45 protein-coding genes and 2 pseudogenes (2 of these 47 cut by a window edge) are annotated in these 57,671 nt (G+C 60.3%); 38 read left to right on the forward strand and 9 right to left on the reverse strand.

Features of this window, described 5'->3' with window-relative positions; all coding sequences use genetic code 11:
• The 14 genes from tssH to BLR63_RS07865 form a co-directional block, all read left to right on the forward strand.
• Window positions 1-1,253, forward strand: partial view of a type VI secretion system ATPase TssH gene (tssH, locus tag BLR63_RS07800; protein ID WP_010562878.1) — the end only. Its footprint begins 1,480 nt before the window's first position; the window shows 1,253 of its 2,733 coding nt (coding positions 1,481-2,733); the start codon falls outside the window, past its left edge; it ends in the stop codon at window positions 1,251-1,253.
• Between the two features lie 36 nt (window positions 1,254-1,289).
• On the forward strand, window positions 1,290-3,869 hold the full coding sequence (locus tag BLR63_RS07805) for a type VI secretion system Vgr family protein (protein ID WP_010562877.1): 2,580 nt from the start codon (window positions 1,290-1,292) through the stop codon (window positions 3,867-3,869).
• Window positions 3,870-3,906: 37 nt separating this feature from the next.
• On the forward strand, window positions 3,907-6,312 hold the full coding sequence (locus tag BLR63_RS07810; RefSeq protein WP_010562876.1) for a DUF2169 family type VI secretion system accessory protein: 2,406 nt from the start codon (window positions 3,907-3,909) through the stop codon (window positions 6,310-6,312).
• A 41-nt stretch (window positions 6,313-6,353) separates the two neighbouring features.
• On the forward strand, window positions 6,354-6,500 hold the full coding sequence (locus BLR63_RS07815; RefSeq protein ID WP_231998146.1) for a hypothetical protein: 147 nt from the start codon (window positions 6,354-6,356) through the stop codon (window positions 6,498-6,500).
• Window positions 6,493-7,455 (forward strand): pentapeptide repeat-containing protein, encoded by a 963-nt coding sequence (locus BLR63_RS07820; RefSeq protein ID WP_010562875.1) that lies wholly within the window; start codon window positions 6,493-6,495, stop codon window positions 7,453-7,455. Before BLR63_RS07815 ends, BLR63_RS07820 begins: the two co-directional genes overlap by 8 nt.
• Window positions 7,452-8,099, forward strand: a complete 648-nt coding sequence (locus BLR63_RS07825) for a DUF3540 domain-containing protein (protein ID WP_010562874.1) — start codon at window positions 7,452-7,454, stop codon at window positions 8,097-8,099. Before BLR63_RS07820 ends, BLR63_RS07825 begins: the two co-directional genes overlap by 4 nt.
• 8 nt (window positions 8,100-8,107) lie before the next feature.
• A complete protein-coding gene (locus tag BLR63_RS07830; protein ID WP_010562873.1) occupies window positions 8,108-8,512 on the forward strand; it encodes a DUF4150 domain-containing protein in 405 nt (134 codons plus the stop codon).
• Window positions 8,513-8,514: 2 nt separating this feature from the next.
• A complete protein-coding gene (tssJ, locus tag BLR63_RS07835; protein WP_010562872.1) occupies window positions 8,515-9,138 on the forward strand; it encodes a type VI secretion system lipoprotein TssJ in 624 nt (207 codons plus the stop codon).
• A 63-nt stretch (window positions 9,139-9,201) separates the two neighbouring features.
• Window positions 9,202-10,584, forward strand: a complete 1,383-nt coding sequence (gene tssK, locus BLR63_RS07840) for a type VI secretion system baseplate subunit TssK (protein ID WP_010562871.1) — start codon at window positions 9,202-9,204, stop codon at window positions 10,582-10,584.
• Window positions 10,581-11,249: a DotU family type IV/VI secretion system protein gene (locus BLR63_RS07845; RefSeq protein WP_010562870.1), complete on the forward strand. Its 669-nt coding sequence runs from the start codon at window positions 10,581-10,583 to the stop codon at window positions 11,247-11,249. The genes tssK and BLR63_RS07845 overlap by 4 nt, the downstream gene beginning before the upstream one ends.
• Window positions 11,249-15,190 carry a type VI secretion protein IcmF/TssM N-terminal domain-containing protein gene (locus BLR63_RS07850; RefSeq protein ID WP_010562869.1) on the forward strand — a complete coding sequence of 1,314 codons (3,942 nt, stop codon included), beginning with the start codon at window positions 11,249-11,251 and terminating at the stop codon, window positions 15,188-15,190. The genes BLR63_RS07845 and BLR63_RS07850 overlap by 1 nt, the downstream gene beginning before the upstream one ends.
• Window positions 15,187-18,357: a response regulator gene (locus BLR63_RS07855; RefSeq protein WP_010562868.1), complete on the forward strand. Its 3,171-nt coding sequence runs from the start codon at window positions 15,187-15,189 to the stop codon at window positions 18,355-18,357. The genes BLR63_RS07850 and BLR63_RS07855 overlap by 4 nt, the downstream gene beginning before the upstream one ends.
• Window positions 18,290-18,994, forward strand: a complete 705-nt coding sequence (locus BLR63_RS07860; protein ID WP_197676790.1) for a response regulator — start codon at window positions 18,290-18,292, stop codon at window positions 18,992-18,994. The genes BLR63_RS07855 and BLR63_RS07860 overlap by 68 nt, the downstream gene beginning before the upstream one ends.
• A gap of 95 nt (window positions 18,995-19,089) precedes the next feature.
• On the forward strand, window positions 19,090-19,959 hold the full coding sequence (locus BLR63_RS07865; RefSeq protein WP_010562866.1) for an ADP-polyphosphate phosphotransferase: 870 nt from the start codon (window positions 19,090-19,092) through the stop codon (window positions 19,957-19,959).
• 212 nt (window positions 19,960-20,171) lie between these two features.
• Here BLR63_RS07865 and BLR63_RS07870 read toward each other — a convergent pair.
• Window positions 20,172-20,926, reverse strand: a pseudogene (locus BLR63_RS07870) (LysR family transcriptional regulator).
• A 96-nt stretch (window positions 20,927-21,022) separates the two neighbouring features.
• On the opposite strand from BLR63_RS07870, the gene BLR63_RS07875 reads away from it, so the two are divergent.
• From BLR63_RS07875 to wecB, 3 genes are all read left to right on the forward strand, one after another.
• Complete coding sequence (locus BLR63_RS07875) at window positions 21,023-21,808, forward strand: SDR family NAD(P)-dependent oxidoreductase (protein ID WP_042946403.1); 786 nt, start codon at window positions 21,023-21,025, stop codon at window positions 21,806-21,808.
• Between the two features lie 295 nt (window positions 21,809-22,103).
• Window positions 22,104-22,418 (forward strand): glycosyltransferase family 2 protein, encoded by a 315-nt coding sequence (locus BLR63_RS07880; RefSeq protein ID WP_010562863.1) that lies wholly within the window; start codon window positions 22,104-22,106, stop codon window positions 22,416-22,418.
• On the forward strand, window positions 22,419-23,528 hold the full coding sequence (gene wecB / locus BLR63_RS07885; protein ID WP_010562862.1) for a non-hydrolyzing UDP-N-acetylglucosamine 2-epimerase: 1,110 nt from the start codon (window positions 22,419-22,421) through the stop codon (window positions 23,526-23,528).
• Window positions 23,529-23,976: 448 nt separating this feature from the next.
• Here wecB and BLR63_RS31105 read toward each other — a convergent pair.
• Window positions 23,977-24,135: pseudogene (locus tag BLR63_RS31105) on the reverse strand (transposase); the annotation flags it as partial.
• A gap of 154 nt (window positions 24,136-24,289) precedes the next feature.
• Between BLR63_RS31105 and BLR63_RS07895 the strand changes: the two are divergent.
• The 3 genes from BLR63_RS07895 (at window position 24,290) to BLR63_RS07905 (ending at window position 28,625) form a co-directional block, all read left to right on the forward strand.
• The gene (locus BLR63_RS07895) at window positions 24,290-25,618 is read left to right on the forward strand and encodes an OprD family porin (protein WP_010562860.1); all 1,329 of its coding nucleotides are present in this window, start codon (window positions 24,290-24,292) and stop codon (window positions 25,616-25,618) included.
• 306 nt (window positions 25,619-25,924) lie between these two features.
• Window positions 25,925-27,409 carry an APC family permease gene (locus BLR63_RS07900; protein WP_010562859.1) on the forward strand — a complete coding sequence of 495 codons (1,485 nt, stop codon included), beginning with the start codon at window positions 25,925-25,927 and terminating at the stop codon, window positions 27,407-27,409.
• A gap of 19 nt (window positions 27,410-27,428) precedes the next feature.
• Window positions 27,429-28,625: an iron-containing alcohol dehydrogenase gene (locus BLR63_RS07905; protein WP_010562858.1), complete on the forward strand. Its 1,197-nt coding sequence runs from the start codon at window positions 27,429-27,431 to the stop codon at window positions 28,623-28,625.
• On the opposite strand, the gene BLR63_RS07910 is transcribed toward BLR63_RS07905, so the two are convergent.
• Complete coding sequence (locus BLR63_RS07910) at window positions 28,602-29,498, reverse strand: LysR family transcriptional regulator (RefSeq protein WP_042946402.1); 897 nt, start codon at window positions 29,496-29,498, stop codon at window positions 28,602-28,604. The two genes, BLR63_RS07905 and BLR63_RS07910, sit on opposite strands and share 24 nt — an antisense overlap.
• Window positions 29,499-29,631: 133 nt before the next feature.
• Between BLR63_RS07910 and BLR63_RS07915 the strand changes: the two genes are divergently transcribed.
• Window positions 29,632-30,840 carry a multidrug effflux MFS transporter gene (locus BLR63_RS07915; protein ID WP_010562856.1) on the forward strand — a complete coding sequence of 403 codons (1,209 nt, stop codon included), beginning with the start codon at window positions 29,632-29,634 and terminating at the stop codon, window positions 30,838-30,840.
• Window positions 30,841-30,889: 49 nt separating this feature from the next.
• On the opposite strand, the gene BLR63_RS07920 is transcribed toward BLR63_RS07915, so the two are convergent.
• Window positions 30,890-31,804: a site-specific integrase gene (locus BLR63_RS07920; RefSeq protein WP_010562855.1), complete on the reverse strand. Its 915-nt coding sequence runs from the start codon at window positions 31,802-31,804 to the stop codon at window positions 30,890-30,892.
• Window positions 31,805-31,912: 108 nt separating this feature from the next.
• Window positions 31,913-32,725, reverse strand: a complete 813-nt coding sequence (locus BLR63_RS07925; RefSeq protein WP_010562854.1) for a M949_RS01915 family surface polysaccharide biosynthesis protein — start codon at window positions 32,723-32,725, stop codon at window positions 31,913-31,915.
• A 414-nt stretch (window positions 32,726-33,139) separates the two neighbouring features.
• Between BLR63_RS07925 and arnC the strand changes: the two genes are divergently transcribed.
• From arnC to BLR63_RS07985, 12 genes are all read left to right on the forward strand, one after another.
• Window positions 33,140-34,171, forward strand: coding sequence for an undecaprenyl-phosphate 4-deoxy-4-formamido-L-arabinose transferase (gene arnC / locus BLR63_RS07930; protein WP_042946401.1), 1,032 nt, complete (start codon window positions 33,140-33,142; stop codon window positions 34,169-34,171).
• Entirely contained in the window at window positions 34,168-36,159 is a 1,992-nt protein-coding gene (gene arnA / locus BLR63_RS07935) for a bifunctional UDP-4-amino-4-deoxy-L-arabinose formyltransferase/UDP-glucuronic acid oxidase ArnA (RefSeq protein ID WP_010562852.1), read from the forward strand. The genes arnC and arnA overlap by 4 nt, the downstream gene beginning before the upstream one ends.
• Window positions 36,159-37,043 (forward strand): 4-deoxy-4-formamido-L-arabinose-phosphoundecaprenol deformylase, encoded by an 885-nt coding sequence (gene arnD, locus BLR63_RS07940; RefSeq protein ID WP_010562851.1) that lies wholly within the window; start codon window positions 36,159-36,161, stop codon window positions 37,041-37,043. Before arnA ends, arnD begins: the two co-directional genes overlap by 1 nt.
• Window positions 37,040-38,695: a lipid IV(A) 4-amino-4-deoxy-L-arabinosyltransferase gene (arnT, locus tag BLR63_RS07945; RefSeq protein WP_010562850.1), complete on the forward strand. Its 1,656-nt coding sequence runs from the start codon at window positions 37,040-37,042 to the stop codon at window positions 38,693-38,695. Before arnD ends, arnT begins: the two co-directional genes overlap by 4 nt.
• Window positions 38,692-39,039: a 4-amino-4-deoxy-L-arabinose-phosphoundecaprenol flippase subunit ArnE gene (arnE, locus tag BLR63_RS07950; protein ID WP_010562849.1), complete on the forward strand. Its 348-nt coding sequence runs from the start codon at window positions 38,692-38,694 to the stop codon at window positions 39,037-39,039. The genes arnT and arnE overlap by 4 nt, the downstream gene beginning before the upstream one ends.
• The gene (gene arnF, locus BLR63_RS07955; protein WP_010562848.1) at window positions 39,036-39,437 is read left to right on the forward strand and encodes a 4-amino-4-deoxy-L-arabinose-phosphoundecaprenol flippase subunit ArnF; all 402 of its coding nucleotides are present in this window, start codon (window positions 39,036-39,038) and stop codon (window positions 39,435-39,437) included. The genes arnE and arnF overlap by 4 nt, the downstream gene beginning before the upstream one ends.
• Window positions 39,434-40,813 carry a UDP-glucose dehydrogenase family protein gene (locus BLR63_RS07960; RefSeq protein WP_010562847.1) on the forward strand — a complete coding sequence of 460 codons (1,380 nt, stop codon included), beginning with the start codon at window positions 39,434-39,436 and terminating at the stop codon, window positions 40,811-40,813. The genes arnF and BLR63_RS07960 overlap by 4 nt, the downstream gene beginning before the upstream one ends.
• A gap of 1 nt (window position 40,814) precedes the next feature.
• Complete coding sequence (locus BLR63_RS07965) at window positions 40,815-42,437, forward strand: ArnT family glycosyltransferase (RefSeq protein WP_010562846.1); 1,623 nt, start codon at window positions 40,815-40,817, stop codon at window positions 42,435-42,437.
• Window positions 42,438-42,738: 301 nt separating this feature from the next.
• Window positions 42,739-42,906, forward strand: a complete 168-nt coding sequence (locus BLR63_RS32180) for a type VI secretion system contractile sheath small subunit (protein ID WP_010562845.1) — start codon at window positions 42,739-42,741, stop codon at window positions 42,904-42,906.
• Between the two features lie 174 nt (window positions 42,907-43,080).
• On the forward strand, window positions 43,081-43,791 hold the full coding sequence (locus BLR63_RS07975; RefSeq protein WP_010562844.1) for an HPP family protein: 711 nt from the start codon (window positions 43,081-43,083) through the stop codon (window positions 43,789-43,791).
• A 140-nt stretch (window positions 43,792-43,931) separates the two neighbouring features.
• Entirely contained in the window at window positions 43,932-45,035 is a 1,104-nt protein-coding gene (locus BLR63_RS07980; protein ID WP_010562843.1) for an enoyl-CoA hydratase/isomerase family protein, read from the forward strand.
• 3 nt (window positions 45,036-45,038) lie between these two features.
• Window positions 45,039-46,190 (forward strand): acyl-CoA dehydrogenase family protein, encoded by a 1,152-nt coding sequence (locus tag BLR63_RS07985; protein ID WP_010562842.1) that lies wholly within the window; start codon window positions 45,039-45,041, stop codon window positions 46,188-46,190.
• Between the two features lie 75 nt (window positions 46,191-46,265).
• Here the strand turns inward: BLR63_RS07985 and BLR63_RS07990 are convergent, their stop codons facing one another.
• From BLR63_RS07990 to BLR63_RS08005, 4 genes are read right to left on the reverse strand one after another with little or no spacing between them, the layout of a single operon-like run.
• Window positions 46,266-47,039 (reverse strand): enoyl-CoA hydratase, encoded by a 774-nt coding sequence (locus BLR63_RS07990; protein WP_010562841.1) that lies wholly within the window; start codon window positions 47,037-47,039, stop codon window positions 46,266-46,268.
• 11 nt (window positions 47,040-47,050) lie between these two features.
• Window positions 47,051-48,178, reverse strand: coding sequence for an acyl-CoA dehydrogenase (locus BLR63_RS07995; protein ID WP_010562840.1), 1,128 nt, complete (start codon window positions 48,176-48,178; stop codon window positions 47,051-47,053).
• 12 nt (window positions 48,179-48,190) lie between these two features.
• Window positions 48,191-49,375, reverse strand: coding sequence for an acetyl-CoA C-acyltransferase (locus BLR63_RS08000; protein ID WP_010562839.1), 1,185 nt, complete (start codon window positions 49,373-49,375; stop codon window positions 48,191-48,193).
• A gap of 11 nt (window positions 49,376-49,386) precedes the next feature.
• Window positions 49,387-50,154: an SDR family NAD(P)-dependent oxidoreductase gene (locus BLR63_RS08005; protein WP_010562838.1), complete on the reverse strand. Its 768-nt coding sequence runs from the start codon at window positions 50,152-50,154 to the stop codon at window positions 49,387-49,389.
• Window positions 50,155-50,370: 216 nt separating this feature from the next.
• Between BLR63_RS08005 and BLR63_RS08010 the strand changes: the two genes are divergently transcribed.
• From BLR63_RS08010 to BLR63_RS08030, 5 genes are all read left to right on the forward strand, one after another.
• A complete protein-coding gene (locus BLR63_RS08010) occupies window positions 50,371-51,264 on the forward strand; it encodes a bestrophin family protein (RefSeq protein WP_010562837.1) in 894 nt (297 codons plus the stop codon).
• Between the two features lie 70 nt (window positions 51,265-51,334).
• Window positions 51,335-52,393, forward strand: coding sequence for a tetratricopeptide repeat protein (locus BLR63_RS08015; protein WP_010562836.1), 1,059 nt, complete (start codon window positions 51,335-51,337; stop codon window positions 52,391-52,393).
• Between the two features lie 150 nt (window positions 52,394-52,543).
• Window positions 52,544-54,046, forward strand: coding sequence for an ATPase domain-containing protein (locus tag BLR63_RS08020; protein ID WP_010562835.1), 1,503 nt, complete (start codon window positions 52,544-52,546; stop codon window positions 54,044-54,046).
• On the forward strand, window positions 54,043-55,713 hold the full coding sequence (locus BLR63_RS08025) for an ATP-binding protein (protein WP_010562834.1): 1,671 nt from the start codon (window positions 54,043-54,045) through the stop codon (window positions 55,711-55,713). Before BLR63_RS08020 ends, BLR63_RS08025 begins: the two co-directional genes overlap by 4 nt.
• 81 nt (window positions 55,714-55,794) lie before the next feature.
• Window positions 55,795-57,671, forward strand: the start of a protein-coding gene (locus tag BLR63_RS08030) for a hypothetical protein (protein ID WP_156791897.1). 2,911 nt of this gene lie beyond the right edge of the window; 1,877 of the gene's 4,788 nt are visible here — the first part of the coding sequence; its start codon is at window positions 55,795-55,797; its stop codon lies off the right edge, out of view.

A 57,671-nucleotide genomic window follows, 5' to 3' on the forward strand; every position in this document is an offset into this window, starting at 1 on the left:
CCGAGCGCGACGCGGCGCTGCGTGTGCTTGAAGCGCGCAAGCAACTGACCCTGCAAGCACAGGACCTGCCGGTTCCGGCCGAAGGCGAGGTTGACCAGGTACTGGCCTCCCTGGAGGAACGCCAGGCCGAGCTGGATCAGGCCCGCGAAGCCTTGGCCGCGCTGCAAGGCGATGCGCCGTTGCTGTTCACCGAAGTCAGCCCGGATGCGATTGCCCAGGTGGTTTCCGACTGGACCGGTGTGCCGCTGGGCAAAGTGCTGCGCGACGCGGCGGGCGGCGTATTGGCCCTGGCCGACAACCTCAAGCTGCGCATTCGCGGTCAGGACACCGCCGTCGAACAGATCGCGGAAATCCTCAAGGCCGCGCAATCCGGCCTGCGCGATCCGCAACAGCCGTTGGGCGTGTTCCTGCTGGTCGGGCCATCGGGGGTCGGCAAGACCGAAACCGCCCTGGCCGTGGCCGAACATTTGTTCGGCGGCGAGCAGGCGATGATCTCGGTGAACATGAGCGAGTACCAGGAGAAGCACACCGTCAGCCGTCTGGTGGGCTCGCCCGCCGGTTATGTCGGCTTCGGCGAGGGCGGCATGTTGACCGAGGCGGTGCGCAAGCGTCCGTATTCGGTGGTGCTGCTCGATGAAGTGGAGAAAGCCCACCTGGACGTGGTGAACATTTTCTATCAGGTCTTCGACAAGGGCAGCCTGTCCGATGGCGAAGGGCGGCAGATCGATTTTTCCAACACTGTGGTGTTGCTGACCAGCAACCTGGCCACCGAAGAGATCCAGAACCTGTGCGTCGACGGGCGTCCCGATCCGGACACCCTGGCGGAAAAGATCCGTCCGACCCTGTCCCGGCATTTCAAACCGGCGCTGCTGGCGCGCATGACCATCGTGCCGTTCTTCACCCTGGGTGGCGAGCAACTGGTGGGCATCGTGCGCCTCAAGCTGGGCCGCCTCAGCGAGCGCCTGCTGGCCTCGTCGAAAGTCCGCCTGACGTTTGCAGACGAGGTCGCCGCCGCCATCGCCGCGCGCTGCACGGAAGTGGAGAGCGGGGCACGCAATATCGACTTCATTTTGCGTAAAAGCCTGACACCGCGTTTGTCTGACGTGTTGCTGGGGGCGATTGCCGATCAGCGTCCGCTGGCCGGTTTGCATGTGGCAGTGGATGCGCGCGGCGAGTGGGTCATTACCGCGCAAGAAGTCGATGGGATCAGGTCTTTACCCGAGCGTGAAGCGCTGCTTGAACCCCTAGAGTGACCGCTCGTTTACCGATTGAAGAACAAGGATTGATTGATGGCTCTCAATGATCACGCGCTCTGCACTTTCGCCAGCCTGGCCCCCTCGCTGCTGCTCGAAACATTATGGGTGCAGCAGTGGCAGGGCGAGGAAAAGCTCTCTGAGCCCTATCGCTTCGAGGTTCGGCTGGCCACGATCAATCCGTTGTTCGACGACGAAGCGCTGCTGGGTAACCGCGCGGTATTGACCTTGAGCGATGCGTTGGGGCAACCCCATCCCTATCAGGGCGTGGTCACGGAGGTGGATTATCTCGACGCCGATTCCCTGTATTTCTACTACCGCGTGGTGCTGGAACCGCGTTTCGTACAGTTGCGGCATTTCCGCTTTTCCGAAATCTGGCTGGACAAAAGTCTGCCGGAGCTGATTCGCGACGTGCTCAAGTTGGCCGACCTGACTGTCGAAGGGCCGGGCATGAGCGGGTTGCCGGGGGCGGCGTATGACTTCGATATTCGCCTGCCGCTGGCTGATGATCCGCTGACTCAGGCGACGTTCACCTGCCAGTTCGAAGAAACCAGCTTCGCCTTTATTTCGCGTCTTCTTGAATATTTCGGCGTGTATTACTTCTTTGAACAGGGGCCTGACGGCGAGGCGCTGGTGTTCTGTGGCGACCGACTGTACCAGCCGCAACTCCCCAGTCTGCTGACCTATCGTCGTCAAGATTCGGAACTGGATGCAGGCCGGGTCCTGGCGGTGGCGCGGACCTTCGAGCGCAAACTCGTCCGGCAAGCGGCGGGGGTCACACTCCAGGACTTTTCCGCGAGCAACGCGCAGTTGAAGTTAGAGGTCAACGCTTCAGTGGCAACTGCCAGCCTTGGCGCAGATGCCTCGACCGAGCAACGAGAGGCCGTCTCAGGTTCGTCTGTCTTTGTCGGCGGCCAGGGGTTGTATGGCGAGCACTTCGGTTCGCTCGAACAGGGGCAATGGCTGGCCAATCGTCGTGCCCAGGCCATCGGTTGCCGTCAACGGGAGTTTCATGGCAGCGGTCGAGCCACGGGGTTGCGCGCCGGTTATCCGATGCTGTTAGTCGGCCACCCGCGCCCGCTGTTCAATGCCGGTTATCAGGTGATTGAAGTTCACCATGACGGTTATCAGCCGTTGCCAGGGCTGGGCGCGGAGGGGGAAGGGCCGGAGCAGGGGATCAACACGCGGTTTATCGCCTTGCCCGGCGACGTGCAGTTCCGCGCCCCCTGTGTGACCCCTCGGCCTTATGTGCAGGGCGTGCTCAGTGCGGTGGTGGATGGTGATGAAGATACCGGTCGGCCACTGCTCAACGAGCATGGTTGCTACAGAGTGAGTTTCCCGTTCATTCGCGGCGAGAAGAATGCAACGCGCGGTTCGGCCTGGTTGCGTATGGCCACGCTGTCCAGCGGTTCGAGCCACGGCATGAATTTCCCGCTGCTCAAAGGCACGGAAGTGCTGGTTTCGTTCTTGGGCGGCGACCCTGATCGCCCGGTGATCACCGGCAGCGTGCCCAACTCCGAGAATCCCAATGTGGTCACTGGCGATAACGCGACCCAAAGCGGCTTGAGCACTCCCGGTGGGCATTTGTTTGCGATGGAAGACAGCCCGTCCGGGCCGATGATGAAGATGGGGGCGTCTACCGGTTGCAGTTTTACCTTGGGCGAGGGCGATGTCAGTGGGGCGCATTTGCGCACGGACAAGCATATGCAACTGGCGTCCAGTTCTTATAAACATGAGATACCGGGTGTCTATACGCTATCTATTGGTGGAGGGAGTGCGCCGAAACCACTTGTTTCCCATGGCTCTAAAGAAAAACTGCTGAGCAGCAACTTCATCGCTGACCAGGAATTGGTTCCCAACGCAAAGGCGGCTACAGATATTTATGACTGGCTAAGTCATCGGACCAAAAAAACGATTACAGCACTTGATTTGTCAGCAAACTTAACAGGGGTTAAGGCCGGTATTGCAGCGACTGGTTTGAACGTCAGTGTTGCACTCAATGGCGTGGATGTGAGTGTCAAAGTAGGGATTGTCTCAGTTGCATACCAGTGGTTCCCTATAAAAATCAATAACGGCGACATTATCATTCATAAGGCGAAGGCCAAAAAAGACAAGCTGACTTATAGCGATAGATCCGTTGTCGTCGGCTCCGACCTAAGCAAGATAAAACTGGAGAAGTCTGCCTATTTCATGCATTTATCCAGCAATTCCCATGAAATTACGGTAGGCCCCAATACTATCGTATTGACCAATGATGGCGTGGTTATCAAATCTAACGGGATTGTTCATATCGACGGCGATCTACATGTTTCCGGAGACGTCTTAATGGGCAAGGCACTCTCTGTTGTTGACAGTATTTATGTAGGGGGTGGGGCTAAGATAGGGGAGCGGATGGTAGATAGTTCAATTAACAAGCCTGACCCGTTTATTCCGAGTGTGGCGATCCAAGGGTTAAGAAATATCGCCTCGGTACAACTGAAAAAAATAATTATCGAAGCCGCACTCAATAAGGTCGATGTCGAAGCTCAGGTTGCTGTGGGCGCTGCCAGTGTAGTTGCGGCCGAGGCCGTCGGTGACGTCGCTGCTGGCGGCGCTGCCGACGCTCCTGCGGTTTGACCGGCGACAGGTGCTCTAAACATGTGCGGAGAGTCTGATGCAACTCAAATGTGAACACGCCAGCGTTGTGTTGCTTGCCACTTCCAAACGGCGGGATACCCATGCCCTGGTGGTTACTTTCGGCCTGTTAGTGGATGCCGAAGGCAAGATCATGCCCGCCGAGCAAACCTGGAGTTGGATCGCCGAGCGCATGGGCAAACAGACGCTGGACCGTGGTTTGAAAAAAAGCCGTGGCACCTTCGCAGTGCAGGGGCAAGCCTACGCCTTGACCGATGCACAGCGTGCTGGAATGGCAGTGCGGGTAAGTCTGGGGAAACTTGAGAAAACACTGCATGTGTTTCCACCCCGTCAATGGAACAAAGGCCTCTTGGGTTGGATGCCGGTTACGAGCGGACAGGTCGATTGCCTGCCGTTGACCCTGGAAAACGCCTACGGCGGTGCCCAGTGGGCGGATAACCCAGTGGGCAAAGGTTATTGTGCTGATACAGACACCGCAGGCGGAACTGCACTCGCACAACTGGAAGTCGCGAACCTGAGTGTTTGCGATCCCAAGGATCGCCCGGCAATTGCCAGCTTCATGCCATTACCGCCGCAAAGCGCTGCTCGCAGTGCCTTTATGGGCACCCTTGACGAGGACTGGACGGCCTATCGTGCACCGTTCTTGCCGATCGACACCGATGCCCGCTGGTTCGATGAGGTAGCGCAGGACCAGTGCAATACCGAATTTTGGCGGGGAGATGAAGCCTGGTCGGTGACGGGGATGCACCCGGCCCAGGCACAAGTGTCCGGGCGCCTGCCTGGCCTGCGGCCACGACTCTTTGTCGAGCGCACTGATAAGCGCCTTGCCATCACTGAGGCGCCAATGGACCTCGATACGGTATGGCTGTTCCCCGAAGCGCAGAGTGTGCTTTTGCTGTACCGGGCAGAAGTATCTGTACTCGATATCGATGCGCAGGATATCGCCACACTGGCGATGGCCCTTGAGCGTGTCGCGGATGCCGAGCTGGATAAGCAGACATGGATTGATCGGCTTTGGCCGCGTCCTCCGGTGGAACCGGTCGAGATACCGCCCACCGAGCCGCCGGTGTTCGACTCCGGGCCCATGATTGCCAGTGTGCAGGCTGCGGCGGACGCAATACACGCTGAATTATCCGTGGCACATGAGCAGAGCCTTCAGATCGCCCAGGACATGGCGACAGGCATGGACATGCCTTTCAACCGTGCAGATCACCCGCCGCTGGTCAAACTGAATTTCGCGGCGTTCATGGGCGAGCCGCAGGCGCCGGCCAAGCCCTTCGATCCAGAGGCGCTACGAGCCGAAATCGAGACGGAATTGGCTCAGGCCAAGGCCGATAGCATGCGCCATGCCCGGAGTGCGATCACGCGATTGAGTCTGGATGTCGAGGAGACTTTGGCACTGGCGAATCAACCCGTCCCCGAGGTTGACCTCATGGGGGTGCTGGCCCGACTGGACCTGCCTCAAGCACAGCAGGCGGATATGGTTGAAAAAGTGACAGCGGGACTTTCCCGTTCGCAAGCGATGGAGGCCTCCATCGATCAGCAACTCGCTGTTGTGGAAAAGGCATTGGCGGCTGATCGAATCAAATTCGGCCCCGCACCCACGCCCGCCGAATACTGCAATCTGACCCGTGAATCGCTGCAAGCCTTACACCTGGCGGGTAAATCGTTGCAGAACCTCAGCCTCAATGGCCTTGACCTTTCAGGGCTGGATCTGGGTCAAGCAGACCTGAAAAGAACGTTGTTTGAAAACTGTCAGCTCAAAGGTGCTTGCTTGGCAAATACGGACCTGAGCCAGAGTCAATTTATCGGTTGTGATTTGACTGCTGCGCGTCTGGACAAGGCGTGCCTGCAAGAAACGCTCTTTCAACGGGTTTTATGCCAAGGCGCGTCATTCAAGGGCGCTAACCTTTTGGCTATTCGAGCCAGCCAAAGTGATTTCTCCACTGCTGATTTCACCGAGGCCAACCTGCAACAAGCCCAACTCAACGAATGCAGCCTCGACAAGGCTCAACTGAGCAACGCCAATCTAAGCCAACTGCATCTCAATAAATGCGACCTGAGCGGCGCACTGTTCACCGACGGCAACCTGCACAAAGCCAAGCTCTACGACTGCACACTGGACGCGACGGACATGCGCCGCGCCAACCTCAGCAAAGCCGATTTCGCCAAGGTGGTGGGCCGCGACCTGGACTTGCGCGAGTGCAATCTGCAAAACCTGCGCCTGGCCGCTCACTGCGTTTTGCCGGGTGTGCGTCTGGACGATGCCGACCTGACCGCTGCCAGTTTTCAAGACGTCGATCTGAATCACGCCAGCCTGCGCGGCGCACGGCTTAACGACGCGCTGCTGACCGGCTGCGACCTGCGTGATTCCGACGGTGTCGGGCTGATCGCCCAAGGTGTCTACCTGTCGGGATGTGACTGAGTCGCGCTGATTGGTCTGGCGCCAACCTGCTTAACGGCCGCTTGCGCAAGGTCTGCCTGGAGCAGACCAACCTCAGTGGCAGCAACTTGCATGGCTTGGCCAGTGACGCGGTGCACGGCAGCGGCGTGCGCCTGGAGCAGGCATTGATGACCCGTTGCCGACTCAAGGAGAGCCTGACTCATGCTTGAAGTATTAAGTGCCGAGGGTCTAAGGGCATTGCTGGCTGATTGGCAGCCCTTGCGCGGGTTGAATCTGGCCGGTGGCGACTATCGCGGGGTTGATTTGAGCAACGCGCGGCTGGAAGACGTGGATGCGCGTGGCGCGCAATTCAATGGCGCCATGCTGACCCAAAGCTACTGGAAAGACTGCCGCCTGGACGGTGCCAATTTTTCCGACAGCACTGCGGACTCGTTGTACATGAACGCCTGTTCATTGCAGGGCGCATCGTTCATGAATGTGCGTTGGAACAAAACCAGCTGGGCGCAATGCCACGGCGAGGATCTGGATCTGTCGGGCGCGCAGCTACAGGCATTTACGCTCTCGGAGTGTCGCGTACCGCGTATCAGGCTCGCGGCCGCCCAGTTGAGCAAATCCCAATGGAGCCGCTGCGATCTGACGGGCCTTGATGGCCAGTCGGCGCATTTTGCGAAGGCACGGTTGATCGATTGCCAACTCGATCAGGCGCGCTTCGGCCTGGCGTCGTTGCAGCAGTGTGCCTTCGATGAATCGTCGTTGAGTGGCGCCGATTTTCACGCCGTGCAGGCCGAGGGCGCGTCGTTCTACCGCTGCAAGGGAGCCGCGCCGATGTTTGTCGGTGCCCATCTCAAGGGCGCTCTGTTCAATGCCAGTCATTTTGACTCGGTCGATTTCAGTGAGGCCGTTCTGGAGATGGCCATCCTGATAGACGCCCAGATGCCAGGCGCGCGCTTTGACCGCGCTCTGTTGCGTTATGCCGATTGCACCGCGTTGCTTGCGCCACGCGCCTCGTTCGTCGCCGCCGATGTGACCGGCATGAATGCCCATGCCGCTGATTTCACCCAGGCTGACTGGCAGCAGAGCAACCCCCAGGCCATCCAGCCCGTTGATACCGAACGCCTCGCCGCCGAGCAATGGCGGCCCGCCTCTTTAGGAAAATCGAGATGAATGAAGCCCCGCAGTATTGCGCTGCCGCTGCTCAATTGCGTCATGCACAGGTCAACGCACTGGATGGCGAGCGTTTCGGCGTGATCAGCAGCGATGGCCGCCGCTATTGGCTAAAACCCGCATTCGGGTGCCTGGTGCGTCCGGCAGTGGGGGACAAGGTGTTGGTCAGCCTGGACGCGCAAGGCGGTTACATCCTTAGCGTGCTGGAACGCGCCATCGCTCAACCGGCGCGTCTGCATCTGGAGGGTGACCTGCATTTGAGCCTGCCCGCTGGCGCGTTGAGCATTCAGGCTCGCGACGGCGTAAGCCTTGACGCCGGTAGCGCATTACGGGTGTGCGCCGAGCAGGGCAGTGTGCAGATGCAGCGTGCCCATCTGACGGTTGGGACCCTGGCCATGAGTGGCGAGCATCTTGAGAACCATTGGGTCGAGCGCCACGACAACAGCGTGTATCACCGCGAAAAGGCCGCGCGCCACGAGGCGGATTTTGCTGATAGCCGCCGTCGCGTCGAAGGCCATGAAGAGCTTCATTCCGGCTCCTTGCGCCAGCGCGTGCGCGATGACTGGAGCGTGCAGGCCGACACGCTGGACCTGAATGCACAACGTAGCGTTGCCATTGATGGCGACAGCATCAAGCTGGGGTGAGATCGATTATGTATATGCTCAATAACGGCGGTGCGATGGCGATGTCCACCGTGCCCGACATCTGCAAGACGCCCGTTCCGCCAGCCGGACCTGTGCCATTGCCTTATCCCAACACTGCCGATACCAGCGCCGCGGACCCGGGTGGATTGGTGATGGACGTGCTGGTGGACGGCATGCCAGCGATGAATATGTCCAGCAAGGTGTTGATGACCAGTGGCGATGAGGCGGGTGTGGCCGGTGGCGTCACCAGCAGCAAGGTCAAGGGTGAAATGATCTTCATCGACGGCAGCGCCAAAGTGATGGTCGCAGGTAAGCCCGCTGTGCGTGTCACCTGCCAGACCATGCACAACGCCAATAACACCATGGGTACGGTTTCGCAGCCGAGCCAGACCGCTGTTCTGGTGATGGAGTGAGCATGCCCTCCATCACGTTTTCCATGGGCGGACTCGTCCTGTGCATCCTGCTCGCCGCCTGCAGCAGCCAGGAACTGACCCCCGAGCAAAAGGCCCTCACCGAGCTCAAGTGGGACTACACCGAAAACGCCATCGAGCTGAGCTTCACCGCCGATAACGACCTCAATCAGTACGACGGCCAGGCGCATAACCTGTTGGTGGTGGTCACGCAGTTCGATCAGATCAGTGCGTTTTCCGCCTACACCGGCAGCTCCCAGCAACTGAGCAGCTTGTTGCTGATGAACAGCGCGCCAACCGGAATGATCGGGCTGACGCGGCTGTTTATCGAGCCGGGCCAGACCCGCACGTTAAGCCTGCCGCGACTCGAGGGCGCGAAGATGGTCGGCGTCGCCGTCGGCTATGCGCACCTGGACCCGACGCGCAGCGTCAAGCTCTATCAGATCGGCGTCGACGTGACGTCGACGGGGTTCTTCAGCAAGACCTGGACCGCCACGCCACGCCCCATCGCCATTGACCTGCTCGTCGGGCCCGATGCGCTGTTGCGTGGCAAGGAAAGTCGTCTGGCGTTGCCCAAGCCGGTGCAGCCCCGAGAGGGCGAGGTGCGCCTGCCGGGCGCACAGGGCTGACCTGCTTGTGGTGAGCGTTGCAGCGACCACGTTTTCTAAAATTTTTGCCTGAAACCGAGCCCTATGAATATCGATCAGTTGTTGTATTGGCACCAGGGCTTGTTCCTCCAGCCTCAGCATTTTCAACAGAACGATGCGCGTATCGAGCATCGTCTGACCCGTACCACGGAATTGAACCATCCGTACCCGTGGGGCCTGATCTCGCTGAAGATCAACGAGCCCGCGCTGGTTGCCAAGCAATGCCTGCTGGAGCAATTGTCGGTGCGCTTCGCCGAAGGCACGCTGGCCGAGTATCCGGGCAATGCGATGCTGGAATCGCGCACCCTTGACCTGGGCGAGTTCAGTGGCGGTCGCACGCTGTTTGTGGGGCTGCGCCGCTTGTTGCCGGGCGATGCCAACGCGCAGGTGTTCGAGACGTTGTCGGCGGGTTCCCGGGCTGAAGCGCGCTTTATCGTGGCGGCCGACCCGGAAGTGATCGGTGATCGTCTCGGCGATTCCCCGGAAGCGCGGGTGCGCCCGATGTCCTATGTATTGCGGCTGTTCTGGGACGATGAGCTGGAGCATTTGAGCGCCTACGAGTTGCTGCCGATTGCGCGTTTTGAGCTGGACGGTGATCGCCTCCGGCCGGCCCAGCGCTACGTGCCGCCGTCGGTCAATCTGGCGGCATCGCCGATGCTCCTGCAAACCTTGCGTGAAGTCCGTGACGAACTGGTCGGGCGGGCGCGGCAATTGTCGGTGTACAAGCAGCCGGGCGAGTCGCGGCGCGGCGATCTCGATGCGGCCCAGGTCAATCATCTGATGGCCCTGGCGGTACTGAATCGTTATGGCCCGTTGCTCACCCATTTGCTGGAAACACCGCAGGTTTCGCCGTGGCAGCTTTACGGCACCCTGCGCCAACTGGTCGGTGAGTTGAGTCTGTTTTCCGATGTCTGCGACATGCTCGGCGAGACCCCGGATGGCCGTCAGTTGGTACCGCCCTACAAACATGAAGACGCAGGGGCAGCGACGATTGCACTGGTGGCCTTGATCGGCCAGCAACTGAATGAAATCAGCATCGGCTCGGAGTTGCTGGTTCACCTGCAACCACAGGAAGGTTTTTATCAGGCCCCCTTGCCGGACGCGTTTTTCGGCCCGCGGCATCGTTACTACCTGGTGGCGCGCAGTCTGGGCGATCCGGTGTGGCTGGCCGAGAGCCTGCCGTTGGATGGCAAGCTGGGAGCCCTCAGTGTCATGCAAGGCCTGGTCAACCGCGCCTTGCCCGGCGTCGAGTTGATCTACTTGCAAGTGCCGCCCCAGGGACTGCCGCGGGTGGCCGGCGCGTTGTACTTCCGTGTGGAAACCCTGAGCGATGGTTGGGAAACGCTGGAGCAGGAGCGTCAGGCCGCGTTTTTCCTGCCGCAGCCGCCGGCTGACCTGAGCATCGACCTGGTGGTGGTGCGCACATGATCAATCCCCGCCTGGCCGACTGCTGGATGTCGAGTTTCGAGGCTGCCAAGCGCGGCTTCGTTGATCCGGCGCAGTCCTATGAAACGCTTGCGCCGGCACTCATCGTGCTGCTCGATGGCGCCGCCAATCGGGCTCGCGAACTGCGTTTTGCCGAGGCCGAAGTCCGTGAGGCGTTGTTCGCGGTGGTTGCCTGGATCGATGAGGCGGCCATGTCCGGCGAATGGCCGGGGGCGGCAGAATGGCGGCGGGCACCGTTGCAGCGTCACTACTTTTCCACCAGCCGTGCCGGTGTCGAGTTCTTCCAGCGCCTGGAGGCGTTGCCCGAAGCGGCGGTCGGTGCCCGCGAGGTCTTCGGCCTGGCGTTGCTCGGTGGCTTCCAGGGGCGCTACGCGACCCGTCCGGGGGGTGAGCTGACGCAATACCGTCGGCTCTGCCTGGAGCGGATCATTCTCGATCGGCAGATGGTGCCGCTGGATGCCGACAGCCATCTCTTCGAACAACCCGAGGACCACTTGCCGACACGTCTGCGTGCGGTGCGCCGGGGCTTGCCCGGTCTTTCGTTGCTGCTGCTGATTGGGGTGCCCTTGATTGTGTTGACCGTGCTTTACATCAGTCTCGATCTCTCCCTGGGTCGACAAGTCAGCCAACTGCTGGAGATGCGCTGATGTTGAAAAAAACAGGGGTGTTGTTGCTCGGGTTGCTGCTGTTGGTCTGCATTGTGCTGCTGCTCTGGGGCCTGGCGCTCTACGAAAGCTGGCCATTGTGGTACGTGCCGGTGATTTGCGTCGTTACGCTGTTGGTGGTTTTGTGCCTGCGTTGGATCGGCCGACGCTGGTATGCCTGGCGCTTGCGTCGGCGGATGAACAGCGAGTTGCCCCAGCGTCGCCGCGATGAAGCGCCGGCGCTCGATCAGGACTGGAACAGCGGCGTGCAGATGTTGCGCCAATCGCGCCTAAGTCGATTGGGTTCACCGCTGTATGTGCTGCCCTGGTTCCTGATGCTGGGCGAAAGTGGCAGCGGCACCCGCACGTTGCTGGGCAACAGCGGGTTGACCTCGGCCTTGCGTTCGACCCGCGGTGGAAAGCCGGCGGCCTCGACCGGGGCCCTGGATTGGTGGTTCCTTGAACGTGGAGTGATCATCGAACCCGCCGCGCGCATGGCCGAGGGCAACAGCGACGCGGGCCCCGAATGGCGGCGGTTGCTGTACTGGTTGCTGCGTTCGCGACGCCGCGAACCCCTCAACGGTGTACTGCTGGTGATTGACTGCCAGCGCCTGTTGAACGACTCCGATGCGAGCCTGGCCGAGCAAGGACACAATCTACGCCGCCGTCTTGACGACCTGGTGAAAGTCTTTGGTGCCCGTTTGCCGGTGTATTTCATCATTACCGGTGCCGAAGCCTTGCCGGGTTTCAGCCAGTGGGCTTCGGCCCTCACGCCGCCGCAACGCGAGCAACCGTTTGGCCTGCTCAGCCGACAGCGCACGGGGGCGGCGCAGGCGTTTCTCGAGGAAATGTTCAGCGGGCTTGGCCAGCGCCTGTTCGACTTGCGCATCGAGTTGGGCGTGCGCGGCCTGCCTGATCAAGATGCCTTCAGTCTGCCGGAGCGCATCGTCGACTTACGTTCACGTCTGGAACATCTGCTGTTGCCGGCGTTTGACGCCAACCCCTACAGCGAGTTGCCGCTGCTCTGCGGGCTGTTCGTGACGGCGCAAGGGCAAGAGGCCGACGGCACCAGCGAAGGCTGGTTCAGTCATGAGTTGCTGGGCCAGCTGTTGCCCGCGCAACGCCATGCCTATCAACCCATCGATAGTTGGCATCGCTGGCGCAGGCTGTTGGCCCATGCCGCCGTGATTGGCTGGTTGGGACTGTGTGTCGGCTTTGGCGCCTTGCTGGTGTATGCCGACCACCACACTCAGGCCGTGCTCAGCGAAGCGCTCGACGAACCGCCGGCGGCGGAGGATTTCGACGGTGGGTTGGAGACCGATCTGGATGCATTGCGGCGCTTTCGCCAAGCGTTGATCAGCCTGTCTGCCCAGCAGCAGGGCGGATGGCATGGCTTGCTGCCGTTCTCGCGCCATATCGACCAAGTCCAGGCGCACTATCGCTCCGACTACGTCAGGCTGTTCGACAGCGAAATACGCACGCCGGTCTTCGACGGTTTCATTTCGCAAAACCTGCGCGGCGCGCTGAACAGCGGCGATCCACGGTTGATTGCCGCGTATGCCGAATTCCTCGTGCGGCGGATCAACCTGCTCGATGCCCGCCTGAATAATCAGTCGATGGATGACTTGCCGTTGCCCGGTTTCGAAGTGGGTTTCCTGAACTTGACCTACGGCTCCAAGCAAGCGATCAGCGCCGGGCAACTGGTCACCCTGGGGAGCAGCTATCGCTCCTATCTGGAGTGGCAAACCGATCTGGCGCAGATGCAGGGCCAGCGCGCTGCCTTGCTGGGCCAGTTGGAAAGCATGGGGCTTGAAGGCCGCCCTCTGACGTGGCTGAAAGCCTGGGCCGAACTGCAGGGCAATCTGCAGCCGATCCGGCTGTCGGAATACTGGAACGATAGCGGTAACCCTGACCTGAGTCTTTCCGGTGCCTACACGTCGCAAGGGCACAGTGCAATTTTTGCGTTCATGGATGAACTCGGCCTCGCCAGCCGTGACAGTGCGTTATGGAAGACGCAGCGGGTGAAGTTCCTCGATCAGTATCAAAGCGATACCCAGGATGCCTGGTATCGGTTTATCCAGGGCAGCCTGCTCAGTGCGCAGACACGCTTGAAGACGCGCAGTGACTGGCAATTGGCCCTGAGTGTGGTCGGTACGCCCAACGATCCGTTCCTGAAGCTGCTGCATCGCAGTGCCGAACGGTTCGCTTTGATCCCAATCGAGCAACGGGCGCCTTGGGCGAATCGTGCGGTGTCCCTCGACCGTTTGCTTGAACTGGCCAGCAACAATGATCTGCATGGCGAAGCCGGCGCGCTGGGCAGTCTGAAAATCACCAATGCCTTGGGAGGAGATGTGCTCAAGGGTATGGCCAATGGCGGCTCGATCGAGAGTGGCGTCAACGGCTTGCGTGACGAGTTGGCCCAGGCCCGTGCATTGGGCAGGTTTCAACAGTTGATGAAAGGTGTGGTGGCCGATCTGCAAAAAAGCGATGCGCAAGCGTTCCAGGTGGCCATGGATACTTGGGGCTTCGGCGCCGATCCTTCGGTGAAGTCCGCGCCGCTGTGGGAAGCCGATAGCGTGCGCAGTGCATTGATCCAGGCGCTGAAGGGGCCTGATCCGCGTGAGGATGTGGTCTGGTCGCTGGCGACCGGCCAGCTGGACTTTTCCTCGCACTATGTCTCTGAAGTGGCGGCCTGCCGCCTGCAAAGTGATTGGAGCGGGCAGTTGCTCAGTTCGATCCAGGGCGTGCAGGACCCGGTCATGCTCAACGAGCTGCTGTACGGCGAGCGCGGTCAACTGCCGGCCTTTATGAGTGGGGCGGTGAAAACCTTCGTGCAGCGCGATGTGCAGCGCTACAGCGGACGGGAGGCGCTGGGTGTGCAAATTCCGCTGACCGGTGCGTTTTATGCGTATGTCAGTCGTATGCAGCATGCGCGCAACGATCTGCTCGGTGCCGAGCGCCAGAGCCAGGCCCAGCAGGCCACGGAGCATCAAAGCCGACAGGCACTGGAAGCCGAGCAGAAAGGCCTGGTGGCGCAACGGGCTGAGCTCAAGCAGAGCATTGCCATCCTGCAGGCCACTGCGGCAGTGGTGGAGTTGTCCGCCGCGCCGTCACAGGTCAACCTCGGCGCCCGTTCGCTGCCTCAGCAAACGCGCCTGACACTGCAATGCAGTGGCCGCTCGACGGTGCTGGATAACTTCAACTTTCCCACCAGCGCCAGCTTCGTCTGGGCACCGGGGGCCTGTGCCGATGTCACCCTGGAGATCAGCTTCGCCAACTTCAAGTTGACCCGGCACTGGACCGGGGACCGCGCGTTCGTGGACTTCCTGCGGTTGTTCAATGGCGGGCAACACACCTTTGGCGTCGATGATTTTCCGAGCCAGCGCAACTTGATGGGCAGCGAGAATCTTATCGGCATTCAACTGACCTACCGCCAGGAGGGCGAACAGGTCTTGATGGACAAGTACAGCCAGGCCGACCAATTGCAGCGTCAGGCCGTTGTCATCGATGCACAGTTGAACGGCATCGCCGAACAGTTGACGGCCATGGATGCCCAGGCGGCCGCGACCAGTGTCCGTCTGGCCGCCCTCGGTTCGCCCACCGAGCAGGGGGTCGCGAGTATTCAACCGCCGACCCAGATTGCCTGGTGCTGGACGCCCCGGCCCGTGGCGACGGGGCTGTCGGCCGGTGAAGGGCTACGGTTGGATCTTGGCACCTATGACAACGAGACGCGCTTGAAGAACCTTGAAGCGCAACTGCGCATCTTGGGCTTGACCAGCCGACGCGAAGCCACGCAGTCGATAACCGGTGACAAGGCGACGCGGTTGCTGGTGGTGGCGTTGCGTGACGACGCGGCCGCGCAACGGGCGATTCGTGACATCGTGGGCAAAATGGGCGTGGCCGCCACACTCGACAGCGCAGCTGCCGGCAAGGTCGACCTGTGACGAAGGGCTGGCGCGCGTCACTGGCGCTACGCATTACAGGTGTCCTGGCGCTGGTGCTGGCGTTGAGTTGGTGCGTGGCCGCCGGGCTCAGCGCCTGGCGTACGTATGAACAACTGCAAGGCAAGGCGCTGGAGGATCTCAGCCAGCGCCTGGCTTTGCTCTCCAGTGTGGACAACGACGATTTTCGCGACGCCGAGGAGGGCGCCAGACGACTGATGACGCGCTGGAACAGCGGCGCGGCAAACGAGTTTGGTGGCAATATTTTCCAACGCAGCACCATGGATTGGGTGCTCAACCCGTCCGTACAAGACGCCTCGGCCACGGAACGGTTGTCCCGCGCCGCCTCCGCCGCCGAAGCCTTCGGTACGGCCGGCCAGGCGATGACAGTCGATACGTTTTTCTATTTCCCCGACGCTGGGGCGGCGTTCTCCACGCAAGTCGATATTCCTTCGGGCTTCGCCCAGGCCCGAGCGACTCATTTGCGCGCGCTGTTCGACGGATTGTCGGCAGATGGACGCCAGGTTGTCTGGGACGGGCCCTATTACGAGCCGTCGCTGGGCCGCCAGTTGATCAGCGTTGCGGTGGTCGCCCGGGATGCTTCGGGCAAACCTTTGTTCATGACCGGCTATGAATTGAAGCTGGATGAGCGTTTGGCCCGTATCGGGCAGTTGCTCAAGGGCTATCCCACCCTGTTGCTGGATGCACAAGGCCAGCGCATTGCCGATCTTTCCGGCAATACACTGGAGGCGGTTTCCCGCGACAGGCTCAAGCAACTGATCGGGGATTTGCCTGCTGCGGCCGGCTTCCCGCAGATCGGGCGCTTCGACACCGACACACCGATGGTCGTCGCTCACCTGGGGCAACCGGATTGGTATCTGTTGACGCTGTATCCGCAAGCACAGCTACGCGCAGGCGCGTTGGGGCTGATTCTCGCCGAGGTCCCTTTTGCGATTGTCGGCTTTATCCTGTTGGCCCTTGGTCTACTTTGGGTCTTGCATCGCGAGTTGGCGCGGCCGCTGGCACGCTTTGCGCGGGAAATCGAAGAGACCGCCCGTGGCGACGACCTGTCCCGGCGCTTGCCAGAGGCGCGCACGGATGAGCTGGGCCGCTTCGCCAGGGCTTACAACCGCTTGCTCGATGCCTTGCAAGCCCAACAGGCCGGGCTGGAGCACCTGGTGGCGGTGCGCACTCAGGAACTGCAGGGCGCCCGGGATATCGCCAACCAGGCCAACCAACTCAAGGGGCAGTTCCTGGCCAATATGAGCCATGAAATCCGTACCCCGATGAACGCCGTCATCGGCATGAATCATTTGCTGGCGGATACGCTGCTCACGCCTCAACAACAGCATTTTGTCACGGCCATCCGCGAGAACTCCGAAGCCTTGCTGGCGTTGATCAGCGACATCCTGGACTTCTCCAAAATCGAATCGGGCAACGTGAATATCGAACAGGTGGAGTTCGATCTGACAGAAGTGCTGGAAGATGTCACCGAACTGTTGGCGCCGCGCGCGGCGGAGAAGGGCGTGCGCATGATCTGCCACATTGCCACCGATGTACCGGGGTACGTGAGCGGCGACCCGTGGCGACTGCGGCAGATTTTGCTCAATCTCTTGAGTAACGCTGTCAAGTTCACGGCCAGTGGCTCGATTCGCTTGCTGGTATGGCGGGCGGATGGCGACCGGCTCGGGTTTCAGGTCATCGATACCGGCATCGGCATCGCACCGTCGGCGCAGTGTTCGGTGTTCGAGGCATTTTTACAGGCCGATGCCTCCACCACCCGAAACTACGGCGGTACCGGGTTGGGCTTGTCCATCAGCCAACGCCTGGCCAGGTTGATGGGCGGGGGTATCGAGTTGCAAAGCCAAGCGGGCGTGGGGTCTACCTTCACGCTGACCTTGCCCTTGCCGCAATGCCCGGCGCGCGCGGCCGATGCTCCACGGTTGTGGGGGCTGCGAACCCTGGTGGTCGATGAGCACGCCGATGAACGTGGGGCGTTGATGGAGATGCTCGGCCAGTGGCAGATGCTGTGCCAGGGCGCGGCGTCAGCCGAAGAAGCCTTGAACCTGATGCGCGAACAGGCGCAACTGGGGATCATGTTCGACTTGGTATTGGTCAATTGGCGCCTGCCGATGGTCGATGGCATCGAGTTCGCCGACCTGTGCCGTGCCGCCCCGACACTGGCGACCACGCGCATCGTGCTGATGGCTTCGCAGGTGGAATCATTGCCATCTGCCGATGAGCTGCGTGCCCATGGCCTGGCCGCGTGCGTTGTCAGGCCCCTGCGTCGACAGCCTTTCTATCGGACCTTGTGCGAGGTGCAGAGCGGCGCAACGCCGACGCTCAGCGAGACGCCATCGCCGTTGCGCAGTCTGGAGCGGCATGACTTCAGCCTGGACGTCCTGGTGGTCGATGACATCGCTACCAATCGGGAGATTACACAGTTGTTCCTGGAGCGTTTCGGCCATCGCGTCATCCATGCCCGCGACGGCGTCGAAGCACTGGAAATCCTCGGTCGGAAGGTTTTCGATGCGGTATTGATGGACGGACAAATGCCGCGAATGGATGGCATGGAGGCTGTTCGTCAGTTGCGTTCAGGGCAGTGCTCAGTTCTGGATGAGGAGGTTTACGTCATCGCTTTGACCGCCAATGCCATGAGCGGTGACCGTGAACGGTTCATCGAAGCCGGCGCCAATGACTATCTCGCCAAACCGGTCTTACCGATGCAGTTGTTCGACGCGATCACGCGAGTGATCGTGCGGCAGCAGGCGCGGGGGATGGAGTTGCGCAGCCCAGGGCCTTCGCTACCGTGCCCGGCGGCGCCCATGCCTATCCTGATGCCGCTCGATGAACAGGACCCACTGCGTGCACCGCGTCTGCAGCGTTTGTTCCTGGCGGACTGCCAGGCCTTGCTGCTTCGGCTCAGGGAGTCGGTGGCGCAGGTCGATCATGCGGAGTCCGCGCGTATCGCCCATAGCCTCAAGGGCAGCGCCGGGCAATTCGGTGAAGCGGCTTTGGAAGCGTCGGCTGCGTTGATGGAACGGGCTGCGGTTGACTCGGACGTCGCCACGATAGTCGCTGCGCTGCTGCAACTGGAAATGCATGGTTCAATCCTGGCTGCGCGTCAGCCAGGCCCCTCTGGACAACCTGGAAAACCCGACGATGCCTGAGTGCCGTTTGTTGCTGGTGGATGATCACGCAATGATTCGCGAGGGCTTGTGTGCTTTGCTCGCCGATGTACCGGAACTGACCGTAGCTGGCGAGGCCGAAGACGGTCAGCAGGCCATTGCCCTGTGCCGCGCCTTGCAGCCCGATCTGGTGTTGATGGACCTGAACATGCCGTTGCTCGATGGCGTCTCGGCCCTGAGCTTGATCGCCAGGCGCTGGCCCGCGATCCTCATCATCGCCCTGACTTCCACGGTCTCTGAACATAACGCCGCGCTGGCATTAGAGGCCGGCGCGGTCGGTTATGTGCTCAAACGAAGCCGGCGGGAGGATCTGCTCCAGGCTATCGCCCAAGTGCGCTTGGGGAAAATCTATATCGATTCCGGTCTCGATGCCGCGCAAGTCATGGCACTGCGTGGAGGAGGGCAGGCGGCCGGTATCAGCCTGACGGGGCGAGAGCGCCAAGTCTTGAAGCTGGTGGCCGAAGGCGCGCGTAATCGAGACGTTGCCGAGATATTGTGTATCGGCCTCAAAACCGTAGAGACCCATCGACTCAATCTGATGAGGAAACTGGACGCACATAACGCCGCCGATATGACCCAGTGGGCGTATCGGCTCGGTCTGCTTGAAGGGGATCAATAACAGGGCGCTGGTCACAAGGTTTGACGTAATCGGGTTTATGTTATGGTGATTCTTAGCTTCTTTGAACGTTGTGTTGATCCGAGAACGAGTGCCCTATGAAAATCAATTCGGCAGATTTTAGAGTACGAGAAGGCGACAAGGTCAATCTCCACAAGTGGCCGACCAAGGTGGAACCTTTCTACAAGTCAAAACGGCAATATCGCAAACTTCTGAAAGCACATGTCGCGCAATTGAGCGCACAACAACAGCTTCTTTATGCATCCAATCGCTATGCCATTCTGCTGATTTTCCAGGCGATGGATGCGGCAGGAAAAGATGGCGCCATCAAGCATGTGATGTCCGGTGTGAATCCGCAGGGTTGCCAGGTATTCAGCTTCAAGCATCCCAGCACGGCTGAGTTGGAACACGACTTTCTATGGCGAAGCACGCGCAATCTACCGGAGCGCGGGCGGATTGGCATATTCAATCGGTCGTACTATGAGGAGGTGCTGATAACTCGCGTCCATCCGGAGATTCTCCGCAGCGAAGGGCTCCCGGATACGGTTGAACACAATAGTAATGTCTGGAACGACCGATACCGCTCGATCTCCAATTTGGAGCAACACCTTTCAAGCAACGGCACACGCGTCATCAAATTCTTTCTCCATCTCTCGAAAGACGAGCAACGAAAGCGCTTCATCGATCGCATCGACACACCGGAAAAAAACTGGAAATTCAGCGCTGCGGATATCGAGGAACGTAAGTATTGGAAAGACTATATGCAGGCCTACGAAAAATGCCTTAGTGCAACAAGTACGAAGGAGACACCTTGGTATGTGGTGCCTGCCGATGACAAGAAAAACGCCCGGTTGATCGTATCTCAGATATTTTCAGATGTGCTGGATGAACTGAAAATGTCATATCCGAAGACCAGTGAGGAGCGCCATCAAGAACTGCTGAATATCCGCAAGCAGCTACTGGAATAATAATTGACCTGCTCGAACGGGCTCTTCGCAGGCGTAAGCAAGTACTGGGAAGCCGCTGGGGCAGGGCGTGGACATTATCAATGAGCGGGATGAGGGTGATTTCATGCCGGAGAATGAGGGCATCGTTATGTGGGGATGCATACACATTACCCTGTGATTGTGCATTCTCAACAGTTGGCGAGCACTGAGAGTGGCCCGCAATTTATTACTCCTCAAACGCGACGAGGCTCGCCCTCGGCAATTTCGCGCATCAGACTCAGGTAACGACGCACTCCCAGCCCCAGAGGTCGGTTCTTTACCCAGATGATATCGACCCATAACCTCATCTGGCTCGGCATGTTGTCAAACACTACCTCCGTCAATGCGCCCGAAGTGATTAGAGGTTGTACTAGGGGTTGTGGAAGATAAGCCCAGCCCAATCCTTGCTGCACCAGATCCAGAGTCGCTAGATAATTGTCGCTGTGCCAAATCCGCCGTGAAAGCACAACTCGTGGTTCAGAGTCTGTAGGTCCTCCAGTAGCAACGATGATCTGCCGAACGTTGACCAGTTGCTCTTCACCCAAGGGGCTATTCTTGCCGGCGGCCGTAGGATGATCTGGGGAGGCAACTGCGACTAACAATTGGCTCCCCGCTTCAAGAAACATCTCCCGTTCGTCAAGCCCTGGTCGTTCAAATCCAAGTGCCAATTGCACACGCCCTTCATGGAGCATGCGCATCGCCTCCGCATGGAACGCGGAGCGAATCTCGATTTCAAGCGTGGGAAACTCCCTGGCGATAATGGACAGCGGACGATTCCATACGCTTGTCTGCAACTCCGATGCCATCGCAAGTCCAGCTCTGCTTCTAGCTGCGAGACCGCCATGTTGATGGAAGAGGGGACCCGGCCTAATTTTCGAGCGGCCGCAGAAAAGGACCCGCTGTCGACGACCGAGAGGAAAACTTTAAGTGACTCACTGGTAAACGCCATGATGGTTGTCAAACTTTCTGATGATGATCGTCTTTATTTATCAGGGTTATTGGCCTAATTTCTACTCTCTTTCAAATTAAATACGTGGGGCACACCATGTTGGGTTCGGAATTGAGGGGGCATGTGGCACTTGTCAGTGGTGCCGGGAGTGAATCTGGGATCGGTATGGCTATTGCTCGCAGGCTAGGTGCAGCCGGGGCGAAGTTGATTATCACTGCCAGCAGCAACCGCATCGCGGATCGGATTGAAGAGCTACGCCTTGAAGGATTCGAAGTTGAAGGTCGGCCAACTGACCTCACCGATGAAAGCCAGGTACGTGAATTCAGCCTATGGGCAGAGTCAGTCTGGGGTAGGGTGGATATTCTGGTGAATAATGCTGGTATGGCCATGCAAGGAAGCCCTGAGATTTTCTCGGAACTGGCGACGATGGAACTGCATGAGTGGAATCTTTCACTGGCCAGAAACTTAACAACCGCTTTTCTTCTGACTCGGGCCGTTTTGCCCGGTATGAGGGCGCGAAGTTACGGGCGTATTGTCAATATCAGTTCCACCACGGGCACCAGGGGAAGCAATCCGGGCGAAGCCGCTTATAGCGCCGCCAAGGCCGCGATGGTTGGTATGAACATGGGGCTCTCACTTGAAGTCGCCAAGCAGGGGATTACCGTAAACAGCGTGGCTCCCGGATGGATCACCACCGGCTCAACTACGCCCGTTGAAGCAGAGGCGGGGCGCTTTACCCCGATTGGGCGGTCAGGCAGCCCCCGCGAAGTGGCGGCGGCGGTTGCATTTCTGGCGTCGCCTGACGCCAGTTACATCACAGGGGAAGTCCTCGTGGTGGATGGCGGGAACTGCCTGATTGAGAACAAAGCCCCTCTGGCCTGAGGTCAAGACACGGGCGGTTTATTCTTTTTTGGGCGAAAGTAATAACAGAGCGTTTTAACTACTCATTGCATCGTCCAGCATGCTTATTGGTTTCCGGTCGCTCGACGAGTTCCTGACTCCACGCTGGTCTATGACTGCATGGATTATCATGAAGGCTTCGGCAATGTCACACGGGAAATGCTGGATCTCGAAATTGCCTTTCTGCATTTCAGGCACGTCAGTTGTTTGCGCAGGGTAAGACCTGGCAACATCGCGCCCTCAGCTCTTGAGCAAAGCGTGTCTGGACAGACTAGTGATGCAGAGCAACTATGCCAACCTTGAGATAATCGTCGTCGATAACCAGTCCAGCGACGATACGCCCACGTTCCTGAAGATGTGGGCCGAAGGGCACCCGAGTCGTCGCGTGCAGCAAAGCGGCAAGCGCGCTGCGTGTGCCGAAGATGTCTTCGTTCACCACCATTTGTCTGCTTCGTTCAATAAATTAGGCCTAGAAAAAAAGCAGGCACTTTTCGAAAAAAACAAAGCGATTTATGAGGCAAAGTGGTGGACCTGGAGCCCCCATACCTATCGGGACGTCTGGGCGTCAGATATGCATCGGAAGAGAAAATAAATGACCAAAAAGGTCCTCTGCATCATTGGTACGCGCCCTGAAGCCATCAAGATGGCTCCAGTCATCAAAGCTCTGCTGGCCGAGGAAGATATCCAGTGTCGGGTACTGGCTACAGCCCAACACAGAGACATGCTAGATCAGGTGCTGGGGCTTTTCGGCATTACGCCCGATCTGGATTTGGACATCATGCGTCCCGATCAGTCGCTGACAGCACTGACTGCGCGCCTGCTGTCGGGGCTGGACAGCGTATTGCAGTCCGAGAAACCGGACGTAGTATTGGCGCAAGGTGATACGACGACGGTCATGAGCGCGGCCTTGGCTTGTTTCTATCTGCGGATTCCGTTCGGTCATATAGAAGCGGGGCTGCGCACTGGAGACCTGTACAATCCTTTTCCAGAAGAAGCAAACCGTGTGATCGTCAGCAAACTGGCTCGTTGGCATTTTGCGCCGACCCAGGGGGCCGTGGACAACCTGTTTCGCGAAGGCGTGCCCGCAGCGGATATCAGTATGACCGGCAATACGGTTATCGATGCATTGCTCATGACGGCTGCGCAAACTCTGCCGCTCGACATTGACTTGGATTCAAGCAAGCGTCTGGTGCTGGTAACTTCCCATCGTCGAGAAAATTTCGGTGAGCCGTTCCAAGGCATTTGCCAGGCGTTAAAAACCTTGGCCCAGCGGAATCCGGATATCCAGATTCTGTATCCGGTACACCCTAATCCGAATATCAAAGATGTTGCCTATGCATTCCTGGGGCAGACACCCAACATCATTCTATGCGGCCCTCTGGACTATGCATCGTTCATTGCCGCCATGAAGCGCGCCTATCTGATCATCAGTGATTCCGGCGGGGTGCAGGAAGAAGCGCCGGCACTGGGTAAACCAGTGCTGGTGTTGCGAGAAGAAACCGAACGGCCGGAAGCCGTGGATATGGGAGTGATGAAGCTGGTGGGTGTCAATCGCGACACCATCATCGAACAGGCGCAGCGTCTTCTCGAAGACACTGATGCGTATCGGACCATGGCTCGCGGGGTTTCGCCTTTTGGCGATGGCAAGGCAGCAGAGCGCATCGTGGGCGTTTTAAGGCAGTACTTCCAGCAATGCGGATGATCTATCTCTCACCGGTACCGTGGGCCAGCTTCAAGGTGCCGTGACTTTGAAGCTGTTGGAGTTTCGCAGACTGACAATCTGTTCGGTCAAGATGAAGATTTGTCGCTGTCTCGCGTTGAGTTCTATGTTCAGATAGTCGGGCGTTCACTTACAGGTTTCGAACTGACCTCCATTGGAGGTGGTTGATGGTCTTGGAGAAAGGATTCAGATCGCGATTGGAATTCTAGCTTTCAAGTCTGGAGAATCGGTGCTCAGAGCCAGCGGGAATCTCGAAAGGCAAGGAGATAGGGTGCGGATAGCGAGATTCTGGTAATTCGAGGCAAAGTCCGGTTTTTGGGTGCAGGCGACATTATGAACGTATCTGACATAGCATATTATTTAACATAATATACATTATGCGCAACATAACGTTACATAATTCTGTGTGATACCAGCCAAATCTCAGCTGCTTGACCAATCCTCGCAAGCGAGTTTTCACGTAGCCGAACTGGCGTTTGATTACCCGGAATGGGTGCTCCACTTTCGCACGCACCTGCGTCTTGGCTTTTTCGATTTTGCGCTTGGCTTTGTAGAGCACGCTGCATTTGCTCAAGTGCTTGTAGATGCTGCTGACTCGTGGTTGTTGGTGCGGATGCAAGTAACAAGCTGGCTTGTTTAGCCGCCAAGTCTACTATCAGAATATTCATCTGGTTTCATTTGTTGATCGTCTGGGCTATCCGCCTTAATGCTCCAACACGACATCGTGCACTGGAGCAAAAATAATGAAAAAACACCAATCGGCACTTCAACTAAATACCTTGGCCATGGCGCTGGCATTTGCCTTGCCGGCCATGAGCTATGCCAGCGATCAGTCCGATTCCAAGGGGTTTGTCGCGGACAGCAGTTTAAATATTCTGAATCGCAACATGTTCTGGAACCAGAACGGCAGCGGCACCCACACCCGTGACTGGAGTCAGGCGCTGATGGCGACCTTCAGCTCGGGCTTCACCCAAGGCACCATCGGCGTTGGCATTGATGCGTTTGCCGACCTGGCGCTGCGCATCGACGGGAGCACCGACCGTGCCGGAGGCCCGAACATTCCTTCCGATGCCAATGGCAATCCGGATCACGGCCTCGCGAAGGCCGGCGGTGACGTCAAGTTCCGTGTTTCCAATACCACGCTCAAGGTCGGCGACTTGCAGCCCACGTCGCCTGTATTTGCCACCGCTGATAACTACCTGATGCCCCAGACCGCATCAGGCTTTCAGATCAACAGTAATGAAATCATGGGACTGAACCTGGAGGCTGGTCATTACACCGCTGGCACCGGTAACACCACCACGTCGCGCAGCGGCGACATTCTCGCTAGCTATGCCGGTGTGGAAGCAGCGTCGGCCAGCTTCGCGGGTGGCAAGTACCAGTTCAGTAAGGAGTTCACCGCATCTCTGTACGGAGCGCACCTGGAAGACGTTTGGAACCAGTACTACATCAACTTAAACCTTGTTCATCCATTGGCCGGTGACCAATCCGTCGCACTGGACTTCAACCTGTATCGCACACTGGATGACGGCAGCGCCAAGGCCGGTAGCATCGACACCACTGCTGCCTCGCTGGCGGCTGCCTACACCCTGGGCGCGCACACCTTCACCCTGGCCGGACAAAAGATCCATGGTGACGAGCCGTTCGACTATGTCGGCTTTGGGGAGACCAACGCCGGTGTCGGTGCCGGCCGCTACGGTAACTCGATCAACCTCGCTGATTCGGTGCAGTACTCCGACTTCAACGGCCCGGGCGAGAGATCCTGGCAGATGCGCTATGACTTGGACATGAGTGCCTTTGGCGTCCCAGGCCTGAGTTTCATGGCTCGTCATATTCGCGGTTCCGGCATCGACGGTACGCATACTGCCAGTAACTCGGCCTACGCCGGGGCCTATGGTGCCAACGACCAGGAACACGAAACCGACGCCGAAGTGAAATACGTCGTACAGAGTGGCCCGGCCAAGAAACTGACTGTTCACCTGCGGGAGGCTTGGCACGATGGCGATGCTTCTACCGGTGGGCATTTGGTGCAGACGCGCCTGATTACTGAGTACCCGTTGAATATCTTCTAAAAAGGTGCCTAGGGAATCCAGAGCGATTCACCCAGATAGCCAACTCAACTAAATAACCATTTAGTTGAGTTAAATCAATAACTTACGACAACAAGCAGATCGCCGCGCCCAACGATGCACGCTACTGTGCGCCGCCAAAACATTAATAAACCCAAATGTCAGCCTACAAACATATGGATTTTTCCAAATGTTTGCCTCTCTTAAGCTCTCCCCCACTCCTCCCCGTGATGGAGCACGCATCGTCGGTACGCCCTGACCACAAGGGCGATCCTAAAAATAATGTGTCTGCCGACCCAAGGAATACCTATGTCCTCTCATTTGTCTGAACGGCAAAACGCCGATGAGCACCTGTTGCACAGCCACGGCTACGCTCAACAACTGCACCGGGGCCTTTCGCTCTGGTCATCGTTTTCAGTCGGTTTCGCCACGGTCTCACCGGTGGTGGGTATCTATTCGGTAATGTCCCTCGGCGCCATGAATGCCGGCCCTTCCTGGGTCTGGATCGTGCCCTTGTGCCTCGCCCTGCAATTGCTGGTGGCGCTGGTGTATGCCGAACTCGCCTCGCAATACCCATTGGCCGGTGGTTGTTATCAGTGGGTCAAGCGCTTGGCGGGCGATCGCTGGGCCTGGTTTACCGGGTTCATGTACCTGGCGTCGGCCCTGGCTTCGTTGACCACGGTCGCTTACCTCGGCGGGTTCTGGTTGTGGCTGCTGGCGACGGGTGAACCGCCGTCGGCGAATGCCCAGGTGTTGAGCGGTGCCGCGTTGTTGGTGCTGGGGTTGGCGGTGAACCTGTTGGGAATCAACCCACTCAAGTACTTCGTCAATGCGGGAATCGTTGCCGAAGCGATTGCCTCGATTGGTATCGGCGTGCTGTTGCTGTTGTTCTTCCGCAATCATTCGTTTGCCTTGTTGTTGGAAGGACTGAGTTCAACCTCCACTGGCGACGGCCGCTATTTTTCCGGTTTCCTTACCGCCATGGCCGTCGGTGGCTGGGCCTTTCTCGGCTTTGACGCGTGCTCGCAAGTGTCCGAGGAAACCGCCGACGCCCGTACCTCGACTCCCCGCGCAATCCTGCGCTCGATGATCCTGGTGGGGCTGACCGTGATGCTCACCGCATTTGCCGTGACGCTGTCCTATACCGACACTGCCGCTCTGGTCTCCGGTCAAGTCATCGACCCGGTGACCCCGGCCGTCGTCGATGCCTTCGGCGCCTGGGCCGAACGTCCCTTCGTGGCCGTGGTGCTGGTGGCCTTCATTGCCTGCGTGGTTTCGGTACAAACCTATATCGGTCGCGCGGTATTTGGCATGGCCCGCGACAACATCCTGCCGGCCTCCGCGCTGCTGCGCCGGGTGGATAAACGCAAAGTGCCGTTCGCGGCGATGGTGTTCAGCACCTTGTTTGCAAGCCTCGGCCTGGCCTTGGGGTTGAATGCAACCGCCGTAGGCACGTTGATCGCGTTCGGCAGCGGTGGCTTCTTCTTTGTGTTCCTGATTGTGGTGACCTGCGCCCTGCTCGCCCGCCTCAACGGTACCTGGAAGGTCGAGCACGGCACGTTCAGCCTCGGGCGCTGGGGCATCACGGTCAACGTTGCAGCATTTGTCTGGCTGGTATTCGAAAGCATCAACGTGGCCTGGCCACGGGAAGCCCTGGCCCCGCCCGATGCCCCGTGGTTTCAGGTATGGGCGGTGATTCTGGTGTTCTCGTCCCTGGCCTTGCTGGGCCTGATCTACCTGTTCTGGGCCAAGCCTTACCAGCGCACTGGCACCCCGCAAGTACCCACTCTTTAAACTGGACACGGAGTTTCAGATGCCCGCTTTACATTATTGGAATTACCCCACGGAAATCTTTTGCGGCCCCGGCGCACTGGAAATCCTGGCGCAACGCTGCACCCTGCTGGAGATGCGCAAGCCCCTGTTGGTGACCGACCCTGGCATGCTCGCCCTCGAACCCCTGGCCTTGCTCAAAGCCCATCTGACCCAGGCAGATATCCCATTCGCAGTATTCAGTGACATCCACAGCAACCCCACGCTGGACGACGTAGCGCGAGGTGTCACGGTGTTCCAGGCGGGCGGACATGATTCGCTGATTGCCCTGGGCGGCGGCAGTGCCATGGACGCGGCCAAAGGTGTTGCCCTGGCGACCGTTGACCGCCAGGGACTTGCACGATTCGAGTGGTCCCAGGTCATCGAGCGTTACCCGAGCCTGGCGGACTTCCCCCGCCTGGACCTGCCCAAGCTGATCGCCTTGCCCACCACCGCCGGCACCGGCTCGGAGCTGGGGCGCGAAGCCGTGCTGACGGTGAGCGAGCAAGGCATCAAGCAGGTCATCAGCCACCCGGAGCTGTTACCCGCCACCGTCATCCTCGACCCTATCCTGACCCGCGGCCTGCCGGCGGCACTTACCGCCGCAACGGGCATGGATGCCCTCACCCACCATATAGAAGCGTTTTGCTCACCGCTGTATCACCCTATGTCGGCAGGCGTCGCCGTGGAAGGCATACGCCTGATCCGACAACACCTGGCAACTGCCTGCGCGGATGGCCAGGATATGGTCGCCCGTGAAGGCATGCTGGTGGCGTCCGCCATGGCCGCCGTGGCGTTCCAGAAAGGCCTGGGCGGCGTCCACGCACTGGCTCACCCCCTGGGCGCGCGTTTCCACAAGCACCACGGGTTGTTGAACGCGATCCTGCTGCCCTATGTGCTGATCGCCAATCAACCGGTCATCAATGCCGACATTGCCCGCCTGGCGCGCTACCTGGAACTACCCCAACCTGATTTCGACGGGTTCGTGCGCTGGGTGCTGCAACTGCGCAAGCAACTAGGCATTCCCCACTCATTAAGCGAGATTGGCCTGGATGCGGACGCCGCAGCCTGGGTCGGCGAACAGGCGCTGGCCGACATCTCGTCTTCAGACACCAATGCCCGCCCCTTGGATGCCGGCGACTACAGCCAGATCTTCCGCAACGCGGTACATGGCCAGCTACCGGCCGTGTTCCATTCGTAGGTCGTCGATAAAGGCCCGCACTGCCTCGCTTTGCGGATGGCCGATATGGGTGATCATGCTGTGCTGCACCGCGTAATGCAGGGTTTCGGGGTGCAGCGCACGCATATGGCCATTGGCGATCCACGGCGTGGCGTAGTGCGCCGGCAGATACCCCAAGTGCGTCCCCGCCAAAACACCGTGGGCCACCGCTTCCATATGGTAGGCGGTGGCCGATGCGCGCCTGGGCACGACCGGCAGTACCTGGTCGGCGGGTAGAAAGCCGTGCTTGATCCAGTCACAAGCTTCCAACTGCGCCAGGCTGGGGGCTTCAACGTTGAAAAGCGGGTGGTGGCGGCCGCAGAAAATACCGATCGCCTCGCTGTATAAGGGCTGATAGTCCAGGGTCGGCAACGTGCGGCTGAAATACGAGATGGCCATGTCCAGTTGCCCATCGATCACTGCGCGCTCCAGTTCCGTCGGTGAATTGATGAAAATATGCAGGTGCATATCGTGCTCACGCTGATAGAACCGCGCGATCGCCCCATCGATGCGTGCCGTAGGCAACGTGGCGATATTGTCCGCCAGGCCCAGGTACAGATCCCCTACCAGGCGTCCCGCCAGGTTTTGCGCCTCATCGCGAAAGGCATCCACCGCACCGAACAGCGCCGACGAGGCCTTGAGAATGCGCTGGCCCTTTTCCGTCAGGCGAAAGCCACCTTTGCCGCGCTCGCAAATGCGGTATCCCAAGCGTTTTTCCAGGGTGGAAATATGCGTGCTGATATTCGATTGGCTCATGTTCAGCTCGGCCTGGGCCGCTGTGAACCCTCCGCACCTGACCACAACGGAAAAGATGCGCAAGAGGCGTAAATCCATATCCGTGACATTTCTAAGCACAGCGATTCTCTGACGACAGCCCCATGGAGGGCCTCATTCAACGCCAGGGTACGGGCAGCGTCAATCGGGCTTGTGTGCCCATGGCACGAAACTTAAGCTGGCGCTCTTTGATCACTCTCCCCCCGGATCGTCCATGCCTCGAAGTATCGCCCGCCTCGCCCTCCTGCTGGGGTTGATCACCGCCGTTGGCCCCTTCGCCATCGACATCTACCTGCCTGCCCTGCCGACCCTGGGCACCAGCCTGGGGGCCTCGCCGGCGGCGGTGCAAATGAGCCTGACCGTGTTTTTCATGATCGTCGGTGTGTGCCAGCTGTTTTATGGGCCGATCAGTGATGTGTTCGGGCGCAAACCGCCGATCTATGCGGGGCTGGTGATCTTTGCCGTGGGCAGTGTGGGGTGCGCGCTGGCCCCCTCCATCGAGGTGTTGATCGGCTTTCGCGCCCTGCAGGCATTTGGCGCCTGTGCCGGCATGGTGATTCCCCGGGCGATCGTGCGCGACCTCTACACCGGGCATGAGGCAGCACGGTTGATGGCCTTGTTGATGCTGGTGATGAGTGTCTCGCCAATCCTCGCGCCATTGGCCGGCAGCCTGGTGATCTCACTGTGGAGTTGGCGCGAAGTGTTTGCTGTCCTGGCGGTGGTCGCCGTCGCCTGCCTGGTGATGACCATCCTGCAACTGCCCGAAACCCACCCGGCCGAGCGACGCATGAACAAGACCCTGGGCACTGCGTTCGGCAGCTACGGTGCATTGTTGCGCGACCCGGTGTTCACCGGTCTGTCGGTGGTCAGCGGGTTTGGCCTGGCCACGTTTTTCGTGTTTATCGGTAGCGCACCGTTCGTGTACATCGAGCATTACGGCCTGACGCCCACGCAATTCAGCCTGGGTTTTGCCCTCAATGCCGCATCGTTTTTTGCCATGAGCCAACTCACTGCGCGCCTCAGTGCGCGCTTCGGCCTGGCGCCGTTGATTCGTTGGTCGGTGGTGGCCGTCGCCGCCATCATGGCCCTGCTAGCAGCGACCACACTGTGGGTCGATAGCTTGCCGGTGATGATGACGCTGCTGTTTATCGGCTTCGGCTTCCTCGGCCTGCTGTTGCCGGCGGCCGGTGTGCTATCCCTGGAGGACCATGGTGCCGTCGCAGGTTCTGCGTCGGCCCTGCTCGGTGCGATCCAGATGATCACCGCTGCCGCGTCCATGACCCTGGTCGGCGTGTTCGCCGACCACACACCGGCCCCGATGTTGATCGGCATCGCGCTGTGTGCGATCGCCGCGATGCTGACCGTCATGTGGACCTTGCGTCACCTGCCGGCGCACCTGGCGAGCGCTTCGCGTCCGTCCTGATTCAAGGCCTGGCTTTCTACTTAGCTGAAGCGGCGCGCAAATCGCAGCGTCATAAATCAAACCGATCCACCGCCCGCCGTCGCTCATTGTCGTCGCGCATGTCATAGCTGGCGGTGGTCTGGATATTGGTGTGATGGGCCAGTTTCTGCGCGATCGACAGGTCATGCTCTTCGATCACCCGAGTAATGAACGAACGCCGGAAGTCATGGGGCATGATCTTCACCCCTACCTGCTCGCCGCGCTGGCGGGCGATGTAGTAAATCGCATGTTTGGTGATGCGTTCCCGCGTGATATGGCTGCCACGGCGGATGCGATTGAACAGGAAGCTATCGTCCTGCTCGCCGTCCTTGAGCTGTTCGCGCCGAAATACCAACCATGCCTGCAACTTGGCGAAGGCCCAGTCTGGCGCGTACTTGATCAGTTCCTTATTGCCCTTGCCGATCACGCGCAAGCTACGTTCCTGGAAGTTGATCTGCGCCAGGTCGAGGTTGACCGATTCCGACTTGCGCATGCCCGAGCCATACAGAATGCCAATCACCGCCGCATCCCGAAGGCCCTGGGGGCGTGGATCGGCGGCGCAGACCTCCATCATTTCGCGGATCAGCGTGCGCCGCAGGTTGCGTCCCTGGCCCAGGCGCGTGCCGGGCGTGGCCTTGACCGTGCGCATGCGCAGCAAGTGGTCCTGGCTGATGAGACTCAACCGCCAGGCCTCGTTCATCACCCCACGCACCGCATTCACATATAACGACGAGGTATTCGGCGCATAACCGTCTTCACGCAAGGCCGCGACCAGGGCGATGACGTGTTCGGGCTGCAGCAGGTGCCAGTCGATCTCTTCGAGGTTGATGTCCTCGAAGCCCAAGCGATCGGCGGCGTCTTGCAGCACATAGCGCATGGTCAATTGGCTGGAGGGGGCCAGGCGGGTGAGGTAAAGGGTCAGCGGGTTGCGGATAGACTCAGTCAAGGTAGATCAGCCTTTGGATCAAATACCTCAAGCAAGCCATTGTTTAATCGAGATATTTAGTGAATTGGCGAGGGCCGAGTCTAACGCAGGACCCGCCCTGGCACAAAGTCACGGGGCGGTATCGTCATCCTCGGTGGGCGCTGGCGGTTGGGTCTGGGTCTGGCTCCACTCGGTATCCTGCTTCTGCATCAGCGCGAACCAGTGCTGGCGCATGAACGTCAGGTAGGCCTCCGGCGCCTTGGCAAAGTCCTTCTCATCGCCGTAGCAGCCCGGCAATGGCAACTCGGTGCCTTGTTCCTTGTATTGGCTGACCAATGCCTGCTGGCCGGCCACGCTGCAATCCTTGGGCAACGGCATGCCGCGCAGGGCTCCAGCCTCTTCGTCCCACCAACTGGCACCGACGCGGTCGACGCCGCGCAAGCGGAACTTCTGCGACTTGCCGGCATGCATGATCAGCTTGAATTCGTTGGGGCTGACGTCGCTGGTGCAGGTGCGCGAATAGCCCACGGTGGCTTGGGTGATGCCGTCGCCTGCGAGGTCGGTGACCTTGGTCGCGGCCCTGTCGAAGCGCAACGACGCATCGAATTCACAATGCTGGACATCGTCGTAGAGCATCCACACACGTTTGGGGCGGTTGCCGTCGATCAGGTACTGGGCCGCATACACGAACGCCGATTGGGTTCCATCATCGTCACGCTCACCGACCTGCTCGGCGAGCACCAGCAGGTTCTTGCCCTGGCGATCGTCCCAGGTATACGCAGCGATCTGCTTGCCACGCACCTCAACGCCATCCGGCACCTGGTCGATGTCGGTCAGTGCCACGCCTTCATCGGCCCGCACCGTGGTGACGCACGCCACGGTCATCAACAACCCCATCAACACCGGCCGCAACTGGCCGCGTAAAAGCTGCACGCTATTCATCCGAGTACCCTGGCAAGAGAGCGCTTACTTTACCGGCACTTGGGGGGTATTGCAGAGAAGATTCTTCAATGACATTCAACTAGCCAAGGGGGTTCTCCAAGTTGAACCCTGCCATTATGAAAACAGTTCTTATTTCACCCATGCACTTAACCCATTGATGCGCTGGTTGTTTTGCTGAACCCTAGCTGTCTACCTGTCAAATAAACGAGTTTTTCATGTGCCTTTCATATCGGTTCAACATTTTTGCGCTTAATCTTTAGCGCAGAACTTCAGAGCAAAACCCGCTAAGCCGTCTAACCTGTTGATTACGCGAACACTTCAGCGTCGTTTTTTTCATCTGCGTTCCAGGCTTTCACCCAATGATTGCTGCTGTTTTCACGCTCAAAGTTGCTCTAAACCTGAGGTCATGAATCTTTGAAACCCTACCCTATTCATTGCGTGTCGATCGTTATCCCGGTCTACAACGAACAAGAGAGCCTGCCTGAATTGCTGCGCCGTACGCGTGCAGCCTGCCAGCAACTGGCCTACGAATACGAAATCATCCTGGTGGATGACGGTAGTCGCGACAAATCCGCCCAGTTACTCGAAGACGCGGCTGCCGAAGACGGCAGCAACGTGGTCGCGGTGATCCTCAATCGCAACTATGGCCAGCATGCGGCGATCATGGCTGGTTTCGAGCAGTGCCGCGGCGACGTGGTAATCACCCTGGACGCCGACCTGCAGAACCCGCCGGAAGAAATCCCGCGCCTGGTGGAGCAAGCCGCCCTGGGCTATGACGTGGTCGCCACCGTGCGCAACAATCGCCAGGACTCAGCCTTTCGCCGCTGGCCGTCGCGCCTGATCAATCTGGCCGTGCAACGTTCCACCGGCGTGGCCATGACGGACTACGGCTGCATGCTGCGCGCCTACCGCCGCACCATCGTCGACGCCATGCTCGCCTGCCGCGAACGCAGCACCTTTATCCCGATCCTGGCCAACGGTTTCGCTCGGCACACCACGGAAATCCTGGTGCATCACGCCGAGCGCGAACACGGCGAATCCAAATACAGCGCCATGCGCCTGATAAGCCTGATGTTCGACCTGCTGACCTGCATGACCACCACCCCACTGCGCCTGCTCTCTATCGTCGGCTTTGCCCTGGCAGGCCTGGGCGTGCTGTTCGCGTTTGCGCTGATCGTCCTGCGCCTGGCGTTTGGCGCCCAATGGGCCGGGGATGGCACATTCGTGCTGTTCGCGGTGCTGTTCGTGTTCACCGGCGGCCAATTCATCGGCATGGGCCTCTTGGGTGAATACCTGGGTCGCATGTACAGTGATGTGCGCGCCCGCCCTCGGTTCTTTATTGAAAAAGTGCTGCGCAACCAACCGGCAGCACCGGCACCCGTGGTCGTCGTTGACGGGCTGCCATCCTCCCATACCTCCACTTCTGCCGATCAGGTCCACTCATGAGTTCAAAAGCTGTTGTATTCGCGTATCACGATATTGGTTGTGCCGGGATTGAAGCGCTGCTCAAAGCGGGTTACGAAATCGCTGCAGTGTTCACCCATGCCGATGATCCCAAGGAAAACAACTTCTACGGCTCCGTTGCCCAACTGTGCGCCCGCAATGGCATTCCAGTCCACGCGCCCGAAGACGCCAACCACCCGCTGTGGATCGAGCGTATCGCCAAGCTCAACCCGGACTTCATCTTCTCGTTCTACTACCGCAACCTGCTGAGCGAAGCCCTGCTGGCCACCACCAGCAAAGGCGCGTTCAACCTGCACGGCTCGCTGCTGCCTAAATACCGTGGCCGCGCACCAGCCAACTGGGTACTGGTCAAAGGCGAAACCGAAACCGGCGTGACCCTGCACCGCATGGTCAAGCGCGCCGATGCCGGCGCGATCCTGGCCCAACAGAAAGTCGTCATCGAGCGTTCCGACACCGGCCTGACCCTGCACACCAAACTGCGTGATGCCGCCGCCAGCCTGCTGCGCGACGCTTTGCCACAACTGGCCGCGGGCAAACTGACTGAAACCGCCCAGGACGAAAGCCAGGCCACCTACTTTGGCCGCCGCACCGCTGCCGACGGCAAGCTGGAGTGGAAAAAACCGGCTGAAGAGCTGTTCAACCTGGTGCGTGCAGTGACTCAACCGTACCCAGGCGCCTTCTGCGCCGTGGGCGAGCACAAGCTGATCGTGTGGCAAGCCGAAGTGGTCAAGGGCAACGAAGGCCTGGCGCCGGGCCGTGTGATCAGCGTCAACCCGCTGCGCATTGCCTGCGGCGAAGACTCCCTGGTGGTCAAGTTCGGTCAGCGCAACGACAACGGCCTGTACCTGGCCGGCCCGTCCCTGGCCAATGAACTGGGCCTGGTCGACGGTTCCGTGCTGCGCGGCGCCGAGTCCGGCCGCAAGCCACGTCGCACCCGCGTACTGATCCTGGGTGTGAACGGCTTTATCGGTAACCACCTGTCCGAGCGCCTGCTGCGTGACGATCGTTACGAAGTCTTCGGCCTGGACATCGGCTCCGACGCCATCGAGCGCCTGCGCAGCCACCCGAACTTCCATTACGTGGAAGGCGATATCAGCATCCACACCGAGTGGATCGAGTACCACATCAAGAAGTGCGACGTGGTCCTGCCGCTGGTGGCCATCGCCACCCCGATCGAATACACCCGCAACCCGCTGCGCGTGTTCGAACTGGACTTCGAAGAAAACCTCAAGCTGGTGCGCTACTGCGTCAAGTACAACAAACGCGTGATCTTCCCGTCGACCTCCGAAGTCTATGGCATGTGCCAGGACCAGTACTTCGACGAAGACACTTCCAACCTGGTGGTCGGCCCGGTCAACAAGCAACGCTGGATCTACTCGGTCTCCAAGCAACTGCTTGACCGCGTGATCTGGGCCTACGGCGCCAAGGGCCTGAACTTCACCCTGTTCCGTCCGTTCAACTGGATGGGCCCGCGCCTCGACCGCCTGGACTCGGCGCGTATCGGTAGTTCCCGTGCGATCACCCAGCTGATCCTGAACCTGGTGGAAGGCACGCCGATCCGCCTGTTCGACGGTGGCGAGCAGAAACGCTGCTTCACCGACATCGCTGATGGCATCGAAGCCCTGGCCCGCATCATTGATAACGACAATGATGTCTGCAACGGCCAGATCATCAACATCGGCAACCCGGAAAACGAAGCCAGCATCCGTCAGTTGGGCGAAGAGCTGCTGCGTCAGTTCGAAGCTCACCCGCTGCGCAGCAACTTCCCACCGTTCGCCGGTTTCCGCGACGTGGAAAGCAAGGCGTTCTACGGCACCGGCTACCAGGACGTGGCACACCGCAAACCGAGCATCGAAAACGCCAAGCGCCTGCTGAACTGGGAGCCAACCGTTGAGATGAGCGAGACCATCGGCAATACGCTGGATTTCTTCCTGCGTGAAGCCATGCTTGAAATCGCGGACAAACGTTAATGCAGGCAGGTCTTCGCATCGACGTCGACACCTACCGTGGTACCCGTGAAGGCGTGCCACGGTTGCTCGAATCCCTGGATGAAGCCGGGGTAAAAGCGACGTTCTTCTTCAGTGTCGGACCGGACAATATGGGGCGCCACTTGTGGCGCCTGATCCGCCCGCAGTTCCTGTGGAAGATGCTGCGTTCCAACGCCGCCGGCCTGTATGGCTGGGACATCTTGCTCGCCGGCACCGCCTGGCCGGGCAAGCCGATCGGCCGCGACCTGGGGCACTTGATGCGCCAGGCCAAGGCCGCCGGGCATGAAGTCGGCCTGCACGCCTGGGATCACCATGGCTGGCAGGCCAACGCCGGGCGCTGGAGCGATGCGCAACTGATCGAGCAGATTCGACGCGGTGTGGACACCCTGAGCGACATCCTGGGCGAACGTATCGACTGTTCAGCGGCCGCCGGTTGGCGCGCCGATGAACGTGTGGTGCAAGCCAAGCAAGGTTTCAACTTTCGCTACAACAGCGATTGCCGGGGCACCAGCCTGTTTCGTCCGACCTTGGCCGATGGCAGCGCGGGCACCCCACAAATTCCGGTGGACCTGCCGACCTTCGACGAAGTCGTCGGGCCGGTGGTGGCCGCCAAAGATTTCAACAGCTTCATTCTTGACCGATTCACCGAATCGAAGCTGAACGTCTACACGATCCACGCAGAAGTAGAAGGGATTCTGATGGCCAACGATTTTCGCCAGTTGCTAGCCCAGGCAGGGCAGCGCGGCATCGACTTCAAACCACTGGGCGACTTGCTGCCAGCGGACCTGTCCACCCTGCCCCAGCAACAGTTGGTGCGCGGCGCCCTGAGCGGCCGTGAGGGTTGGCTCGGAGTGCAGCAGGCATGATCCGCCGTTGGGCGCTACCCCTGCTGCTTTTGGCGTTTGCGCTGTTTTATCTGCTGCCGCTGACCACCCATGGCTTGTGGATTCCAGATGAAACCCGCTATGCGCAGATCAGCCAGGAAATGCTGCTGACCGGCAAGTGGGCGTCGCCGCACTTCATGGGGATTCGCTATTTCGAAAAACCGGCGGCGGGTTACTGGATGATCGCGCTGGGCCAGGCGATCTTCGGGCAGAACCTGTTCGGTGTGCGCTTCGCTTCGGCCTTGAGCACCGGCCTGAGCATCCTGCTGGTGTACCTGGTGTCGCGCCGGTTGTGGAATGACCCGCAAAAAAGCCTGATCAGCACCGTGCTGTACATGAGTTTTGTCAGCGTGGCGGCCCTGGGCGGTTATGCCAACCTCGATCCGCAGTTCACTTTCTGGGTCAACCTGACCGGCGTAGCCTTGTGGTTTTGCTTCGACAGCACCACCCGCAACGGTCGCCTGGGGTCGTGGGCCCTGCTCGGATTTGCCTGTGGCATGGGCTTCATGACCAAGGGCTTCCTGGCGTGGCTGTTGCCTGTATTGATCGCCCTGCCCTACGCCCTATGGCAGAAACGCTTTCGCGAACTCGTCGGTTATGGCCTGGTGGCGGTCATCGTGGCCATCGTCGTCAGCGTGCCGTGGGCCCTGGCCGTGCACCTGCAAGAGCCCGACTACTGGAGTTTCTTCTTCTGGCACGAGCATATCCAGCGTTTTGCCGGTAACGACGCGCAGCATGCCGAACCGTTCTGGTACTACTTGCCGCTGCTGATCGCCTTCAGCCTGCCTTGGGTGGCGTTGCTGCCATCCACCCTCAAGCAGGCGTGGCTGGAAAAACGCAGCGCGAAAATCGCTTTTATCTTGCTGTGGCTGCTGATGCCCCTGGCGTTCTTCAGCCTGGCCAAAGGTAAGTTGCCTTCCTACATCATGCCCTGCCTGTTGCCGCTGGCCTTGCTTATGGGCCACACCCTGGCCGACAAACTGGCCCAGGGCCGTGACCGCGCCTTGCGCATCAATGGCTGGCTGAACCTGGTCATCGGCGTCGTGGCCTTGCTTGCGCTGAGTTGGCTCCAGCTGAAGAAACCGGTCTATGAACACGGCCAGGAAACCCTCAGCCTGGTGCTGGTGTTTGCATTCCTGTTCGGCTGGATTCTCGTCAACGTGCTACAGGCTGCGCGCCCTTCCAAGCTGTGGGCGGCGCCAATCATCGGCAGTTGGCTGATGGTCGCCCTGTTGCCGGCCGCATTGCCCCACTCGGTGGTCTATAACAAGACCCCGGATCAGTTCATCATCGACCACCTGCCCGAACTGCGTCCGGCCACGGCGCTGCTGAGCAACGACCTGGGCGCCGCATCGGCGCTGGCGTGGCGCCTGCAACGCCCGGACGTGACGCTCTACAACACCGTCGGCGAGGTGAAATACGGCCTTGCCTACCCGGATGCCAGCCATCACAAGGTCGACACCACCCAAATCCAGGCGTGGATGAGCCAAGCGCGCAAAACAGGCCCGGTTGGCGTGGTAATGCGGGTTAAAGGTGACGATGAAAAGGCTGAAGTTGCTTTGCTGCCCAATGACGGCCAGCGCTACGAGCAAGGCAATATCGTGATTCTGATTTTTCCGCAGGTGACACCTTGATCACCCTGCTGCTGTTATTGGCCGCCTGCCTGCTGACTTGCATGGGCCAGGTCTCGCAAAAGTTTGCCGTGGAAAGCTGGCGTGACCTGCCTGATGGCTGGGCGTTGAAACTGCGCTCGCCGTGGCTGTGGTCGGCGCTGGTGTGCCTGGGCCTGGGCCTGTTGGTGTGGCTGCTGGTGTTGCAGCGCCTGGAAGTCGGCATTGCCTACCCCATGCTCAGCCTGAACTTCGTGCTGGTCACGCTGGTGGCACGGTTTGTCTTCCATGAATCCATTGACCGCCGCCACTGGCTCGGCGTGGCGCTGGTGATTGGCGGTGTCGTGCTGCTGGGGCGCCACGTATGAGCCGGGTCCAAGGCTTTGCCCTGGCTCTGGGCAGCGTCGGCCTGGTCAGCGCCGCCCAGCTGGGTATGCGCTGGAGCATGACACGCTTGCCGCAGCCCAACGAATGGCTCAGCGCCCACATCGACCTGGGCGCCCTTGGCGTGGTGATCCTGGCGATCATCGCCTATGCCCTGTCGATGCTCTGCTGGCTCGGTGCGCTCAAGCACCTGCCCTTGGGCCGCGCCTATTCGCTGCTGAGCATCAGCTACGCGCTGGTGTACCTGCTCGCCGCCAGCCTGCCGGTGTTCAACGAACATTTTTCCATTTCAAAAACCCTGGGGGTGGCGTTGGTCATCCTCGGTGTACTGGTTATCAACTCTCGTCGTGCTAGCGCTACAAGTCCCAGGAAAGCCCCATGAAAATCAGTGTATTCGGTAGTGGTTACGTCGGTCTGGTGCAGGCCACTGTGTTGGCCGAAGTCGGCCACGATGTCATCTGCATGGATGTCGATCAAAACAAGGTCAAACTGCTGCAGCAAGGCCACGTAAGTATCTTCGAGCCTGGGCTGGCTGCGATGGTCAAGGAAAACCTGGAGAGCGGGCGACTGCACTTCACGTTTGATGAAAAACTCGCCGTCGAGCACGGTGAAGTGCTGTTCATCGCCGTGGGCACCCCGTCGGATGAGGACGGCTCGGCCGACCTCAAATACGTGCTGTCGGTAGGCGATGCCGTGGCCCGTCATCGCATCGATCCGGTGATCCTGGTGGAGAAGTCAACCGTACCGGTCGGTACTGGCGACACCCTGCGCGCCCATATCGAAAAAGCCCTCAGCCTGGTTGGCCGGCATCTGGAGTTCGATATCGTCTCCAACCCGGAATTCCTCAAGGAAGGCTCCGCTGTCTCGGACTGCCGCCGTCCGGACCGCATCATCATCGGTTGCGAGCGAGAAGAGGTACGCGAGGTAATGCGCGACCTGTATGCACCGTTCAACCGCAACCATGACCGCATTATCTTCATGGACCTGCGTAGCGCAGAGCTGACCAAATACGCCGCCAACTGCATGCTGGCGACCAAGATCAGCTTCATCAACCAGATCGCCGAACTGGCCGAACACCTGGGGGCGGACATCGAAGCTGTGCGCCTGGGGATCGGCGCCGACACGCGTATCGGCTATCACTTTATCTACCCCGGCTGCGGCTACGGCGGTTCGTGCTTCCCCAAAGACATGCGTGCGCTGATCCACAGCGCCAAAGAAGCCAACTGCTCCAGCGACCTGTTGGAAGCTGTGGAAGCCATCAACCAGCGCCAGAAGAGCAAATTGTTCGATCGGATCAATGCGTTCTTCAAGGGCAACCTCAGCGGCAAGACGTTCGCCTTGTGGGGCCTGGCCTTCAAACCCAACACCGACGACATGCGCGATGCACCCAGCCGTGTGTTGATGGAAGCCTTGTGGGCCGCCGGCGCCAGCGTTCGCGCCTTCGACCCCGAAGCCATGCAGGAAACCCAACGCATCTACGGCGACGAGCCACGACTGATGCTGATGGGCACTCCGGAATCCACCTTGGTTGGCGCCGACGCGCTGATTGTCTGCACCGAATGGCAGCAATTCAAGGCACCGGATTTCGACCTCATCCTCCAGCGCCTGAAAACCCCGGCGATCTTCGACGGCCGCAACCTGTACGACGGCGAACGCCTGGCGCGCAAAGGCTTCCAGTATTTCCCGATGGGCCGTGGCGATTCCTGCAAGTTGCCGATTCCCCAGCAACAGTGGGTGCCACAGGTCGTGGAAGCCTGACGTGAACAAAGTTCAACCGCCGCTGTTGAATGCAACGATACGCCGGCAATCCCTCGGTTTGGGGTTGCTGGCGCTGTTGTTGTTTATCGTCGGCGACTGGCACCAGGCGATTATCGGCTTCGACTCGCGCTTCGTGCTGTTCGCCAAGGAGATGCTTCGCCATGGGCCGAGCTTTTTCCCCACCACCTATGGGCAGCCTTATGCCGATTACCTGGCCACCTCGACGCTGATGACCTGGCTGCTGTCGTGGCCTCTTGGGCAGGTCACCAGCCTTACGGCCTGGCTGCCCACGGCGATTGCATCCGCGCTGATCGTCACCCTGATGTACCGCCTGACAGCGCCCTACTCCCGGCGCTGGGGACTGCTGAGCGTTGCGATCCTGTTGCTCAGCAGTACCTTTATCAGCGAAACCCGCGCGGTGTCCCTAGACCAGATGCTCGCGGCCATCGCCCTGACGGTGTTTTACCTGGGCTATGCCCATGACCATTTTGGTGCGGGCAAACGCCTGCACTGGCTGTACCTGCTGCTGATCGTCGGCTTTGCGATTCGCGGGCCGATTGGTTTGGTTATCCCCACGGGCGTGCTGTGCAGTTACTACCTGATCAACCGGCAATGGCGCCAATTGTTCAGTTTCGGCTTGCTGGCCCTGGCGCTACTGGTGGCCTGTGTCGGCCTGCTGTTGCTGATGGCTAAGCTCAGCGGCGGTGAGAGTTTCATGCAGGACGTGATTCGCATGCAGTTCCTCGGACGCATGGACGGCAGCGAAGGCTCCAGCGGTCCGCTGTATTACTTCACCAGTTCGCTGGGCAATTACGCCATGGCTTATCCCGTGGCGCTCCTGGTATTGCTGGCGGTGGCCCTGGGTGGACGGCAGGCGCCGCAACCGGCCCTGCAGTTGGTGTTGTATTGCGCGGCCGCCGGTTTGCTGGTGATGCTGGGGCTGTCGATTCCCCAGGCGAAAAAAGCCCGTTATGTGCTGCCCATGTTACCCATGGCGGCGATCATCGCGGCCTACCCGTTCCAGGTCACGCAGGGCCGAGTGTTCGCGTGGTTGCGCGGGCTGATGCTGGGCCTATGGACCCTGCTTCCGGCGCTGTTGATCGGTGCGCTGCTGTTCGCACGAGGGCGCTACCCGCAACACTTGAGCCACCTGGGGCTGATGATCGGCGTGCTAGGGGCTCTGCAGGTGATAGCGCTGCTGACACTCTTCAAGCCGCGCCTGAGAGCGGTAGGGCCGGCGTTTGCCGCCGTGCTGGCAGTGTGGACCACCTATATTGGCGTGGTGGAGCCGGTGGAGCGCAGTATCTACGACACCCGCACCTTTACGCTGCAGGTTCATGAGCAGGTCAAGCAGGAGCGCGCACCAGTGGTATTGCACGGCCTGGGCAAAGACGCCAAGGCCATCAAATATATGGTCAACCTCGACTGCGACCAGGTGCCGTTGTTTACCCAGCAACCCTCCGATCTGGCCACTCTGCAAGGCCCGGCCTGGCTGGTGATGAGCGCGGAAGATTACGAGAGTTTGAAAGACCCGCGTTTTCGCTCCATTACCCCGACCCTGACCGGTGAATTCGACCACAACCCCTACGTGTTGCTGCACCTGGCGCAGACGCCAAAGCCTTGATCCTCCTGCGCCTGCATTCGCGGCGCAGAAAACTCCTACACATCTATGCGTAATGACTGGTGTCATTTCACTTTCCCGTGCCTGAAACCCAAATGTAAACTCATCTGCCAAATGCGGTAACGATTTACCGCCACGGGTCATGGATAACAACAAGGACGCTATAGGCCGCGGTGACCACCGCGGCCTATTTCATAAGAGGAACAAAGCCGTGCCAGATGAGGTTTCACGTGATAGCCGCGCCTGCATACCCCGCGATGAAATACATGTGGGCTATATCCCCGTCCCACGCCTGGACGGGCTGATGGAACTGCGCGATGCCTTGGTGGCACTGAAAGGGCCGTTGGCGGGCGATCCAGGGCTGCAAGCGAACCTGCTCAACCGGATGTTCAACGAAGAGACACACAATCGCGTGCTGGGGGAGTTGAACATACCGGTCACCTCCGTAATCAGCTCGATTCCTTTTGGTTGAAACCCATTGAATCCATTAATTTTGCATTAAACCCTCATTAATATGCATTGGCGCCGCACGGGCTCGCGCGGCACACTGCACACGTTCCTCCCCCAAATGCTGGAACGTTCAAAGGGCTTTTCCGGGCAACCAGACAAGCCTTTTTTTTGCCCGCCGTTTATGGATTCCTCTTCAATGTTCGCTCGTTGGTTCCCTGCTGCTATCAATACCCGCCCCACCGAATGGAGCCGTGCCGCCATTGGCATGGCGTTGGGCACGTTATTCAGTGTCTGGTTATGTGCCCAGGTATTTGGCATGGAAGTGGCCCTGCACCTGCTGGGCCCGCTGGGGGCCTCGGCAGTGTTGCTGTTTGCCGTGTCGTCCGGCGCACTGGCTCAACCCTGGTCGATCATTGGCAGTTATGTGTGCGCCGGTGTCGTGGCGTTGCTGGTCGCTCGCGTGCTCGGGCGCACCCTCGGCAGCGCCTGCCTGGCGGCCGGCATGGCGGTGATTCTGATGTGCTGGCTGCGCTGCCTGCACCCACCCGCCGGGGGCCTGGCCATGACCCTGGTGTTGGCCGACCCGGCCTCCGTCGCCCTCGGCTGGCAGGAGATGGGCGCGGTACTGCTCGGCGCCGGCACCCTGCTGGTATTTGCGCTGGCCTATAACAATGCCACGCGTACACGCTATCCCAAGGGCGTCGCTGAGGCTTCAGTGACGATCTTGAACAGCCCCAATGCCGGCCCGGACCCGGCGGTGACGGCAGCCGACCTGAAGCTGGCACTGGCCGAGATGGAACAGTTCTACGACATAGCGCCCACAGAACTGGAGCAATTGATTCACGCTGCAGAAACCCACGCGCGGCGTCGCAGCATCGGCGAAGTATTGGCAGGTCGTATGCCCTGAGGCCGCCTAGACTCTCTGCATAAATGCAAAAACGACCTGCATGATTCCGGGTTGTACTGGGCAAATTTGCACTGGTAGGATCGCGAGACGATTCGCCCGCGTACATTTTGATAAAGAACAATAAAAGCAGGGAGTTACAGATGACTGCTCAGGTTTCAACCCAAGCACGCCACGCCGATACACATCAAGAAGAGGTTGTGGCCCAGGTCCGCAACCATATCGGTCACCTCACCCTCAACCGTCCCGCCGGCTTGAATGCCATTAACCTGAACATGGTCCGCAGCCTGAGGCGGCATCTGCAGGCCTGGTCCGAAGATCCCGACGTCTACGCCGTGGTCTTGCGCGGCGCCGGTGAAAAGGCCTTTTGTGCCGGCGGCGACATTCGCTCCCTCTACGACAGCTTTAAAAGCGGCGACACCCTGCACGAGGACTTCTTCGTCGAGGAATACGCCTTGGACCTGTCCATCCATCACTATCGCAAGCCCATCCTGGCCTTGATGGATGGGTTTGTCCTGGGCGGCGGCATGGGCCTGGTGCAAGGCGCGGATCTGCGTGTCGTCACCGAACGCAGCCGCCTGGCAATGCCGGAAGTGGCCATCGGTTATTTCCCCGATGTGGGCGGCAGTTATTTCCTGCCGCGTATCCCCGGCGAGCTCGGGATTTACCTGGGCGTGACTGGCGTGCAGATTCGCGCGGCAGACGCGCTGTACTGCGGCCTGGCCGATTGGTATCTGGACAGTGCCAGGCTCGTCGACCTGGACCAGAAGCTCGACAGCCTGCAATGGCAAGACTCTGCGCTCAAGGACCTGCAAGGGGTGCTGGCCAGACTGGCCGTGCAGCAATTGCCCGATGCGCCGCTGGCGGCGTTACGCCCGGCCATCGACCACTTCTTCGCCCTGCCGGACATTGAAAGCATCGTCGAACAACTTCAACAAGTCACCGTCGCCGACAGCCACGAGTGGGCGTTGACCACCGTCAACCTCATGCAAACCCGCTCGCCCCTGGCCATGGCCGTGACCCTGGAGATGTTGCGCCGAGGCCGTCGCCTGCCCCTGGAGCGCTGCTTTGCCCTCGAGTTGCACCTGGACCGCCAGTGGTTCGAGCGCGGCGACCTGATGGAAGGCGTGCGCGCCCTGATCATCGACAAGGACAAGAACCCGCACTGGAACCCGCCAACGCTCCATGGGCTGGACAAAACCCATGTCGAAAGCTTCTTCCATCACTTCGAGCAGGTTGGTAACTAACCCATGCAAGACATTGAATACACAGAAGAACAAGTGATGATTCGCGACATGGCCCGCGACTTCGCCCGCGGTGAAATCGCCCCCCATGCCCAAGCCTGGGAAAAAGCCGGCTGGATCGACGACGCCCTGGTGGCAAAAATGGGTGAACTGGGCCTGCTGGGCATGGTGGTGCCCGAAGAATGGGGCGGCACCTACGTCGATTACGTCGCCTATGCCCTCGCCGTGGAAGAAATCTCCGCTGGCGATGGCGCGACCGGCGCACTGATGAGTATCCATAATTCAGTGGGTTGCGGGCCGATCCTCAACTACGGCACACAAGCCCAGAAACAAACCTGGTTGGCGGACCTCGCCAGCGGCCAGGCCATCGGCTGCTTCTGCCTGACCGAACCCCAGGCCGGTTCCGAGGCCCACAACCTGCGCACCCGCGCCGAGTTGCGCGATGGCCAATGGGTGATCAATGGCGCCAAGCAGTTTGTCAGCAACGGCAAGCGCGCCAAGCTGGCGATCGTATTTGCCGTGACCGATCCTGAGTTGGGCAAGAAAGGTATTTCCGCGTTCCTGGTACCCACCGACACCCCTGGGTTCGTGGTCGACCGCACCGAGCACAAGATGGGCATTCGCGCCTCGGATACCTGTGCCGTGACCCTCAACCAATGCAGCGTGCCCGAAGCCAACCTGCTGGGCGAACGCGGCAAGGGCCTGGCGATTGCGCTGTCGAACCTGGAAGGCGGCCGCATCGGTATCGCTGCCCAGGCCCTGGGTATCGCCCGGGCAGCCTTTGAAGCGGCGCTGGCCTATGCCCGTGACCGGGTGCAATTCGACAAGGCAATCATCGAGCACCAGAGCGTGGCCAACCTGCTGGCGGACATGCAAACCCGCCTGAATGCCGCCCGCCTATTGATCCTGCATGCCGCGCGGCTGCGCAGTGCCGGCAAACCGTGCCTGTCGGAAGCTTCCCAGGCCAAGTTGTTCGCCTCGGAAATGGCCGAAAAGGTCTGTTCCTCAGCCATGCAGATTCATGGTGGTTACGGCTATCTGGAGGATTACCCGGTGGAGCGTTATTACCGGGATGCGCGGATCACGCAAATCTATGAAGGGACCAGCGAGATTCAGCGGATGGTGATTGCGCGGGAACTGAAGAATTATCAGCTATAACCCGCAGAGCAAAAAAACGTGTGGGAGGGAACCAGCCTCCTCCCACACTCGGATCGCCAGTGAGCAGGAGATCGCTTACTTATCCTTGAACTCTGGCGCGCGCTTGGCCACGAACGCGGCCATGCCTTCCTTCTGATCCTGCGTCGCGAAAGCCGCATGGAATACCCGGCGCTCGAAGCGCACGCCTTCGGACAGGTTCACTTCAAAGGCGCGGTTCACGCTTTCCTTGACCATCATGCTGATCGGCACCGATTTGCCGGCAATCAGCGTGGCGACTTTCAAGGCTTCATCCAACAGCTCATCGGCCGGTACGACGCGCGCCACAAGCCCGCAACGCTCAGCTTCGACCGCATCGATAAAGCGCCCGCTCAGGCACATTTCCATGGCCTTGGCCTTGCCGACCGCACGGGTCAGGCGCTGGGTGCCGCCCATGCCCGGCAGCACTCCGAGGTTGATTTCCGGCTGGCCGAACTTGGCGTTGTCGCCGGCAAGGATAAAGTCGCACATCAGCGCCAGCTCACAGCCGCCGCCCAGGGCGAAGCCGTTGACGGCCGCGATGATCGGCTTGCGACGGTTGGCCACGCGATCGGCGTCGCTGAACAGGTCGTCGATATAGATCTGCGGGTAGGTCAGCTCGGCCATTTCCTTGATATCGGCGCCGGCGGCGAAGGCTTTTTTCGAGCCGGTCAGCACGATGCAACCGATGTGCGGGTTCGACTCGAGGCTGTCCAACGCCTGGTTCAACTCGCTGATCAGTTGCGCATTCAGGGCGTTCAGGGCTTGGGGGCGATTGAGGGTAATCAGACCGACACGGTCCTGGACTTCAAGCAAAATGGTTTCGTAACTCATGTAACAGCTCCTTAGAGATTGCGTGAGATGACCATGCGTTGGATATCGCTGGTGCCTTCGTAAATCTGGCAGACCCGCACATCGCGGTAGATCCGCTCCAGGGGAAAGTCGCTCAGGTAACCGTAACCGCCCAGGGTTTGCAAGGCGGCCGAACAGACTTTCTCGGCCATTTCCGAGGCGAACAGCTTGGCCATGGACGCTTCGACCAACGCCGGCTTGCCGCTGTCACGCAGGGCGGCGGCGTAATGCACCATTTGCCGTGCCACTGCGATTTGCGTGGCCATGTCGGCCAGGCGGAAGGCCACGGCCTGGTGTTCGATCAAAGCCTTGCCAAAACTTTCGCGCTCGCGGGCGTAATCGCGCGCCGCTTCAAAGGCGGCGCGCGCCATGCCCACCGATTGGGAGGCGATGCCGACACGCCCGCCTTCGAGGTTGGCCAGGGCGATGCGGTAGCCTTCGCCCTCCTCCCCCAGACGGTTGGCGACCGGCACCTTGACGTCTTCGAACAGGATCTGGCAAGTGTCCGACGCATGCTGGCCCAGCTTGTCCTCGACCCGCGCCACCGTGTAGCCCGGCGAATCCGTCGGCACGATAAACGCGCTGATCCCGCGCTTGCCCGCCGCCGGGTCGGTCACCGCAAACACAATCACGACCCCGGCATTCTGCCCGGAGGTGATGAACTGTTTGCAGCCGTTCAATACGTAGTGATCGCCCTCACGGCGGGCGCGGGTTTTCAGGCTGCTGGCATCGGAGCCGGCCTGGGGTTCGGTCAAGGCAAACGCGCCAAGCATGGCGCCGCTGGCCAGGGGGGTGAGAAATTGCGCTTTCTGCTGATCGTTGCCGAACGTGAGGATCGGCACACAGCCCACCGAGTTGTGCACGCTCATGATGGTCGAGCAGGCCCCATCGCCGGCGGCGATTTCTTCCAGGGCCATGGCGTAGGCCAGGTAGCCGGTGTCACTGCCGCCCCACTGCTCCGGCACCAGCATGCCGAAAAAGCCCAGTTCGGCCATTTCTGCGATGGCTTCCTTGGGAAAGCGATGCTCGCGGTCCCAGTCCGCCGCAAAGGGTTTGAGGCGTTCCTGGGCGAATTGCCGGGCGGCTTCGCTGATTTGCATCTGTTCGTCATTGGGCAGCATGGGGCAGCGTCCTTAATACAGGCATTCGACAGCCATGGCCGTGGCTTCACCGCCGCCAATGCAGATGGCGGCAACCCCGCGTTTGAGACCGTTCTGGCGCAGGGCCGAGAGCAATGTCACCAGAATCCGCGCACCGGAGGCGCCGATCGGGTGGCCCAGGGCGCAGGCGCCACCGTGCACATTGACCTTGGCATGGGGGATGTCCAGCTTGTTCATGGTCACCAGGCTGACCACGGCGAACGCTTCATTGATTTCGAACAGATCGACCTCATCGAGGCTCCAACCGGTCTTGCTCATCAACCGACGAATCGCACCCACTGGCGCCTCCGGGAACAGTCCGGGCTCATCGGCGAAGGCCGCATGTCCACGGATCACCGCCAGCGGCTTGAGCCCACGCTTGTGCGCCTCGGACTCGCGCATCAACACCAAGGCTGCCGCACCGTCGGAGATCGAACTGGAGTTGGCCGCTGTCACCGTGCCGCCTTCGCGGAAGGCCGGTTTCAGGCTGGGGATCTTGTCCGGCCTGGCCTTGGGCGGTTGTTCGTCGTGCAGGATGGTGCGCTGTTCCTTGCCCACGGTGACCTGCAGGGGAACGATCTCGGCGGCGAAATTGCCCTGGGTGATCGCCTGCTGGGCACGGGTCAGGGAGGCAACGGCGAAGGCATCCTGGGCTTCACGGGTAAAGCCATTGCGCTGGGCGCAGTCTTCGGCAAAGGTGCCCATCAGGCGGCCTTTGTCATACGCGTCCTCCAGGCCGTCGAAGAACATATGGTCGAGCACGCGGCCGTGGCCCATGCGGTAGCCGCTGCGGGCACGGTCCAGCAGGTAGGGGGCGTTGGACATGCTTTCCATGCCCCCGGCGATGACCACCTCGACGCTGCCGGCGAGCAGGGAATCATGGGCCAGGATCGTCGCTTCCATGCCCGAGCCGCACATCTTGTTGAGGGTGGTGCAACGCGTCGACTTATCCAACCCGGCACCCAGGGCGGCTTGACGCGCCGGTGCCTGGCCCAGGCCTGCGGCCAGCACACAGCCGAACAGCACTTCATCCACGGCGTCGCTGGCGATGCCGGCCCGCTCGACGGCCGCGCGGATCGCAGCCGAACCGAGCTGTGGCGCGGTCAAGCCCTTGAGGTCGCCCTGGAAGGCGCCCATGGGCGTGCGCGCGGCGCTGACAATCACAATTGGGTCGTTCATGGGAGTGCTCCTCACTTGGCTGCCATGCGCAAGGCACCGTCGAGACGGATCACCTCGCCATTGAGCATGCTGTTTTCAATGATATGCCGCACCAGCGCGGCGTATTCGGCGGGTTTGCCCAGGCGTGGCGGGAATGGCACGCCGGCGGCAAGGGAATCGCGCACCTCAGGGGTCATGCCTGCCATCATCGGCGTCTCGAAAATCCCCGGCGCGATGGTCATCACGCGGATACCGAAGCGTGCCAGTTCACGCGCCGCGGGCAACGTCAGGCTGGCGATCGCGCCTTTGGACGCCGCATACGCCGCCTGGCCGATCTGCCCGTCAAAGGCGGCCACGGAAGCGGTGTTGATGATCACGCCGCGCTCGCCATCGGCATTGGCCTCGGTGTCAGCAATCGCCGCCGCCGCCAGGCGCAGCAGGTTGAAGCTGCCGATCAGGTTGACGTTGATCACCTGGGCAAAGCTGGCCAGCCCATGGGGGCCGTTCTTGCCGAGGATTTTCTCGCCGCGTACCACCCCGGCGCAGTTCACCAGCCCATGCAGGCCGCCAAAAGCCGCGACCGTGGCTTGCACCGCTGCTTCAGCGGCGGCTTCCTGGCTGATATCCGCCACGGCACTGCGCGCGTTATCGCCCAGCTGTTTGGCCTTCGCCGCCACGGCGTCGGCGTTCAGATCCACCAGCATCACCTTGGCACCGGCGGCTACCAGCATTTCAGCGGTGGCCGCGCCGAGGCCGGAAGCCCCACCACTGACCAGAAAAACCTTGTTCTCAATCTGCATTATTGTTGTTTCCTTCGAGCACGCATTGAGTCAGTCCACAATGGCGGAATAGTCGCTCCCCGGCGCGGCAGCAGCAATGGTCAAAGCTTTCAACCTGACTGACTGGTTTGGCCAATCATCGACCCGGCTGATCGGTTGGTCGGCCCAAGCGATTGGACGTGGTCCGTGCAAGCTTCTAACCTGATGGCCTGCGCCACCGAAGAAGTTCCCGTCCCGATGATCGTGCGTCCCAAGCCCAACCTCCTGGGCATCCTGTTTTCCCTCAAGGGCTCGATTGCCAAGCGCATCGCCCTGCGCAGCCTGCTGGTCACGTTGCTGGCGTCGGTGATCGTGCTGGTGGAGACCCTGCACCCGGCGTATTTCTCCAAGGTCAACGCCACGCCGTTCACGTTGCTCGGTCTGTCGCTGTCGATCTTCATGAGCTTTCGCAATAACGCCTGTTATGACCGCTGGTGGGAGGGCCGCAAGCAGTTGGGGCAGATGGTTATCGAGGTGCGTTCGCTGATCCGTGAGACCCAGTTGATCAAGGACCCGGTGGAGCGCGCGGGCCTGCTACGCGGTGTGTGCGGGTTTGCCCACGGGTTGATCGCCCGCTTGCGCCATGAGGATGAAATCCAGGCCATAACGCCCTGGACCGCGGTGCAGCCAAGCCACCCCAACCTCCCCGATCGCGTACTGCAAAACGTCGGCGCGCGGTTGTCCGAGCTGACCGGGCAAGGCGTGCTCAGCGAGTGGCGTTATACCCAACTGGAAACGCGCCTGGTCAGCCTCAGCCAGGTCCAGGCCGCCTGCGAGCGCATCAAAGGCACCCCGCTGCCCTTCCCCTACACCTTGCTGCTGCATCGCACCATTTACCTGTTCTGCATTCTCTTGCCATTCGCCATGGCCGAACCCTTGGGCTGGCTCACGCCGGTTTTCACCGCCATCGTCAGCTATACCTTTTTTGGCCTGGATGAAATCGGCGATGACCTCGAAGACCCCTTCGGCTTCGACGAAAACGATCTGCCCTGCAATGCCCTTCTGCGTAACATCGAGCGCGAAGTACTGGCCGCACTCGGCGAGACCGACTTGCCGCCAGCGCTGGAGCCGGTGGAATACGTACTCAGCTGATAGGGGTTTGACACTCGCCGTGGTCTGGCCGAAGCTGATGACTTTGCTTGCCAAGCTTTCGGACGCCTGAATGCCCAAGTCACGCCGCTACGCCATCGTCGGCCTGTGCGCCCTGTTGTTTATTGTGCTGATCACCTGGTATTTCTCCCGTTCCACGCCTCTGGCCGTGCCGCCGGTCATTGCCCATGGCTATGCCAAAGCCTTGAAAAAGGCGCATAACGGTGAGCCGGGAGCGGCGCGCGTGTTGTACCAGCAATTGGGCCGGCCGGACCTGTCCCCCGAGCGCCGGGCCGCGTTGCATGTCGAGTTGCCCAACTACCCCAGCCCCCAAGCCTTGAAGCTCGCGGATAACGACCTGAGCAACCAATCACCGCTGGTCCGCGAGGCCGCCATTCACAGTATTGTCGGGCTGGTTCCCACCGGCCAGCGCACGCTGTTGCTCGGCCCGGTGCTGGATGATCCCGAGCAGAGTGTACGGTTTGCCGCCGCCAACGCCTTGCTCGGTCTGTCCCCCGACACCTTGGGCCTGTACTTCGGACCGTTGCAGCAGGTGCTCGACGAGTTCGTGAAAAAACTCAAGGCCCAGCCCGAAACGGCCGAAGGCTGGATTCAACTGGCGCGCCTGTACATTCACAGCGCGCTGTTGCCGGATGCACAACACGCCTTGGAACAGGCGATACGCTTGCAACCGGACAACCTGCAAGCCGTGGTGGCGCAGATCGAATTGCTGGACAAACAAGGCAAGACCGACGAGTCCCGCCAATTGCTGGCGCGGCAATTGGCGGCGCACCCCGAATCGGCCTACCTGCAACACGCCCTGGGCATGTGGCTGCTGCACCACGCAGAGGCGCCGTACGCATTGCTTGGCCTGTCCAAAGCCGTGGAGCTCGAGCCGGACAACCAGGATTATCGCTACGACCTGGCCACCACGCTGCATGCCCAGCAGGAATTGGAAGCGGCCCAGCGTCAATTGGAAGAAATCGTCCAGCGCCACCCGGCCAACCGCAAGGCGCGGGTGCTGCTCGTCAACTACTGGAAAGAAAGCGGCCAGTTGCAAAATGTGCAGGTGCTGCTCGCACAACTGGAGCAACAGAACCCCGACGATCCGGCGCTGCAACAAGGCCTGTAGGTCGTTCATACAACTTTTTGCAAAAAAGTGCCGCCGGCCCATTAATCCCGCAACAGGTTGAACCGCCGTAAAGCGCAAAGGTCAAGAGAACATGGCGCGTCTTTATCAACGCCGCGCATCCTCTCTTCGTTCGTGACCTGAGGGCACTTCTTGTCTACATCCAACGCGCAGTTAACCGAAAAAGCGGCCACCGGCATCGAAGGTCTTGATGACATTCTTGCCGGGGGGCTATCGCGCAGCCACCTGTTCCTGTTGGAAGGCGAACCCGGCACCGGGAAAACCACGGTTGCCTTGCACTTCCTACAAGCCGGGGCAAAAAGCGGTGAGCGATCGTTGTACATCACGCTATCCGAAACCGAGCGCGAATTGCGTCAGGGCGCCGAGTCCCACGGTTGGCACCTGGATGACAATATCCACATCTTCGAACTGACACCGCCGGAAAGCCTGCTCAACGCCGAGCACCAGCAGAGCCTGCTGTACTCCTCCGACCTGGAGCTGGGCGAGGCCACCCGGCAGATTTTCGAAGTGGTGGAACGGGTCAAGCCGACCCGCGTGGTGATCGACAGCCTCTCGGAAATCCGCCTGCTGGCCCAAAGCTCGCTGCGCTATCGCCGGCAGATCCTGGCGATCAAGCACTACTTCGTGCGCTACGACGCCACGGTGCTGCTGCTGGATGACCTGACCACCGAATCCCTCGACAAAACCGTGCACAGCGTGGCCCATGGGGTGATTCGCCTGGAAGAACTGACCCCCAACTACGGCGCCGAACGTCGCCGGGTGCGCGTGGTGAAGTACCGCGGCCAGAAGTACCGCGGCGGTTTCCATGACTTCACCATCATGCAGGACGGCATTCATGTGTTCCCACGCCTGGTGGCAGCCGAGCATCGCGGTGGCTACGTGCGCGACACCCTCAGCAGCGGCATTCGTGAACTGGACGCCTTGATGGGCGGCGGTGTCGAGACCGGCTCCAGCAGCCTGATCCTCGGCCCGGCCGGTACCGGCAAATCGCTGATCTCGATGATCTTTGCCGCCGCCGCCGTGGCGCGGGGTGAAAAGGCCGCGCTGTTTATCTTTGATGAAGAATTGGGCCTGCTATTCGAACGCATGAAAAACATGGGCATCGACCTGGATGCCCTGCAAGCCACCGGCAACCTGCTGATCGAGCAAGTGGATGCGGCGGAGTTGTCGCCGGGGGAATTCTCGCACCGTGTACGCCGCTGCGTGGACGAACGCGGGATCAAGACGGTGGTCATCGACAGCATCAACGGCTACCAGGCCGCCATGCCGGAAGAGAATGCGCTGATCCTGCACATGCACGAGTTGCTGCTGTACCTCAACCGCCGGGGCGCGGCGACGTTCATGACGGTCGCGCAACACGGGCTGGTGGGGGATATGCAGGCGCCCGTCGACATTACTTACCTGGCGGACACCGTGATTCTGCTGCGCTACTTCGAGGCCTTGGGCAAGGTGCGCCGCGCCATCTCGATCATCAAGAAACGCACCGGCACCCATGAAGCCACCATTCGTGAGTACCGGATCGGCAGTAACGGCATGACGGTCGGCGAACCGCTCGACAATTTCCAGGGCGTACTGCGCGGTATTCCCACCTACATGGGCGCCGGTTCGCCATTGCTCAAGGATGAGGGCGTGTGACCGCCCTGTCACCGCTCTCCGAGCGCGCCATTATCCTTGCGCCGATGGGGCGCGACGGCTCGCTGGCCTTGATGATGCTCAACGAAGCCGGCTACAGCGGCGTCGTTGCCGGCAGCCTGGCGATCCTGTGTGAAGAACTGGGCAACGGTGCCGGCCTGCTCCTGATGGCCGCCGAAGCCTTGCACGGCGAGGATTTGCAGCCGCTGCTGGCGTATTTGCATCAACAGCCCGCCTGGTCCGACCTACCCATCGTGCTGATGACCCACCACGGCGGCAGCGAACAAAACGGTTCCTCGCACCTGAGCGGCTTGCTGGGCAACGTGACTTTCCTGGAGCGGCCTTTCCATCCCGTGACCCTGATCAGCCTGGTCAGCGCCGCGTTGCGCGGTCGGCGTCGGCAATATGAAGCGCGAGATCGACTGGTCGACCTGAGCGAGAGCGAGGCACGCTTGCAACGCACCCTCGAAACCCTTGAGCAGCAAGTCGAAGAACGTACCGCCCAATTGCGCAGTAATGAAGAGGCTTTGCGCCAGTCCCAGAAGATGGAAGCCGTCGGCCAATTGACGGGGGGCATCGCTCACGACTTCAACAACATGCTCACCGGAATTATCGGCAGCCTGGAGCTGCTGCGCAGGCGCATCGCTCGCGGTAAGCTCGACGACCTCGACGGTTTGATCGACCTGGGCGTGACCTCGGCCAACCGGGCTGCGGGCCTTACCCACCGCCTGCTGGCGTTTTCCCGGCGCCAGTCGCTGGACTCGAAACCGGTGCAGATCAACCGCTTGGTCAGCTCCATGGGCGAATTGTTGCAACGCAGCATCAACGAAAGCATCACCCTGCAGATGTGCCTCACCGATCAACTGTGGACCGCCGAAGCCGACCCCAACCAACTGGAAAGCGCCCTGCTCAACCTGGTGATCAACGCGCGCGATGCCATGCCCAACGGCGGCAAGCTCACCGTCGAGACCACCAACCGCCATCTGGACAGCGTATTCACCGCGGCCTACGGCACCCTCAGCCCCGGCGATTACGTGGAACTGAGCGTCAGCGACACCGGCTGCGGCATTCCGCAAAGCGTGATGGGCCGCGTGTTCGACCCCTTCTTCACCACCAAGCCCATCGGCCAGGGCACCGGTCTGGGCCTGTCGATGATCTACGGCTTCGCCCGCCAGTCCCGTGGGCATGTCACGATTCACAGCGAAGTGGGCAAGGGCACCACTGTGAGCCTGTTCCTGCAGCGCTTTGTCGGCGAGGTCGTCACCGATGCCGCAGTAAACCCGGCGCTGCTGCCGTTCGCCAATGCGGGCGAAACCGTGCTGATCGTCGAGGACGACCCGGCCGTGCGCGTGCTGGTCAGTGCAGTGCTCAAGGAACTCGGCTATGCCTTTGTCGAGGCCGGCGATGCCGATGCGGCCGTGCCGATCATCGAATCCGAGCAACGTATCGACCTGATGATCAGCGACGTCGGCCTGCCAGGCATGAACGGGCGGCAACTGGCGGAAATCGGCCGGCAGATTCGGCCGGACCTGAAGGTTTTATTCATTACCGGCTACGCCGAGCATGCCGCCGTGCGTGGCGGTTTTCTCGATCCTGGCATGCAGTTGATCACCAAGCCGTTCACCTTTGAACTGTTGACGGCGAAGGTCAGGGAGATGATTCAGGCGTGACCCGAGCCCCCAGGGCTGATCCAGACACGATTGGACACGGGGCGAAATGGAATCACTGAATGCTTTTCGGACATTAAGGTTATGCATCGGGATGCGACGTTTATCCCGAGCGACTCCTTAAATGACCTGACGAGCCGTAGGATGATTAACTCCGCCACCGTTTCAAACATTCCCCGCCCTGCACCCCCGACCTCGATCGCCGCCCGGCAGCCCTCTGAGACACGCCACCCGCGCAACGCCGATCTCCCTGCCGTAGCGGCTGACACGAGCCGTGCCGCCGGCGATCGCGAATTGGCATCGCTGTACGCCAAGGCCCTGCGGCGCACGACAGGCGTGCCCCATCGGGACCGCGAGATCATGGTCGACAACATTCCCCCCCACTCGACGTTTGGCCAGTGGTGGGCCCAGTTGGGGCGCGCCATGCAGTCCCAGGATGTGAATGATTGGCTCCTGTCCGCCGGGGTGAATAAATCCTCGTTGCTCATCGCTCCCGAACGCGGCGAAATGAGCGACAACGTCCAGCGTTTCCGGGCATCAGGGCCCCTCTTGCGCGCCAATGACACAGCCTGGTCACAATTGAGCGGACCGATCATCGACGCAGGCAAGGTCGTCAACGGACGCGGCGGTACCTCCTTCTTCAAGCCAGCGCTTTCAGCAGACAGCACCAGCGCGCCTCTGGAGGTAGTCAGGAATTTTTACTTCCAGCCCACCTTTCAAGCCCCTGAGGATAATCACGAGCACGCCGATGAGCTGGAGCGCGCCAACGCATTCTTGCCGCTTCCAACCGCGCAAAGGGCCAACCTGCAAGCCATGCGCAGCGAAGAGGAACTCTCAAGGCAAAAGGGCGCTGTCGGCGATAAAAACACCCGGCTCACGGCTGCGCGGGAATTCCAGCACATGGCGGCCCTGCTGGAGACTGGCGACCTGGACGAGCAAAACATTCACGAGCATTTGCAACGCCACAACCTGCAAGTAGATCCCCATGGCACGTTTCCAACCGACAGCCTTAACCAGTGGGGCGAGGCCAGCCTCAAGCAGTACCTACAGGAAAATGGCCTGGATATCCCCAAGACGCGCGCAGAGGTGACGAACCTGGCCGCTGCCTTGCTCAACCCGCCGCCGAAAAGCGCGCGGTACGGCAACTTTGGCGGTGCACTGGACTGGCCTATACCGCTGGACAACACCAGCCAGCGGCAACTGCTGGCCAATATTCGTTTCGGCAAGCTCGGCGGCATTGAGTTGAGCCCTTACCAGAGCGTGCTGGATTACCTGATGCAAGGCCGAACGCTCGAACCCAGCGACTTACAGAACCCACAGCGTGTCATCGACGAAATGATCCAGTCGGAACGTGGTCAGGCACTGGGCAAGGCGATCCAGGCCAGTTTCGACGCCAAGTCGATCAAAGGCAGCGCCAACGACTGGCTGCTGGCGGCGCTGACCGTGGACTGGAACTCGTCATCGCCGGATGGAAAAAGTCACGTTGGCCACTATCCATGGAACGGGAGCGAAAGCTACGGCAAGAGCGCCTCCGCCATCGTAAAAAACGTGGCCAATTATTTGTTTTATAACGACAGCGCATCGTCGCCGGAAAAAGCCAGGCTGCTGGCCCATCTGCGCCTGGCCAGCCGCGCGCCGGAGCTGTTGGTCAAGGACATCCCCGACAAGGTGACCTTCGGCTCCCACAGCTGGGTGGCGTTTGCCACGGCCGTACGCAGGCTGGAAGCAAAAGCGCCGGGCTCGACCGCCAGCATGAATTACGCCCAAGTGATGCTGCAGGCCTCCATTGCACCGATCTCCGCCAACGAGCGCGCGATTGAACACGCGGCACAGCAGGAAGCACTCAAGGATTGGGCAACGGCGAACGGTATGCCCGCCCCTCGCACCGACGCGCAATGGGCTCAAGTGCGCAACGCATACAACACGCGTATCGACACACTGAAAACGGCCTCCGAAGCGTT

This window comes from Pseudomonas extremaustralis (genome assembly GCF_900102035.1).
Lineage (GTDB): Bacteria > Pseudomonadota > Gammaproteobacteria > Pseudomonadales > Pseudomonadaceae > Aquipseudomonas > Aquipseudomonas extremaustralis.

Coding starts and splice junctions, on each gene's coding strand:
- BLR63_RS07805 (WP_010562877.1), top strand. CDS start 1,290: ATGGCTCTCAATGATCACGCGCTCTGCACTTTCGCCAGCCTGGCCCCC.
- BLR63_RS07810 (WP_010562876.1), top strand. CDS start 3,907: ATGCAACTCAAATGTGAACACGCCAGCGTTGTGTTGCTTGCCACTTCC.
- BLR63_RS07820 (WP_010562875.1), top strand. CDS start 6,493: ATGCTTGAAGTATTAAGTGCCGAGGGTCTAAGGGCATTGCTGGCTGAT.
- BLR63_RS07825 (WP_010562874.1), top strand. CDS start 7,452: ATGAATGAAGCCCCGCAGTATTGCGCTGCCGCTGCTCAATTGCGTCAT.
- BLR63_RS07830 (WP_010562873.1), top strand. CDS start 8,108: ATGTATATGCTCAATAACGGCGGTGCGATGGCGATGTCCACCGTGCCC.
- tssJ (WP_010562872.1), top strand. CDS start 8,515: ATGCCCTCCATCACGTTTTCCATGGGCGGACTCGTCCTGTGCATCCTG.
- tssK (WP_010562871.1), top strand. CDS start 9,202: ATGAATATCGATCAGTTGTTGTATTGGCACCAGGGCTTGTTCCTCCAG.
- BLR63_RS07845 (WP_010562870.1), top strand. CDS start 10,581: ATGATCAATCCCCGCCTGGCCGACTGCTGGATGTCGAGTTTCGAGGCT.
- BLR63_RS07850 (WP_010562869.1), top strand. CDS start 11,249: ATGTTGAAAAAAACAGGGGTGTTGTTGCTCGGGTTGCTGCTGTTGGTC.
- BLR63_RS07860 (WP_197676790.1), top strand. CDS start 18,290: ATGGTTCAATCCTGGCTGCGCGTCAGCCAGGCCCCTCTGGACAACCTG.
- BLR63_RS07865 (WP_010562866.1), top strand. CDS start 19,090: ATGAAAATCAATTCGGCAGATTTTAGAGTACGAGAAGGCGACAAGGTC.
- BLR63_RS07875 (WP_042946403.1), top strand. CDS start 21,023: ATGTTGGGTTCGGAATTGAGGGGGCATGTGGCACTTGTCAGTGGTGCC.
- BLR63_RS07880 (WP_010562863.1), top strand. CDS start 22,104: ATGCAGAGCAACTATGCCAACCTTGAGATAATCGTCGTCGATAACCAG.
- wecB (WP_010562862.1), top strand. CDS start 22,419: ATGACCAAAAAGGTCCTCTGCATCATTGGTACGCGCCCTGAAGCCATC.
- BLR63_RS07895 (WP_010562860.1), top strand. CDS start 24,290: ATGAAAAAACACCAATCGGCACTTCAACTAAATACCTTGGCCATGGCG.
- BLR63_RS07900 (WP_010562859.1), top strand. CDS start 25,925: ATGTCCTCTCATTTGTCTGAACGGCAAAACGCCGATGAGCACCTGTTG.
- BLR63_RS07905 (WP_010562858.1), top strand. CDS start 27,429: ATGCCCGCTTTACATTATTGGAATTACCCCACGGAAATCTTTTGCGGC.
- BLR63_RS07915 (WP_010562856.1), top strand. CDS start 29,632: ATGCCTCGAAGTATCGCCCGCCTCGCCCTCCTGCTGGGGTTGATCACC.
- BLR63_RS07925 (WP_010562854.1), bottom strand. CDS start 32,725: ATGAATAGCGTGCAGCTTTTACGCGGCCAGTTGCGGCCGGTGTTGATG.
- arnA (WP_010562852.1), top strand. CDS start 34,168: ATGAGTTCAAAAGCTGTTGTATTCGCGTATCACGATATTGGTTGTGCC.
- arnD (WP_010562851.1), top strand. CDS start 36,159: ATGCAGGCAGGTCTTCGCATCGACGTCGACACCTACCGTGGTACCCGT.
- arnT (WP_010562850.1), top strand. CDS start 37,040: ATGATCCGCCGTTGGGCGCTACCCCTGCTGCTTTTGGCGTTTGCGCTG.
- arnF (WP_010562848.1), top strand. CDS start 39,036: ATGAGCCGGGTCCAAGGCTTTGCCCTGGCTCTGGGCAGCGTCGGCCTG.
- BLR63_RS07960 (WP_010562847.1), top strand. CDS start 39,434: ATGAAAATCAGTGTATTCGGTAGTGGTTACGTCGGTCTGGTGCAGGCC.
- BLR63_RS32180 (WP_010562845.1), top strand. CDS start 42,739: ATGGAACTGCGCGATGCCTTGGTGGCACTGAAAGGGCCGTTGGCGGGC.
- BLR63_RS07975 (WP_010562844.1), top strand. CDS start 43,081: ATGTTCGCTCGTTGGTTCCCTGCTGCTATCAATACCCGCCCCACCGAA.
- BLR63_RS07980 (WP_010562843.1), top strand. CDS start 43,932: ATGACTGCTCAGGTTTCAACCCAAGCACGCCACGCCGATACACATCAA.
- BLR63_RS07985 (WP_010562842.1), top strand. CDS start 45,039: ATGCAAGACATTGAATACACAGAAGAACAAGTGATGATTCGCGACATG.
- BLR63_RS07990 (WP_010562841.1), bottom strand. CDS start 47,039: ATGAGTTACGAAACCATTTTGCTTGAAGTCCAGGACCGTGTCGGTCTG.
- BLR63_RS07995 (WP_010562840.1), bottom strand. CDS start 48,178: ATGCTGCCCAATGACGAACAGATGCAAATCAGCGAAGCCGCCCGGCAA.
- BLR63_RS08000 (WP_010562839.1), bottom strand. CDS start 49,375: ATGAACGACCCAATTGTGATTGTCAGCGCCGCGCGCACGCCCATGGGC.
- BLR63_RS08005 (WP_010562838.1), bottom strand. CDS start 50,154: ATGCAGATTGAGAACAAGGTTTTTCTGGTCAGTGGTGGGGCTTCCGGC.
- BLR63_RS08010 (WP_010562837.1), top strand. CDS start 50,371: ATGATCGTGCGTCCCAAGCCCAACCTCCTGGGCATCCTGTTTTCCCTC.
- BLR63_RS08015 (WP_010562836.1), top strand. CDS start 51,335: ATGCCCAAGTCACGCCGCTACGCCATCGTCGGCCTGTGCGCCCTGTTG.